We start from the raw sequence: 57,671 nt of genomic DNA, 5'->3' as shown, positions 1-57,671 counted from the left end.
GAAGGAGTTGTCTATGGCTAGTCGTCCAGATTTTCGCTATGTTGCCCACACTTTGGTGGAGCAATTGATCACTGATCGGCGTGATTTACACCAGCACCCTGAACTTGGCTTCGAGGAATTTCGCACTGCCAAAATTGTGGCCGATCGCTTGCGTGAGTTGGGCTACGAGGTAACCGAAGGGCTGGCCACAACTGGCGTTTTAGGCGTGATTCCAGCACAGCCAGGCGGCAAATTGGCCATGTTGCGCTTCGATATGGATGCGTTGCCAATTCACGAGCAAAACGATGTTGATTATCGCTCAACCATCGATGGCAAAATGCATGCCTGCGGCCACGATGGCCACGTTGCAATCGGCTTGGGTGTTGCCGCAGCCTTGATGCAAAACCGCGAAGCGCTCGGCAATGGCGGCATCAAATTGCTGTTCCAGCCAGCAGAAGAAGGCGGCGGCGGTGCGCAAAAGATGGTCGAGGCTGGCGCGATGGAAAATCCACGGCCTGATATTTCGCTGGGCCTGCATATTTGGGCACCGATGCCCTTGGGCACTGCCAATGTGCGTTCTGGGCCAATTATGGCTTCTGCTGATACGTTTAATCTGGAAATTACCGGCAAGGGCGGCCACGGCGCACAGCCAGAAACCACTATCGATTCGGTGTTAGTCGCTTCGCATATGGTCGTCGCCTTGCACTCAATCGTCAGCCGCAATATTCACCCTGAACAACCAGCAGTGTTGTCGGTTGGCTCGGTTCAAGCAGGCACAGCCCACAATATCATCGCCCACAACGCCACCCTGACGGGCACGATTCGCAGCTACGATCCCGAAGCTCGCGAGCGTTTGAAGCAACGGGTGCACGAAGTCGTCCAAGGCGTAGCCGCAACTTTTGGCGCAACCGCCGTTCTCAAATACGATGAAATGTGCCCAGCGACGATCTGCGATCCTGCCGCCACAGCCTTGGTGCGCGGTGCAGCCGAAGCAATTTTAGGCGCTGAAAATGTCGGCGACAGCGAGCGCACCATGGGTTCAGAAGATATGTCGGTGTTGTTGAATGAAGTGCCTGGCTGCTATTTCTTCTTGGGTGGCCAAACCTTGGAGCGAGAATTGGGCGCGCATCCCCATCATCACCCAGCATTTAGCTTCGATGAAGGAGTTTTGCCCTTGGGTGTAGCAATTTTATGTGAAGCTACCACCCGCTATCTCAATGGGGGCAACCAATGAGACAGCGCGTTTGGCTGCAACGCTTATTTCAAATTGGCATGATCATGAGTTTGGCTGGCTGTGGCGCAACCGCCAGCACGCCAGTAGCCTATCCAGTTCAAACTGTCGCGCCAACGATTGTGCCCTTGCCCAAGCCAAGTGTGAGCGATAGCCCACAGTTCAACAGGGCCAATGCGATGGAATTTGCCAAAGTGCAAATGCAATGGATTCCCCGCGACACTGGCACGCCTGGCTGGCAAGCCAACGGCGATTGGATTATCCAAACCTTGCTTGAATATGGCTGGGACGTTGAAGAGCAATTTTTCAACGTGCCCGAAAATAAAAAAGGCCGCAACATTATTGCCAAACGCGGAACGGGGCCGTTGGTGTTGCTTGGCGCGCACTACGATGCCCGCCGCTACGCCGATAATGATCCCGACCCCAATAAGCGTATGCAGCCAGTGCCAGCAGCCAATGACGGAGCCAGCGGGGTTGCGGTGCTGCTTGAATTGGCGCGTGTGCTCAAGCCAGAACGCCTGAATGAGGAAGTTTGGCTAGTATTTTTCGATGCTGAGGATAATGGCACAATTGGCGAGTGGGGCTGGACGCTTGGCTCAATTGACCTTGCCCCCAAGCTCGAAACTGAACCCAAAGCCGTGGTGATTGTCGATATGATTGGCGATGCAGACCAACAAATTTACCTTGAGCAAAGCTCTACGCCAGCCTTGCGGGCCGAAATTTGGCAACAAGCAGCAGATTTGGGCTATACCACGTTCATTTCAGAAACCAAACACCATGTGCTTGATGATCACACGGCCTTCTTGCAAATGGGCTTTAGCGCTGCCGACCTGATCGATTTTGATTACCCACATTGGCACACCACCAATGACACAATCGATAAACTCAGCGCTACGGCCCTAGAAGCAGTTGGGCGCACACTTGAAGAGTGGCTAACCAAAAATTAACCACGATTAAACAATGCAGGCCACGGTTGCTCGACCGTGGCCTGTGTGTATTTAACGGGCGTTTTCGCCGTAGAGCCGTTGGCGCAGTGAGGTTATGTCGTTGCGCAAGCGTGCATCGCTGTTGAGTTCGTCGTTGATTTTGTTGTAGCCATGCATGACGGTGGTGTGGTCGCGACCGCCGAGCAATTCGCCAATTTCCACCAGCGAAGCATCGGTCTCTTCGCGCAGCAAATACATTACAACTTGGCGCGGCAATACGACGTTGCGCGAGCGGCCACGCCCGCGAATCGCTCGTTGATCGATGCCATAATGTTGCGAAACTTCGCGAAAAATATCATCAGATGTGACCCGTTTGCGCCGACTGGTATCGAGCAAATCGGCCAAGGCAGCGGAAGCAACCTCAACCGTCACTGGCGTACGATTAAGATTGGCATAGGCAATCACCCGATTCAAACAGCCTTCAAGCTCACGAATATTGCTTTGAATGCGCTGGGCCAAGAAGTCGATTACATCGGATGAAACTGGCACTTGCAAGGTTTCGCCTTTGGCACGCAAAATTGCCGTCCGCGTTTCCAGATCAGGGTTTTGCACATCGACAATCAAGCCCCATTCAAAGCGCGAGCGTAAGCGTTCTTCGAGGGTCAAAATCGCTTTTGGCGGGCGATCGGAGCTGAGCACGATTTGCTTGCCAGCGCCATGCAAGGTGTTGAAGGTATGAAAAAATTCTTCTTGCGTACCTTCTTTGCCAGCGATAAATTGAATATCGTCGATTAGCAAAATATCGATATTGCGATAGCGAATGCGAAACTCTTCGGTTTGCTGGCGGCGAATGGCGTTGATCAAATCGTTGGTGAATTTCTCCGACGACACATAGAGCACATTCACTTCTGGATTGCGATCCAAGGCATAGTTGCCAATTGCCTGCAACAAGTGGGTTTTGCCCAACCCAACACCGCCATACAAAAAAAGCGGGTTATAGGCTTGGGCCGGGTGTTCGGCCACCGCCATACAAGCGGCATGGGCCAAACGGTTGGAGCTACCAACAATAAACGACGAGAAGGTATAGCGTGGGTTCAGCACCGATGAGCGATTGGGATCGCCCAAGGGCAATTGGTTGAGCATTGGCGCAGGTTGGTTGAAACTGGCAAAACTTGGCTCGACCACCTCTGCTGCTTGGCTGGGTTCGGCTGGCGTGGGCGTGGCAGGCTCGCTTGGCGCAGCAGGTGCACTGCTGATAATCACCCGCACATTCACTTGATAGCCCAAAACCTCGCCCAAAGCGCGGCGCAACACACTCATAAAACGATCTTCGATCACCTGCTTGGTGGTAACATTCGGCGCGCCAATCACGGCTAAATCGTTGGCAACCGAAACCAAGGCTGTAGTTTTGAGCCACGTATCATAATCGTAACGAAGTATTTGGTTTTGCAAAGTCCCGAGGGTTGTCAACCAAATCTGTTTTGTATCCAAAATTAAAAGCTCCTCTGTGCTGGTGGGTCGTCCAACTCGCCGTTGAGTTCATCAGCCCACAGGAGAGTAAATCGTATCGATGTAGGCATAAATGTAGCTTGCATGATAGCGGATAGTAGCGTTTCTTGGCAAACTCGCATGGCTGCTGCCAACAGGGTGTGGATAAGCAAATTTGTGGATATGTGGAAAACCAGATCTAGCACTAGAATAACATGCGCATTCTGCTGATTAGAATGGGCTATTTACTGTCTACAACGCTCGTGAATAGCATGTTGATAAGCAGTGGAACGCTGTGGAAAACAGCCTAAAAACGGAGACTTTACAGTCTCCGTTGATCATGGTCGTTTAGGCAGCGCGTTGATCATTTTTGCTGCGATTGGGATTATTGCGGCGCACAAGGTTGGTTGAGCCACAGGCATGGCATTTGGCGTTATGCGGCATTGGGCCTGAGATTTGCATTTCATGATTGCATTTTTTGCAGACCAAGGCCTCGGTCGAGAAATCGCTGACATCTTCGTAGCGGCCTGTTTTGATCATCTTCATTGAATGCCTCCTTCGGCATATGGGTTGCTGCTTTTCACTATAGCTAGCCACCAGCCACAAGGCGACCCTTGAAGATGACAAATCAAGGACATTTGTAATTTGGTGTTTTGGATTTGGTATCGCAGTAGCACGCTTAAGCATAAAAAAAGCCCCTCGCCCGTAATCCGAGCGAGGGGTTGGGGTAAACCTAAATTTGCCTACTTCACGACGTATGGCAAGTAAACCAGCCATTCATCGTCGTCGACAATCGTTACTTCGATGCTGGCAGTGCCAAGCGTGAGGTTGGTTGGATTGCTCAAGCCAACGCTAAAGGTTTCGTTTGGTTCCTTCACCCGATCGCCAACAATGCTGATGCTGACCACTTTTTGGGTTTCGCCAGCAGCAAAGTTGAGGGTCAGGTTTTGGCTAACATAGTCGCTGCCTGCGCTGGCAGTGCCCGCAGTTGTGGCTAATTGCACACTGCTTGCCCGACCGCTGGCCGTCGAAAGCGTCACGGTGAATTGCACGGTTGTGGTAATTCCAGATCCTTCAATCACGCTGTTGAGGCCGCTCAAAGCCACGCTTGGCGTTGGATCATTATCAACAATTGTGGCCGCGCCAGCAGTGCCGAGGGTTGCGCCGCCAGTTGCGCTACTGAGCACGAGGGTAAAGGTTTCGTCGGCCTCATCCAAAAGATCGCCAAGCACGACGACGGTTACCGTTTTGGTCAGTTCGCCTGGTGCAAAACTGAGCGTGCCAGCGGTTGACGTAAAGTCATTGCCATCCAAAGCCGTGCCCGCCAAAGTTGAATAATTGACGGTTACAGCAGTAGCGCTCGGGTTGGAAAGGCTGACATTGAAGGTTGCATTAACGCTGTTGGCATCGCCTTCGGTGACGCTGATAGCGTTGGCGTTGATCGTTGGCGCACCATCGTCGTCGATAATCGTTGCCAGTGCATCGGCCACGCCAAGGCTCGCATTTTGTGGATTGCTGGCAGTGATGGTAAAGGTTTCGTTGCTTTCGTCGATCAGATCGCCATTGACGTTGACAAAGACGTTTTGGCTCAACTGACCTGCGGGAATCGTCAAGGTTCCGCTGATGGCGGTATAGTCGCTGCCAGCGGTTGCGGTGTTGTCGAAGGTGGCGTAATGCACGGTTACGATTTGGCTGCTAACTGCCGAGAGCGTCGCAGTAACGGTCAAAGGCTTGGTGCCTGTATTGCCTTCGGTGACAGTCGCAGCAGCAAGGCTGAGCAACGGAGCCGTATCATCATCGAGAATCACGACCGTACCAGCACTGCCAGCTGTGGCATTGCTTGGGTTGCTCAACTCAACAGTGAACGATTCATCGGTTTCGTCGAGCAGATCGCCAAGCACTTGTACATCAATAGTTTTGCTGGTTTCGCCTGGGGCAAAGCTCAGCGAGCCATTGCTGGTTGTGAAATCAACATTGGCAGTTGCAGAGCCAGCGACCGTTGCATAATCAACCGTAATCACGCTGCTGCTTGGGTTGCTCAGGCTCACGTTGAGGGTCACGGTTACGCTGCCGCTGTTGCCTTCGCTCACTTCGCCATTGGCCACCGTGATGATTGGCGTTGCATCGTCGTCGAGAATCGTGGCAATCGCTTCATCATTGCTAATCGTCGTGTTAACTGCGTTGCTCAGCGCCACATTGATCGTTTCGTTTGGCTCGTCGATCAAATCGCCAACGACGGCAATATTGATGGTTTTGCTGGTTTCGCCTGGGGCGAAATTGAGCGTGCCAGTGATTGTGGTGTAGTCGCTGGGAGTGCTCGCCGTGCCATCGGTGGTCACAAATTCAACGCTAATTGGCAAATAGCTGGCATTCGAAAGCGTAACTGGCACGGTAATTTGGCCAGGTGTGCCGCTGCCTTCATTAGCGCTAGCAGCATTCACGCTGATTGTTGGCGCGCTATCGTCGTTAGTGATTGAGCCAATGCCTTGGCCATCGCCAATTGCCGCATTGGTGGCGCTCAACAAATTGATAAAGAAGCGTTCGTTGAGTTCAAATTGGCTATCGCCATGAACTTCAATCGTCACTGGCACGCTCAAGCTATTGGCTGGAATCGTGGCAGTAGTGCTGGCGGCGGTGTAGTCTGCTGGAGCAATCGCCGTATCATCAGCGGTTACATAACTGACAACGACTGGGCTAGCACTGACCGCCGATAAACTCAGGGTAAAGTTCAAGTTGGTCGTGCCGCTATTGCCTTCGACCACACTTACATCGTTGACGCTGACGCTTGGCAAGTTGCCAACCGACGAACAGCGCGAGAATTCCGAGGTGTTGCCGCTGGCATCAACCGCCGTTGCGGTCACCCGTTGGCCCAAAGCCACGGTTGTGGTCAAATTGGCGGTGTAGGAAATTGCGCCAGTTGCCCCAGTGTTGATTGCATATGAACCGATGTAGGTTTGACCTTCGCCAAAGTTGCTTGGGTCGCACGCGCCTTGGCCATAGAAATCGAGAGTCAAGGCTGCATTTGGTGCGCCAATATACGAGCCAATAATTTGGGTCAAACCACCACCAGAGCTGGTCGATTCAACAATTGGATAGTTGAGCAAATTGTTTGGCCCAGTATCGCTGTCGTTGGTATCGTTGGCGGTTACACCATCGCCATTAGCATTATTATCGGGGCCAAGGTCAATGCCCAAACGATTGTTGCTAAAGATGCTGTTGCGCTGAATCCGTTGGGTCGTGGCCACTGCCGCGCCTTGGGTAATCAGCACGCCATTCTTGGCGTTGAAGGCAATCACGTTGCCAGCGCCTTGGGCCGAGCCACCGATGGTTGTGGTGGTGCCAGCAGCCACCCGCACGCCGTTGAATTGGTTGGCGACCCCAGTTGGGCTAGCAGGCGCAACAAAGGCGTTCGTACCAATGTAATTCCCTTGAATCACATTCGCTGCCGAACTTGCAGTAAAGATGTTGATCCCGTTATTGCCGTTGCCGGAAATGACGTTGCGCTCGCCGATGGTTAGGCCACCAATTTGAGTATTGCGCGCGCCGTCGAGCTTGATACCATCGCTGACGTTGCCCAGCGCAGCATTACCATTCAAGGTTGTACCAATGTAGTTGCCCTTGATGATATTGCCAATCGCCGAGCCGCCGCCAATCACAATCCCGTTGCTATTAGCTGAGATCACGTTGCGTTCGGCGGTGGTTGGGCCACCAATCGTATTGCCGCCAACATTGAAGATATAAACCCCAGCCGAGCTATTGCCCAAGGCCGAGCCACCGCCATTGTTGGTGCCGATGTAGTTGCCAGAAATTTTATTGTTGGTTGCGCCAGCCTCGATAATTGCTACGCCATCGCTGTTGTTGCCAGAGATCACGTTGCGTTCAGCGGTTGTACCGCCAACCAAGGTATTGGCGCTGCGATCGATAAAGACCCCACGTTGGCTATTGCCAATATCGAGAGTTGCACCAATGTTAGTGCCAATAAAGTTACCTTGAATGCGGTTGCCCAATGGCGCTGAGGTAACGTTCACCAGCACGCCATGTTCGACGTTGCCAGAAATAATGTTGCCCAGTGTACCAAATGTGCCGCCAACTTGATTGTTATCGCTACCGATGCGCACGCCGCTCTTGCTATTGCCAAGCGCTGCATTGCTATTCAAGCTGGTGCCAATGTAATTATTTTGAATAGTTGTGGTGTTGGCTCCAGCAACCAGCGTAATCCCATCGCCATCATTGCCAGAAATTAAGTTGCGCGCATTCGAGCCGCTGCTGCCGCCAATCAGGTTATTGGCAGATTCGACCCGCACGCCCGACAACGTATTGCCAGCATCGACCGTGCCCGAAGGATCAGTGCCGATGAAAGTACATTCAAGCGTGTTGCGGCCAAGGGTTGCCAAACGTACGCCGTTGCCAGCAAAGCGATTGATCACCAAGCCACGAATAAGGCTATTGCCGCCAGTTACATCGAGGCCATTGGCATTTGCGCCCGCCAACGAGCCGTTTAATTCGATCACCGGAGCGTTGCAGGCAGCGCCAGCTTGGCTCAAGCCATCGAGAATCACTGGAGCAGTGATTGTTGGCAAAGCTGCGGTTGGCGAGATAGTGCGCACGCCGCTGCCAAGCAGATTAAAGCGAATCGTATCGGTTTGAGGCGTGGTGTTGGCCAATGTAATGGCTTCGCGTAGCGAACAATTGAAGGTCGTACACGCCCCATCATTGGTATCGAGGTTGGTGCTGACCAAAATTGGCGAGGTTTGCACGCTGTTACTGGCTTCAAATGCGCCAATATCCAAGCGACCTTCGCGCACGCGCACAAAGCCAGGCCCGCGTTGGTCGGTGGCTGGCAAGCCAATTGGGGCTGGGTCGCCAGCGTTATAGGCTGGGCTATTTTGCAACACAGCAGCGGTTGGCGTGCCGCCGCCATTGTTTTGAACCTCACCAAGCGCTGGGTCTTGGCCAGTAATATTGCTGGCGGTTGAGCCGCTAAATACTGCGCCGCTTGGCACAGTTTCAATCAAGTTATAGCCATTTGAAGTGATGGTTTGGCCAGTGCCAACCCCAACATCGGCGCTGGTCAAGGCTGTGTTGGCAGCGCGTTGGGTATTGTTGGCCACAATCGTGTTGTACAAACTAAGCCGTAAACCTGGCTGACCAGCAGTGGTAACCCCGTTGACGACCCCACCAACAATCGAGCCACTGCTATTCGAGGCTGCATTGTAGGCAATCGTGCTGTAGTAGACATCAATTATGCCATTGTTATCGTTGTAAATTGCCGCGCCAGCCTTGCCTCGGTTGTAGGCAATCGTGGTATTGGTAATTGCTGTAGTCAAGTTGGCTGGGGGATTTTGAATATTTACGTGGTGAATCCCAGCACCCAAACCTGAGCCGCTGGTTATGCCACCAGAAGTGCTGGTGACGGTATTGCTCAACACAGCGCTATTGACGATCGTGGTGATACTGCCGCTAGTGCTGAATGCGCCACCATTGGCGGGCGCAGTATTACCCATAATCACGCTATTGTAAACCCGCAGCACGCCAGCAACCCCGCTGGTGCGTTGGTTACGTAATGCGCCGCCGTTACCGCTCGTACCAGCAGTATTGGAAAGCACAGCAGTATTGCTGATCACAACCGTGCCACCTTGGTTGAGCACAGCGCCACCATTGGCAATGCCCGTATTTGGGGCTTTACCACGTTGCAAGGTCAAATTGTAGATTGCAAGATTGGCGGTCGTTGCCGTGACATTGAACAAGCGCACGCTATTGTTGCCATCGATTTTCAAGCCAGGCGCGGCGGCCCCATCGATCACGACCACCCGCGCAACGCTCAATTCAGCAGTTAATGTGATCGTTTGGCCCGCCAAACTTGCATCAAACACAATTGGCGAACAGGTTGCGTTGGCCAAGGCTGCGCGCAACGAACCAACTGGCGGCGATGCTGCATCGCTGGTGTTGGTAACCGTACAAACCGCAGTCGGCGCGCTGGCAGAACGGGCTTCAGGAAGCTGTGGTGCTGCAATGCGTGCTGCTGTTGGTTGAAGTGGAACCACAAATAATGCCAACAAAAGTGCCAAATTAAGCACCAATGCACGACGACGAACCCGCTGCTGCAAAGTTCGCCCTTGATCAGGGGATTGGAGCATACAAACCTCGTACTAGACTCTCGAAGAGCAACCCTGCGCCGAGCATCATTACTCTTGAGGCCAATTAAGTGGAGACGATCAGCACAGCTTCAGCCGAGCTTAACGCCATCACCAACCTATGCCGCTCGTTAGTACGCAGCGGAGCAGTAAGTTATGACTAAGGTACTACTGAAGTGCATGGCGATTATATGCCAAGGTTATAGCAATTGCTAGGGAAAAATTTATTAAAATTGCGATCAATAGCGGTTCCAATTTTAACCAATTAATGTATTTTCATAATTAGGGCTATGGGCTGTTGGCTATTGGCTTTGGGCTATAGGGGAATGAATCAATGGAATTTGGGTCAATCGGTGGCAAAAAAATCATTCGTGGAGCAATGTTTTAACGCAGAGGCGCAGAGGAATGATGGCTAGGGGCTATTGGCTTTGGGTCTAGTAAGAATCTAATCAAAAAAATCTGTGCAATCTGTGGCAAAAAAACTTAACCTTCGCGGTTTCGTGCCCTTCGTGTCCTTCGTGGATCAATTCTTTAGCGCAGAGGCGCAGAGGAAGAAGGCTATTGGCTATAGCCATCATTCCGCTGCGTTAGTTAAAACCTACTTTTTTGACTTTTGATTTTTGCCCTTTGAATTGGCTTAAAATCCTCGGCGGCGCGTTCTCAAAATCGCAATTTTGGTCGAATGATTGAACGGCGCAGGATTCGTCACTGGCTTGCCAACGCGGGTATCAGGATAGCCCGTGAAATCTTGGCCAATATCAATAAACTGATCAATCGTGACATAGCCATCGGCACAAATTTTTTCGAGCAGTTCAATATATTCAGCGCCACTCAAAAACAGGGCATTATTGATGGCGATAATCGTGCCGTTGTGCTCCATCAGTGGCCGCACCCGATTCAGCACCTTGGTATAATTTTGGGCTAAATCGACAACGCCATGGTCAGTAGCGGCAAACATCGGCGGATCAACGATCACACAATCGAACAACTCTTCTTTGCGCTTAAACTTGTTGATTTGGAGCCAAAAGTCTTCAGTTTGAAAATCGGGCTTGTTAATTGGAAAGCCGTTCAAGGTATGCGAGGTTTTGGCAACATTCAAAAAGCGCCGATTGCGGTCGGTTTGTACAACGCGTTTTGCGCCTGCCGCAACGGCGGCCACGCCCAAACTGCCAGTGTAGGCAAAGGTGTTGAGCACGGTTTTATCGGCCACGTTGGCCAAAATCCACTCGCGCAAATTACGCGTATCCAAGTAGAGGCTTGAATCGCGGTTCATCGTCAGATCAAGCGCGTACCAAACCCCATGCTCGCGCACGCGGGTTGCCAGCTTTTCGCCATAGCGCAACACCCCGTTTTGGGCGGTTTCATCATCGGTATTACGGGTTTTCACCAAAATCGATTCGAGCCATGGCAAGCGAGTTGGCAACCAAGCCACCACTTGCTCAACCAAGGCCTCGCCAGCCTTGGCAGGCTCAGCGTAGTTATGCACAACCGCAGTCGTGGCATATACATCAATCACAATTTTGGGTTCGCCTTCAAGAAATCCATTGAACAAGCGCAAGCCTGCTTGATGGCGTTCGTCAAACAAACTCTCGCGAGCAACAATCGCCCGCTCTATTCGATCAGTCAAGTTCACGACTGGCATACTTCATCCTTATCGTTGCCAACACATCATTAGCATTATGCTATTTTAACCGAAATCGCCAATAACGATCAAAACCATGCCAAACTGGCAATAATTGGGCAAAAAGGAGCAATTGTTAAATAAAAAAAGGCGCAGTTGTTCAAACTGCGCCAGCGAAACAATCGAGTTTTAGTTGCCAAACAAGAGTGTGAATGGCAACGAAATCAAGAAACACATAAAAGGAATGCCGAAGAGCAACAAGGCAATGATAATTGGAGCACCAGCCCGTCTGCCAGTATAATCAGGCATAACCGCCCAACCAATTAAGTAGGCTAAAATCCCTGAGCCGCCGAAGAGAGTGAAAATGACCAAAGCAACCCGTACAATGGTTGGATCGATGCCGAAATAGCGAGCCAGCCCAGCACAAACCCCAGCCATAACACGACCTTCTGTCGGACGAACCAATGGACGTGATTGATTTGACATTCTATCGCTCCTAAACACACACGAACTGTTTAATTTTATACTATTTCAATCTATCTGACGAACTTGCGTGGCAGTAAGACGCAGGATTATCGTAAAAGGTTTCAGCTTGGACAAAGGAGTCAGCTCGTGGCAGCACCAGCCAAACGCTCATTACGCGATCGTCCACCCTTTCAGCGTTGGTTAATTCTCTTTTCGCGCTTTTTGTTAATTGTTGTGCTCATCATTCTATTGGCCAGTGGCGGTGGCTATCTCTATTTGCGCCGTTCGTTGCCAACTACCGAAGGCACATTAACCCTCGCTGGCTTGAGTGCGCCAGTCGATGTGCTGCGCGATAGCAACGGCGTGCCGCATATTTATGCCAAAACTGAATCCGATGCCCTGATGGCCTTGGGCTATGTGCACGCCCAAGATCGCCTCTGGCAGATGGAGTTTCAACGTCGGATTGCTCGCGGCACACTTTCGGAAGCCTTGGGCGAAACCACGGTTGAAACCGACCGCTTTTTACGCACCCTCGGCGTATATCGCGCCGCCGAAAGCGCCTACGCCAACCTCGATCCAACCGCCAAAGCAGTGATTGATAGCTATGTCAGCGGGATCAACGGCTTTTTGGCTGAGCATAGCGGCAGCCAGCTTTCGCCAGAATTTACCCTGATTGGAGTCGAACCAGAGCCATGGGTTGGCGCTGATGTGCTGGGTTGGGCCAAGATGATGTCGTGGGATTTGGGCGGTAATTATTCGACCGAATTAATGACCATGGAATTGATGGCCAAACTTGGCAGCGAAAAAACCAAAGACCTCTTGCCCCATTACCCAAGCACCGGCCCGCTGATTTTGCCAAACCCCGTTGGCGGCCAAGCACAACAACTCTTGGCGCTCAGTCGGCGGGTTGAGCAAGGGCTGGGCATTGGCGGCGGCAATATTGCTGGGGTTGGCTCGAACAATTGGGTGATTGGCCCAAGCAAATCTACCACTGGCAAACCATTATTAGCCGACGACCCGCATTTGAGCTTTCGCACACCCTCAATTTGGTATATGGCCGAGCTTGAAGGCGGCGATTTGCACTCAGTTGGCGCGACAATTCCCGGCTTACCAGGCGTGATTGTTGGCCACAACCAACGCATCGCCTGGGGCGTGACCAATACTGGCCCCGATGTGCAAGACCTGTATCGCGAAACCCTCGATCCATCTGGCACGAAAGCCATGTTCAAGGGCAATTACGAGCCATTGACGATCATCAGTGACACAATTCGAGTTAAAGATAAAGGCCTCTTGCCGCTCACGATTCGGGTCAGTCGCCATGGGCCATTGATTTCTGATGCGCTGAATGCCAATAACGCCGATGACCCCGACGCACCACAACGCGAGGCCTTGGCCTTCCGCTGGACAGCGCTTGATGAGACAGATAGCACGCTCAACGCGTATATTGCGATTAACAAAGCTCAAAATTGGCAAGAATTTCGGGCTGGCTTGGCCAGTTATGTTGCGCCAGTGCAAAATTTTGTTTTTGCTGATGTCGATGGCAATATCGGCTACATCGCACCTGGCAACATCCCAATTCGCGCCAAGGGCGATGGCACGTTGCCAGCAGATGGCGCGTCGGGCGATTACGAATGGACTGGTTTTATTCCGTTTGAGGATTTGCCCCAAAGCTACAACCCGCCCCAAGGCTATATTGCGACCGCCAACAACAAAGTGGTGGCCGATAGTTATCCGTATTTTCTCAGCCACGAGTGGGCCACGCCATTTCGCGCCGAACGGATTACTAGCATGATCGAAGCCAAACCAACCTTAACCATGGACGATATGGCAGCGATTCAGGCTGATGTGCATTCGAGCTATGCAGAAGAATTTTTGCCTGTGTTGCTGAAGTTGGTGCAACCAACCACTGATCAGCAACGCCAAGCAATCGCCATGCTGCAAAACTGGAACTACAGCACCGCTGGCGATCAACCTGCGGCCAGTATTTTTCAGGCTTGGGCCTTCTATTTAACCGTGCCAATTGTTGGTGATGAATTGGGCGAAACCTTGCTCGAAAGCTATGGCCAACGTCGCCAACTGATCGATCTGGCAATTCCGGCTATGCTGCAAGACCCCAACAACCCTTGGTGCGACGACGTGACAACCACTGGCACAACCGAAAACTGTAATGCGATGGTGACCCAAGCGCTCGATGTGGCACTCAAAGATTTGAGTTTCCGCATGAAAAATACGCCGATGGATCAATGGCGCTGGGGCGGATTGCACCTTGCCTTATTTCCGCACAATCCACTGGATGCGATTGTGCCGTTGCGCGGCTTTTTCAGCAAAGTGATCGAGAGCCAAGGCGATGGCAGCACCGTCAATGTTGGGCATATTGCCGATGATGCGCCGTTTGATCAAGATCGTGGGCCAATTTATCGCCATATTATCGATTTGGGCGATTTTGCCAACAGCCGCATGATCAACGCGCCAGGCCAAGCAGGCCATTTTCTCTCGCCGCACTACGACGATTTGCTTGAACGCTGGCAGAAAGTCGAGTACATTCCGATGCTTTATGGTCGCTCGGCGGTCAACAGTGGCGAAGTGGAAATGTTACAATTACAACCTTAGAGCATTAATTCGGGCTACTGGCAGCAACACCCAGTAGCCCGCCAATCAAGCTACGGAAGGTATGATGAGCCGAGTTTTTTGTTGGTTGGGATGTTTATTAATTGGATTGAGCCTCGTGCCAAGCCCAAACGTCAAGCGTGCGCACGCACAAACGACGAGCTACCAAGTGCAGGCCGAGTTTCAACGCTATTGGCAGGATAACGGCGGAGCAGCATTAATTGGTCAGCCGATCAGCGAGGCAATATGGTTTGATGGGCAGTTAGTGCAATATTTTGAGCACCAGCGCCTGCATTTGGTCAACAACCAAGTTGTGCCCGCCAAACTTGGGCTTGATCTGTTTCAAGCTAGCCGCCGCACATGGCAAAACCAACGTCAGCATGTGCCAACCGACCAATGTTTGTGGATTAAGAGCGCCCATCGCTCGGTCTGCGAGCCATTTCGGCGGGTTTGGCAAGCCAATGGCGGCGCTGCATATTTTGGCAACCCAATCACCGAAACCGTCACTGAAACCAACCCCTTAACTGGCAAAATCGCCACGATGCAATATTTCGAGCATCAACTTTTCGTGCTTGATCATGCCAGCCAGCATGTATCAATTAGCCCGCTTGGGCAGTGGCAAGCTAGTTGGCTCTTGAATGGCACGCGCCAAGCAAGCCCCATTCGCGCCAGCTTAACCGGGCCACAAGCAACATTGAAACCATTCGAGCAATTGACAATCCAAATCGATGCTAATGATTATGTTGGCCCGGCTAGCCTACGTATTTTTGATAGCGCTGGGCAGCTTGAAACCAGCCAAAGCTTGACCCTCACTGGCCAAAGCCAAAGCCTCAAATTGCAAGCGCAAGGAGCCTTGGGCCAGCATTATGCCGTGTTGCTGATTGAAGGCAACGTAGCGGCAATCAACAGCAGCATCTATCAACTTACCGCCAGCACCAGCATTCAAACTGGGGTTGCGGCCTACGACACCATGCCCAGCAAAGTCGAAGAATTTCTGCGCAACGATGTTTCGAGCTACGAATACAAGGGCTATCCGATTCGCGGCTATCGCTCGCCCGACAGCTACCTGATTTGGTTGCGTGACCATGTGCATCAAGGCTTGGGCTATCGCTATTTTGAGCACGATATGACCAGCACGCTTGATTATTTTCGGCGTGAACAAAAAGCCAATGGCGCGTTTGATGATTATTTTGCGATGGTCAATGGCGAGCCAGTCCAAGGTCGCATCGAAGTTGAGGCCGATTTAGAATATCTGTTTGTGCAAGGTGTGTATCAGGCTTGGCAAGCAAATGGCGACACCAGTTGGATGCTTGAGCAAAAGCCAGCCATGCAGCGCGGCATCAACTACAGCCTCAGCGATCCACTACGCTGGAATCCCGACCTGCAACTGATTCGCCGCCCGTATACGATTGATACTTGGGATTTTGAATATGGCGGGCCGACGATTGCCCCCGATGGCAAAAGCTCACCGCGCCATTGGATCGATGCAAAAACCCGCTTTGGGATTATGCATGGCGATAATACCGGTATGGCCCATGCGCTGGCGTTGCTTGGCAAACTCGAAGTAACTCAAGCCAATTTCGAGCAAGCCAACGCGTGGCTCATGCGCTCGCAACAACTGACCAAGCAGCTTAATCAAGTTGCATGGAACGGCAAATTCTACATTCACAATGTTTTAGAGCAGCCCTTTGATATTCCTGAGGTTGACGAGGCGCGCCAACTTTCGCTCTCCAACTCGTATGCGCTCAACCGCTATGGCATGGAAGCCAACCGCGCCTTGGCGATTATCGACGAATATTATCAACGGCGGGTTGCCGATTCAAGCAATCTTTCCTCGGAGTGGTTCAGCATCGATCCGCCATTTCCTGCAGAACGTTTTGGCACAACCCCGGGCTGGGGCAACCAACCAGGCGAGTATGTCAATGGTGGGCGGATGCCGTTGGTTGGCGGCGAGTTGGCGCGGGGAACCTTTCGCTGGGGTCAGCCAGCCTATGGCTTTGATATTCTGCGCCGTTATGCCCAAATGATCGAAGCCCAAGGTGGCAGCTATTTATGGTATTACCCTGCTGGCAACCCTGGCGTTTCCGGCCCGCAGACGCTGGCCACCGATGGTTGGGGCAGCACCGCAATGTTGGCAGCGCTCATCGAAGGCGCGGCGGGCGTGAGCGATCAAGCAGCGCTCTATCAGCACACTATCCTTAGCCCACGTTGGATCAGCGATCCAGAAGTGCAGCAAGCGCAGGTTACGGCCCGCTATGCAGCCTCGCAAGGTTATGTAAGCTATCGCTGGCAACGCCAAACCAATGGATTTCAGCTCGATTTTACTGGCAGCGGTCAAGAAACGACCTTGCAATTATTCTTGCCCAACGATGCGCCTGCAAGCGTCAAGCTGACGATTAATGGCCTAGCCTCGTTCGGCCATGAGCGCACGCTTGGCCCAAGCCGCTATTTCGAAGTGCGCCTAACCAAGGCCACGGGTACTATTAACGTGAGTTGGTAGGATTCACCAACCCCCTTGCAAGGGTTAAGATCCCCTCTCCCCCAACCCCTCTCCCGTGGCGCGGGCGAGGGGCTTTAATCCTGTGCTTTTACCGCCATGGGAGGCAAAACCATGGTCGGCTCCCCTCGCCCGCGTTTTCGTGGGAGAGGGGGTCGGATTACAAGTGTAGGGTTAAGATCCCCTCTCCCCCAACCCCTCTCCCGTGGCGCGGGCGAGGGGCTTTAATCCTGTGCTTTTACCGCCATGGGAGGCAAAACCATGGTCGGCTCCCCCTCGCCCGCGTTTTCGTGGGAAAGGGGGTTGGATTACAAGGGTAGGGTTAAGATCCCCTCACCCCCAACCCCTCTCCCGTGGCGCGGGCGAGGGGCTTTAATCCTGTGCTTTTACCGCCATGGGATGCAAAACCATGGTCGGCTCCCCCTCGCCCGCGTTTTCGTGGGAGAGGGGGTCGGGGGTGAGGGAATCAGCACTTATTGCGGAATCGATTGCTTGAGAGTTTGCAATTCACCAAACAAATTCGCCAAAATTTCTGGATATTCAGCGCCATCAATCGTGGCGATCGATGTATTGCCTGTGGTCAGCGTATAGCTAAACATATCGCAGCAACTGCCCAAATCGCCATAACTGGTGGCAAGGCTGGCAAACTCAGGATCATTCAATAGTGCCTGAATTGAACTCAATTGGGCGGGTGTGGCATCGCCGACGCGCAACGTGCTTGAGGCGCTAACGCTGGCTAGCTCCAACTTGCCATCACTCCAAACAGTCAGAGTTTCGTTGATGCCAGCGATACCACCGGTTTGGGCAAAGGTCAGCAGCACTTCAGGGCTGGCTGCGGTGGTTTCGGTGGCGGCAGTTGTGGCTGTGGCAGGCACGCTGGTTGGCGTAGCTCCGCCACAGCTTACCAAAAAGAGCAAGATCAAACCAAACCATACACGTTTCATTCAGTTAATCCTCGAACAAAGGTCTCGTGGCGAGCAATTTTATATTTCTCTGGGCTAAACAGAACACTGGCTTCAAAGCGTGCGGTTGCATCTGGCGATAAGCTACTATTGCCAGGCATTATGGTATCTACCCCAAGAATTTCATCTTTATCGTTGTAGGTCACAAGATAAATCATCAAGGTTTTGGTGCGCTTTTTACCAGTATTGGTAATCTTGCCAGTGGCTTCATAAAACAGACCATCGGGCTTAATTTCCACATCATCGACCCGCAAATCACGATAATCTATCGGGCTAGCATAGCTATTATCCATGCCAAAAATCTCATAGTTAACGGTTTGATATTCTGGAGCATCATTCAAAACCAGAATCCATGGAGCACGTTCACCTGGCCCAAGCACGCCCAAAACCGAGTAGCCCGTCTCGAACTCTACCTCTTTATCATTAGCCAAAAAGGTCGCTTCGATTTTAACCGCACTTTTGCCTATATCAGTATTGTTGGTAACCATGCCATAGATCAAGGTCGTTGAGCCAGCTTCGCGCTTGCCAACATTGGAAATAGTGAACTGATTGGCAGGATCAGGTGCCGGTTTAACGGTTGGTTCAGGCTTCTTGTATGGCGTTATTGTCGGTCCCTTATTACCCCTAGGATTTGGTTCAGGCGCTGCAACTGTCACATTAGGAATTTGGGCAACAACTCCTGGATTTCTGGGCGACTGCTTTTTAAACGCTGAATTGATCGTGTAGATGCCCAAGCCGCCAATGATAAAGACCGATAACAAGGCCAACCAAAACCATGGCGAGATACCCCGTTTGGCTGGCTGGCTAATCAGCACTGGGTTCGCTGGCGGTATTGAGCCATGTTGTGGCTGAGTGTGCAGGTTGCCAGTTGGTGGCATGCCGCCATAACTTGGCTGGCTCGGATGCGCTGAGCCTTGGCTTGGCTGATTGCTGTAGTTTCCATAGCTTGGTTGGCTCGGATGGCCAGCATTATAATTTGCTTGGCCCGGATACGAAGCATAATTGGCTGGCATTGGCTGTTGCGGGCGTACCACCGCTGGGCCAGCAGGATTGGCATAGCCGCCAGGAGTCGCTGCATTGTGCATAATCGAGCGCAAAACCCGCGCCACTTCGGCCATGCTTGGCGGACGTTGTTGCGGCGCTTTGGCCATCATTGCCATAATTAAGTTATCAAGGGCTGGGGGCAAAAACGCGCCAGTGGTGCTTGGCGATGGTGGCTGCGTATAGACATGACCAAACATAATTTGCGGCGTATCGCCTTCAAATGGCAAACGCCCAGTCACCATTTGGAACAGCAACACACCCAAAGCATAAATATCGGTGCGCGCATCAAGCTGCTGAGCTTGAATTTGCTCAGGAGCCATATACGACAGCGTGCCAATAATCATGCCACTTTGGGTCAATTGATGCTCTTGCGATTCGCTATTGGCTAAGCGCGCCAAACCCAAATCAACCAAAACGGCGCTGCCATTGGGTCGAATTAAAACATTCGCTGGTTTAATATCGCGGTGCAAAATCCCTTGGCTATGCGCATATTCCAAGGCATCGGCTAATTCGGTGGTAATTTTCAAAACTTTTTCTAAGGGCATACGACCTTGACGCAACTCATCGCCGAGGCTCGGGCCTTCGATGAGTTCCATCACAATAAAGGGCATGCCTTTATCTTCATCAACATCAAACACGCGCACAATATTGGAGTGCGATAGCTGCACTGCCACTTGGGCCTCGCGCAAAAAGCGTTGGCGGGCATCTTCAGTCGCATTACCTAAGATAATTTTAATCGCTACAGCACGCCCAAGCTGTGGATGGATGGAGCGATAGACTGCACCCATGCCACCAGCCCCCAAGGGTTGGCCGAGAGTATATTTGCCTAAGGTTGTGTTGGTTAAGTCTGTCATGATCGCCTCTTATTGCTTGCACCACGCCGATTTATCTTAGCACACCATAGCAAGAGTTTATGAATCAAATGCTCTCTCATACTCAATATTCTTTCACAAGTGACGCTTGGATGCAGGCCTATGTTTCCCTTAAAAAGCAATCGCCCGCTCCGCACAAGGCGAGCGAGCGATTTTGCAGCTAGGCTACGCTTTTAGCGCGCACCGATCCGAATCGTTGCTTGTTCAAGCACGCCGTACAACCACGTTGGCACAATCCCCAAACCAAAGATCAACAAGGTCAGGGCAGTCATAACAATGCCAGGCCCAAAACCAACCTTGATTGGTTCTTCGGTTTCCGCAGGCGCGAAATAAACCGCCTTGAGGAAGCGCAAGTAGTAGTACAAGCTGATGACGGTGTTGCTCACCGCGAAGATGACCAACCACTTTGCGCCTTCTTGCCAAGCGGCAATAAAGACGTAGAACTTCACGAAGAAGCCTGAGAGCGGTGGAATCCCTGCCAACGACAAGATTGCAACCGTCAAGAGCAAGGCCAGCCCAGGTGAACGCCGACCCAAGCCATTCAAATTGCTAAAGTCGGTGCCGCCAACGTTATCTTCGACCAAGGCCAAGATCCCGAAGGCTACCAAGTTGGTGACGGTATAGGCAATCAAGTACATCAAGAGCGAGATGCTACTATCGCGTTGCGTACCAACCAAGCCCAACATCAAGAAGCCAGCTTGGGCAATTGATGAATAGGCCAACATGCGCTTGGCATTGGTTTGCGGCAAAGCTGCCAAGTTACCAACCAACATCGTAACCGATGCCAGAATTGCAACCAAACTTGTCCAACCGCCAAAGCTGGTGGGTGTACCAATCGCTGCCGTACCCATAATGCTTGGCGCATCGAAGCCGGTTACCAGCACGCGATAGATCAAGAAGAAGCCAGCCGTTTTTGAAGCGGTCGAGATAAAGGCGGTCATCGAGGTTGGCGCGCCTTGGTACACGTCTGGCGACCAAGCGTGGAACGGCACAATTGCAACCTTGTAGGCCATCCCTGCAAGAATAAACAACAGCCCCAGAATCGCAACGCCTTGGCTTGGGCCTTCAGGGTTAGCAAATGCCAACTCAATTGCAGTTTTCACCGAGCTCAAACTGGTTGGAGTAGCGTTCATGGTCTGACCATTCATCAAGGTCAAGCCCAAGAGCAAGCTCATACCAAACAGCAAGATTGCCGATGAAAGCGCGCCGAAGATATAGTATTTGGCCCCAGCTTCGGTGCTAACAGGGTCGCGGCGAAAGTAACCAGCCAACACATACAGCGGAATACTGGTCAACTCAACGCCAAGGTAAATCATGATCAATTCGCCGCCAGCGGTCATGAAAATCATGCCCAGGGTTGCAAACAAGATCAAGGCATAGAACTCGGCTGGGTTATTCGAAGGTCGCGCTTTGCCAGTCAAAACCACCGTCACAAACGCTGCGCCGATAAAGATCAAGCGCCCAATGTGGGTCAGTGGATCGACCACAAACGCCCCGCCCAGAATACTGCCATCGAGGCCGCTGGTGCGCAGATTTTGGAAAATACTGAAATTGTAGAATTTCCAATCGCCAATCTGCACCCAATTGAAGAAGCCACCTTGGATCAAGACCATCACGAAAGCTAAACCCAAGCCCATTAAGGTCATGGCAATCGCTTCGCCCGTGCGTTCGGCTAAGGCTTCCTTGCCCTTCGACCAGCGCGTTAGAACATCGCCAAGCAACACCAAGGCTGCAATCGCCAGGATCAAGAACTCAGGGATGAGCCGCGTAAAATCAGCTATTTGAAAATTCACGTCATTCCTCCCTAACGTCCTGCTAGATCAATCATGCGCTGGGCGATTGGCTGGACACCGGTTGCAATGTAATCCATGATGATGCTTGGGAATAAACCAACCCCAATCACCACGATGGCCAAAACCGTGCCTGAGAATTTTTCTTGCCATGTCAGCGGTGGCAAATCATGGTAGTGCGGGTCTTTGACCTCGCCCATAAATGCCATATAGCCAACCCGCAAGACATAGGCGGCAGTAATCGGAATCGACAAGGCCGCGACAACTGCAACCAAGGGATATTGGTTCATTACGCCAGTAAAGATCGTGAACTCTGCCATAAAGCCAGCCGTGCCCGGCATCCCCATCGACGAAAGACTCGCGATGATAAAGACCACAAAGGCAAATGGCATCACTTTCATCAAGCCACCAAGTTCGGGCAATTGGCGGGTGTGCGTCCGTTCATAGACCATCCGACCAACCACCGCAAAGAACAAGGCGGTCATCACGCCGTGCGCAAACATTTGCATCACTGCGCCGTTGAGGGCAGTTTCGTTCATCGAAGCCAAGGCCAACATCACCAAGCCCATGTGGCTCACCGATGAGTAGCCGATCACATACTTGAAGTCTTTCTGGACCATCGCAATCGATGCTCCATACACGACGTTCATCAAGGTCATGACCGCAATGCCTGGCAACCAGAATTGTGCGCCATTGGGCATCAACCAGAGCGCTGCCCGCAAAGCACCATAGGCTCCCAGCTTCATCAACACCCCTGCGTGGAGCATCGAAACCGCTGTTGGAGCGGCCACGTGACCTGTCGGCGACCAGGTATGGAAGGGGAACATCCCCGCCAAAACCGCGAAGCCAACAAACATTGGCAAGAAGAAGAGTTTTTGGAATTCGAGGCTGAAAACGCGTTGTGAAAGCTCGACCATATTAAAGGTACCGCCCACAACGTAAATCGCCACCATCCCAATCATCAACGCTGCCGAACCAATCATCAAGTAAATGGTAAGTTTCATCGCGCCATATTCTTTGCGCGTCGAACCCCAAATCCCGATCAACAGGTACATTGGCAACACAGCCAATTCATAGAACACGAACATCAGGAACAAATCCAGCGCCATAAACACGCCGTATACGCCCACTACCAACAAGAGCAGCAGGATGAAATATTCCTTGACCCGATCTTCGATGTTCCATGAGATGAACGTGCCAGTGAAAATCACCAGACCGTTCAAAACAATCAAGGGCAAACTGATCCCATCAGCGCCGACCAAATACGACATGCCGAGCTGCGGAACCCAATCGAGCTTCTCGACAAACTGCATCTTCGTGCCCATATAGCCCGCTGCGTTGGGGTCGTAGGCAAAGAAGACCAACAAGCCGAGGCCAAACGAGATCGTTGCAACTACTGCCGAGATAATCCGCATGGCTTGTTTTTGCTCTTTGGGCAAAAACATAATCACCAAAGCCCCAAATAAGGGAACTAACCAGATGAGGCTCAGGTACGGAATGCCCGCTGGCAAACTTTCGATCAAATGCATCGTTTAACTCCGTCCACGTTACAGGCTTGTAAAGACCTGAGCCATCACCGTGGCTGCGTAGTTTGATAAATCCATCAGTGGCTTGGGGTAAATCCCAAACACCAACAGCACAATAATCAACGGTAGGGTCACGTTAAAGGCCCAATCACCAACTTTAATGTCAGGCAAATTGGTCAGCTTGTGGTTGACTGGTCCGTAGAAAATCTTTTGATACATGCGGATCAGCACCAAAGCGGTCACAATCAAGCCCAAGACGGCAATTGTGGTGATAACTGGTTGCGTACCCCACGCGCCACGGAAAATAAAGAATTCGCCGACGAAGCCAGCCAAACCAGGCAAACCAAGGTTGGCAAACATCGCCACGCCCATAATCCCAGCGAAAATTGGCATAACTTTACGCAAGCCGCCAAATTGATCAAGCTGGTAGGTTCCAGTCCGCTCGTAGAGTTCGCCCGCAAGGAAGAACAATGCGGCGGTGCTGAAGCCGTGGGCAACCATCTGTGCTTGCACCCCGTTCAAGGCCGAGATGCGAATATTGAGGTCTAAGTTGCCCAAGCTTTCTGGCGCTGCCGAAGCCGCTGCCGCCAAGCCAAGCAACACATAGCCCATGTGGTTAATCGATGCGTAGGCAATCAAACGCTTAAGGTTGGTTTGGGCCAAGCCAGCGTATGCACCAAACAAGATGCTCGCCAAGGCAAAGATTGCCAAGATTGGCGCAAAGTGATGGGTTTGTTTGGGGAACAGCATAATCATCAAGCGAATCATGCCATAGGCACCCATTTTCGACATCACTGCCGAAACAATCATCGAGCCACTGGTTGGAGCATTTTCGTAGGTGTCTGGCTGCCACGTGTGCAATGGCCAAACTGCCAATTTCACCGCAAAAGCCACAAAGATACACCAGAAGATAATTGCTGCTGGCGTGCCGTTGCTATTGCCCAAAATGTTGGTCAAGCCAACATCTTCGACCGCGCTGAACAACATCGATTGCAGCGTTGCGCCATTGCTATAGCCAGCGCCCAATTTTGGCGCAAGCAAGGCTGGATCGACGGGCAAGCCCTGCGCCAAGCGCGAGAGCACCACCAAATCGAACGTTCCAGTTGCCAAGTAGATAAATTCGAAAATAATCAACATCCCGACCGAGCCAGCCATCGTGTACACGAAGAACTTGAAGGCCGAGTAGCGGCGGTTTTCACCACCCCAGTTGTTGATGATAAAGAACATTGGCACCAAGCTGAATTCCCAGAACAGGAACAACAGCAAGAAGTTGAGCGAAACAAAGTAGCCCAACATCGCCGATTCCAACAACAACATCAAGGCCAAATAGACGTTTTGGCGTTGTTTGATGCGGAAGGCCGCCAAGATACAGACTGGCGTTAGAGCAGTTGTCAAAAACACCAGTGGGAAGTTCATGCCATCAAGGCCAACAAAGTAGTCAGCATTGAAAAACGGAACCCAGCGCACCCGATCCACTTGCTGGATCATGGCTTGATCGCCAGTGACTGAAGCGAGGGCTGGATTAAAACCGCCGCTTAGCCACAAAAAGAGCGTGAGTCCGAGTGGCACCAAGCTCCACGCAAACACCCCCCACGCGATGGTGCGGCTGTTTTGGGCTGGCTTGGGGAACACCAAAGCCAGCAACATCCCCACCAATGGCGAAAGGGCAATTAGCGTGGTGATGCTCCAATCACTGAATTTGATAAATTCGTTCAGCATTCGCTCACGCTCCTAGAAGGCATACATATAAATCAAGGCCAACAGCACCACGCCACCAAAGATGTAGGCACCGTAGTCTTGAATCTTGCCCGTGGCCGATTGACGCACACCGTCGCCCACCGTAATCGTGCCTTCGCCAATATCGTCGGTGACGGTATTTAGCGAGAAGTCGTCGATGATGAAGTTGACGCGGCCAATAAACAAGGTCACCAAGCCAGTCAAATTGACAACCCGATCAACCACATTGCGGTCGATCCAGTTCAACAACCAGCCTGCGCCGTAGGTCAGGGCAATAAAGGTTTTATCGTAAATCTGGTCGATGTAGAATCGATTTTCCAGCGCCGTCCAGATTGGCCCCAAAGCGCCAGCCAAGGGGTCGCGATCGTTGGCATTTTTGAAGGCGTTGCGATAGGTCAAGAAACCTAAGCCAGCCCCGGCCAAGGCTACCGCCGTGGCAATCCCAGCAATCATTGGATCTGGAGTAGGAATAAGGCCCTTTGGATTCACGTAATCACTGAACCAGTGAATACCCAAGAACCCTGCATTGACAAAGCCAGCACCAACTGCAAACAAGCTCAAGATGATCAACGGAATCGTCATCGAGCGTGGCGATTCGTGGGGATCATGCGCTTCGTGATGGTGGTGATGGTCGTCGTGGTCGCCATGGTCGTGATCATCATGCCCATGCGCGACAGCGACTACAGCTTTGCGTGGTTCGTAGCCACGGAACTTGCCAAAGAACACCACGACAATTTGGCGGGTCATATAGAATGCCGTCAAGAAAGCAGCGGCAGTCAATACGCCATACACCACATAATGGTGATGCAGGAAGGCATCGAGGATAATTTCGTCCTTCGACCAGAACCCAGCAAACGGTGGAATCCCAATCAAGGCGAAGAAACCAGCCATATAGGTCAAGAAGGTAATTGGCATGAATTTGCGCAAGGTACCCATGTTACGAATATCTTGCGCTTTATCAGGATCATGGCCAACTGTTGCTTCCATCCCGTGGATGACCGAGCCAGAGCCAAGGAACAACAGCGCTTTGAAGAAAGCGTGGGTCAGCAAGTGGAATAACGCTGCAACCCAAGCGCCAATCCCCAACGCCGCCACCATGAAACCAAGCTGCGATAAGGTCGAGAAGGCCAGAATGCGCTTGATGTCATATTGGGCTACCGCAATCAAAGCTGCGAACAAGGCTGTGAATGCGCCAATAAAGGCGACCACTGGCAGCACATCGCTCACCGCAAAGATTGGGAATGTCCGAATGACCAAGAACACCCCAGCCGCAACCATGGTTGCAGCGTGAATCAGCGCCGAAACAGGCGTAGGGCCTTCCATCGCATCGGGCAACCAAACGTGCAGCGGAAACTGCGCCGATTTGCCGACCGTGCCAAGGAACACCAAGAACGCCATCAATGAAGCAGCGCTAACTCCAGGAATCAAGCTCGCAGCAGTTTTGATGCTTTCCAAAAATTCGCCGTTGTAAATTTGGCCTGCTTCGTGGCCGAAGGTCAGCGAGCCAGATTTGTTGTAGATGTACATCATCCCCAACATCATGCCCACATCACCAATCCTGGTGGTGATAAAGGCTTTTTTGGCAGCTTCGCGGGCCGAAGGCTTGAAGAACCAGAAGCCAATCAACAAGAACGAACACAGACCCATCAACTCCCAGCAGATAAAGAACAGCAATAAGTTATCTGCCAGCGTCATTCCCAACATTGAAGCGGTAAACAACGCAATATAGGAGAAGAAGCGCGATTGGCGTTGGTGGCCTGCGGGGAATTCGTCGTGAGCCATATAGCCCACTGAGAAGAGGTGAATACACCACGCAGCCAATGTGACCATCGCCAACATCAGCACCGTAGCACCATCTAAGCGATAGCCAAAGTTGAAAAACCCTGAGCCATCTGGTGCCCATGCAAACGATTTATGATAGAAATTCCCAAATGTTGGAATTGCGGTTTCCGCATGGCCACCTTCGGCGGCAGCGCCTTCACTGGCCTGTTCTTGGCCAGTTTCAGCGGCAACAGTGGTAACCAACGGAGCACTAGGGAATCCTTCGCTGATCGATTGTGCCAAAACACCCCAGGCAATCACCGTAGCCAGCCCAAGCAACACTAACGCCGTGGTATACGACGCTTTGCGCGAGCGCCCAATCGGTGGCACGAGGGTGATCAACACAAATGCTGCCAATGGCAGCAGCGGAATCAACCACGCAAGATCAAAAAACGGCATTGATCAGTCCCCTACTTCGGGACGAATTTCAAAGGGTGGTCAAAGTGGCTTGCACTCTCGCCGGCCTTTGTAATCCGTCACTATCCTTTAAGTGTATCTATTTCGTCAGCGTTAATCGTCAGGCGAGCGCGATAGATTGCAATCACCATTGCCAAACCAACCGCCACTTCAGCAGCGGCAACTGCGATGGTAAAAATTGCAAAGATCAAGCCAGCCGTGCCAGTTGGTTGTAGGTAGCGCCAGAAGGCGACTAAGTTAATGTTGACTGAATTCAACATCAACTCAATCCCCATCAGCATCCCCACGATGTTGCGCCGCGAGAGCGCCCCAAACAGGCCGATGCAGAACAATCCGGCAGCGAGGGTAAGCACCCACACTAATGGGACAGAACCAACCATCGTTTTCTCCTTATGCCTGTTCGGAATCGAGCAGAATAACCTTGCCTTCGGCTTCGCGCGGCATAACCGCACCTTCAGCATCACGAGGCTCGACAATCCCGCGTTTTTTCAACGCCAGTTCTTCGGCCAAGGTCAGCACGCGGCGGCGGCGGGTTCGTTCTTCATAGGCAATTACCACTGCCCCAATCAAGGCCATCAGCAACAAGACTGACACAACTTCGAATGGCAAGAGGTATTCGCCCATAAACGAGCGCCCAATTTCGGTCGCCGTCGCAACTTGCAGGCTATTGGCTGCTCCTTCAACCGGAGCCGGGCCAACTTGGGCCAATTTTGCGGCTTCTTCCCAGGTAGCGCCGTGCTTCCAGAGTGTTGGCACAATCACTCCGAATAGCCCCAAAGCAATTAACAGGGCTACCCACCAGCGCTCAAACACCACGCGCACACCTTCACCAGTAACTTGGCGTGTGAGCATGATAGCAAACAATACGAGGATTGAAACAGCCCCCGCATAGACCAAAATCTGAACAACTGCTAAAAATTCAGCTTCCATCAGCAAATAGAGCGCTGCCACCCCGATAAACGAGGCAATCAGCCATAATGCTGAGTGGATGATGTTTCTCACTGTCACGACCATAATGCCCGAACCGAGCGTCAGCAGCGCGATGACAATAAAAACACCTATCGCAATCGGGTTCATCAAGCTAGTCCTTCCGTATGAAGGATGGAGCAATCGCCCCATCCTTCATGCTTGCGCTTTTACGATAATCCAAGAGCAAGTTCTTCGTCGGTTGTGTATAAGTGTTTCTGAACGTTGCGGTTGGTCAGGCGCATAATCAGCGCCACAGCTCCCGCGTTGATCAACAGGGTCAGCACAATCGCAATTGCCAAACGACCCCAGTTGGTCGCGTCAGCAGTGCTTGGAGCGCCAAACCATTCGGTCAATTTCGGCCATTGTTGGTCCCAGCGCAGCAAGGCTACCCAGAACGAGGCGCTCAAAATGTTGACCAAAACCAAGGGCAGCAAGAACTTCCAAGCAAAGCTCATCAGTTGGTCAACCCGCAACCGTGGTACAGTCGCACGGATCAACACCATCACAAAGAACAGCGCGAAGGACTTGAGTAGGAAGTAGATCAATGAGAGCAAACCGCCAGCAATGCCACCAAGCGCATCAACGCCAGGCCCATTGCCGCCACCAAGGTATAAGGTCGCGGTGATAAAACACACGGCCAAGTTGCTCATGTAGTTTGAAAGATAGAAGACCGCGAACTTCATGCCGCTATATTCGGTCATATAGCCTGCAATAATTTCCGAGTCTGCTTCTGGAATGTCGAAAGGTGTCCGTTCGCCTTCGGCCAAGCTAGCCGTGAAGAACAGCGCAAAACCCAACAAGCCCACTGGCGAGAAGACATACCAGCCCAAGCCAGCAAAATCGTTTTGGGCTTCGACAATCTTTTGTAGCGACATCGAGCCGGTCATCAACACCACAGGGATAATCGCCATAACTTGGGGAATTTCATAGCTGATCAATTGCGCAACCCCGCGCATCCCACCAAGCAAGGCAAATTTATTGTTGGAACCCCAACCGGCCATCATCATGCCAATGCTGTGCAAACCGCCAGTAGCGATCACAAACAACACTGCTGCGTTCAAATCGACGGGGAACATGCGCCCCCACGGAATGACCGCAAATGAAAGCACGGTTGCCCCCAGCATTACGACTGGAGCCAAAAAGTGCACAATTTTATCAGCATCGCGTGGCGTTGCATCTTCCTTGGTCATCGTTTTGATGGCTTCGGAAATTGGCTGCAACAAGCCTTGCGGGCCGACGCGGTTGGGGCCACGTCGGTCTTGCATATACGAAATCGAGCGGCGTTCATACCACGTCAGGAACATCATGCCAACCGAACCGCCCACGAGAATGAGGGTTACTTTAATGATGCTGGCAATCAGAACACTCAGCCATGATGCAAAGCCTAGTTGTGTTAGTGCATCAGCCATCGATTATTCTCCTCGTTCGGCACGTTTCGCAGCGCGAATTGCTTCAAGTTTGGCGCGTTTGTCTTCCGACATGTTTTGGCCAATTGCTGCAACTGGACCAGTTGGCGCAGCACTGACTGCTGCTGGGGCATCGGCCACAGCTTCAACCACGGGCGCAGCTTGGGCGACTGGCGCAGCATCTGCCGCACCGCCACCACGCTTGGCAGCATTGGCGGCCCGAATTGCCAACAACTTGGCGGTTTTGTCTTCGGGCATGTTCTTGCCAATTGCGGCCACAGGGCCACGTGGTTTGGCTGCTGCTGCAGGAGCTGCGCCTGCTGCTGGAGTAGCAGCGGCGGCGACTGGCGCACCACCCTTGATCTTTTGACCATGGTCGCGGCCAATATCGCCTGGGCGACGTTTGATATTGTTTTGCAACTTCTTCATTGCTTGTTCTTTGACATCCGACCACATGGTTGGCGCAATCGTTTCGTAGTAGGAAACGGGGCGCAACAAGCGGTTGTAGTCTACGTCAAGCTCTGGATGGTTGGCAGTTGATAATTCAAAGTCGTGGTCCATCTTGATTGCATCAAAGGGACAGACTTCAGCACAGTAGCCACACGACATACAGGTGTCGTATTCCAACACAAATTTGGCGGCGGCTGGCACTGGCTTGCCGGTAGCAGGATCTTTGGCTTGGGTAATGTGAATCACCTGAGGAGGGCAGATCCGCTCGCATTGGAAACATGAAGTACACAATTCATGGCCGGTCGCATCATCGTAGAGCAAAATCGGCATATTGCGATAGGCTTCGGGCATTGCCAGCCGCTCTTCTGGATACTGCACGTTGAATTGGCCTTCGGTATCGGCGCGGTCGCTGTTGGGTTTGCCAAATAAGGCTTTGCGGAATTTGCGAAACACAATTCCCAAGCCCTTGGTCATACCCTGACCAGCCCGAAAATCCGCGTCATTGCGTTCAACAACAAACACGTCTTCAGTTGCTAAGTGGCTCAACGTCATCGGTCTACCTCGCCCATCACGATATCGATACTACCCAAGATAACCACAACGTCGGCAATCGTGTAGCCCTTGCACATATCGGCCAAAGCCGAGAGGTTGATGAATGATGGGGCGCGGACTTTATAGCGATAAGCGCTGCCCGAACCATCACTCACCACGTAGAACCCTAATTCGCCTTTGGGTGATTCGACCCGGGCATAGGCTTCGCCAGCAGGAGCTTTGAGGCTTTGTTGCTTGACTTTGGGATTGATAAAGCCGCCAGTTGCATCGGGCAATTGTTCGAGCGCTTGCTCCAAAATTTTGTACGATTCGCGCATTTCGGCGATCCGCACCAAGAAGCGGTCGTAAACATCGCCCACTGTGCCAACTGGCACTTTGAACTTGAAGCGATCATAGACGGCGTATGGCTCGGCTTTGCGAATATCATAGGCAACGCCCGAACCACGCAAGACTGGGCCAGTCACGCTGTAGGCCAGCGCCAACTCTTTGGGCAACACGCCGATATTGCGGGCGCGAGCCAAAAGAATTTCACTGTTGAGCAGCAAGCCTTCGAAATCGTCGAAGTAGTGTGGGAGACCCTGCATCAACTTCTTCAATTCGGTGATGAACCAATCGTCGATGTCGCGCACTACGCCACCAAAGCGGCAGTAGTTACACATCATGCGAGCACCCGACACATATTCAAACATGTCGAGAATCTTTTCACGTTCGCGCATACCCCAGAGCAATGCAGTTTGCCACGCGCCCATGTCGCCGAGCATAAAGCCCATTGCGGTGGCGTGGTTCAAAATTCGCGAAAGCTCATCCATAATGACGCGAATATATTGGGCGCGCTCAGGCACTTCAACGCCGGCAAGCGTCTCAATCGTACGGGCATAGGCATGGTTGTTGACCATCGAGTTGAAGTAATCGAGGCGGTCGGTGAAGGGCATATTTTGCAAATAGGTATTTACTTCACCAAGCTGCTCGTGATTACGGTGCAAGTAGCCAAACACTGGTTTAAGGTCAACCAAGGTTTCGCCATCGACGGTAACAAGCATGCGGAACACACCGTGAGTTGAAGGGTGCTGAGGACCAATATTAATTTGCAGTTCTTCAGTCTTTAGCATTGACTATTCTCCCGTGACGTGGGTATATTTATCGCCCGTCTTGGGGAAGTCTTTCCGCATTGGAAAGCCCTTAAACTCATCCCACATGTAGATCCGTGCCAGATTTGGATGGCCAGGAAACACCACGCCATACATATCGTAGGCTTCGCGTTCTTGCAAATCGGCACCAGGCCACGTAGGCGTTAGCGATGGAACAATGCACTCTTCTGGGCTACGGCCAATTCGCACCCGCACCCGCAGGTCGGGGCCACCTTCAGCAGCGTTATAGAATTGATAGACCAATTCGATTAACCCCTGTTTGAGGTAATCAACCGCTGTGATGTTGGAAAGGAAATCGTAGCCAAATGTATCACGGACGAAATGGGCAACCTCGACAATTGCCTCAGCCTTAACCACTGCATCAAAATCGAGCAGCACGGTTTGGCCTTCGCCATGGGCTTCAACTTGGTCGGTTGCTTGAGTATCCCAGCGGCTATCGAGCACGTTGGGCAATTGGGTTTGCAGGATCGAGCGCAGTTCGCCTCTAGCCAGCAATGCCATGGCCTACCTCCTCGATCGTTACCGTGCCAGCCCGCAACATTGGTTTGGGCTGATTGCCTTCCAAGGCCTTAATTGATGCGTCGCGTTCGCCTTTGCCACCCAAGGCTGGGCTAACAAACGGCGGCATCTTGGGCGTGCCCCCAACTGGGTCGGCAGTGCCAGGAATGCCCGCAACTTCCAAGCCTTCAGCGCCAAAGACCGGAATTGGAAACTCGTTGACCACGCCTTCATCATCGCCATACCAGCGCACTTGTTGCAACGCTTGGACATCGATTTGCGCTTGCAAGGTCATCAACGAGTGCAACAATGCTTCTGGCCGTGGTGGGCAGCCTGGAATATACACATCAACAGGCACATATAAATCAACCCCGCGCACCACGTTATAGCCATCGCGGAAGGGGCCACCAGAGGTCGCACACGCTCCCATCGAAATCACATAGCGCGGTTCGGGCATTTGGTTAAACAAACGAACAACCTGTGGCACCATTTTCTTGGTCACAGTTCCAGCAACGATCATCACGTCAGCTTGGCGGGGTGAGGCGCGAAAGAGTTCCGAGCCAAAGCGCGAAATATCATAGCGCGACGCTGCTGCAGCAATCATCTCAATCGCGCAGCAAGCTAACCCGAACTGCATCGGCCACACCGAAGAGCGGCGACCCCAGTTGTACAGCTTATTGATGGTCGTAAACAGCACCCCCTGCTGCTCAAGATCCATTTGCGTTTGTAGATCAGACATACGCCCTCCGGGCAAATTTTGGTGAATTGAAGTAGGCCAAGGCCTAGCGCAGCCTCCGCGCCGTCACGCCCCTATTCGTCGTTTAGATCCACTCAAGTGCGCCTTTTTTCCAGGCATACACCAAACCGATGGTCAGAATTGCTAAAAAGACCACCATTTCAAAGAGGGCGAACAAGCCCAGTTGCCCATACGCCACTGCCCATGGGTACAAAAAGATCGTTTCGATATCAAAGATCACAAAGGCCAAAGCATACAAGTAGTATTGAACTTTGAACTGGACCCAGATGTCGCCAATCGCCTCCAAACCACACTCGTAGGTCGAAAGTTTAACCTGTGTTGGGCGGTTTGGCCGTAAAAAGGACGACAGCACCAGAGGCAAAAGCGGAAAGGTAATCGCGGCAACCGCGAAGATTCCGATAAACGCATAGTTTGTAAGCATAGGTCGGTCTCCTAGTGATGCCCGTTACAAACACACAAAGAGCGAGACGGGTAGCCCCAGTACTCGCTGTACACAATTGCACTAACACCGTGCAGCCATTGCGAAGTATATCACAGGCAGATTAAACTGACAAATAACTTTCACCCCTCAACAGGTGGTTTTTAGCCCTTTATAATCAGCTATTTTTGAAAAATTAAATTATGTCAAGTTCTCATCTGAGGTCTGATCAAGCAGCCAGCAATGGGGTTTTTTGTGGTAAAAAAGGGGTAGCAGCATCAAGCCAAGGTCAATGCTGCTGAAGGCACTTAACGCGAAAGTTTTAGCTCAATCCGCCCAATCCGAATGATGTCGCCATAGACAATTGGGGTCGGGTCGGCTACTTCAATGTCGTTGATAAAGGTGCCGTTGGTCGAACGCTGGTCTTCCAGCCACCAACTATCGCCACGCCATTCCAACAGCGCATGCTCCGAAGATAAAAATGAGTCGTTCAAGGCCACATCGCTATCAGGCCGCCGCCCAATCATATTCACCGCGCCAAGCTCAAAAGCATAGCCACGCTGCAAGCCAGTATCACCACTCGACATGACAATCAACTTGCCATATAAATTTTGCGCCGCTCCCGCCAGCACGCCCGCACCACCAGTTCCGCTGCCAACTACCTGCAATTCGCGCCGAATAACCCGTACTACCTGATATAAAAAGAAGTACAAGAAAAAGATCACGCTAATTCGTAACAGCAAAATTACAAAATCAAGCGTAGCACTGGTGATGCTCTGACCCATTTAGGCCTCCTCAAAACGCAATTCTAAACCACCAAGCGACACAATGTCGCCGTTGCGCAGTTCCCGTTCTTGCACCGGATCGCCATTGACAAACGTGCCATTGGTCGAACGCACATCGCTGATCCAGAAGCGCCGCGCCCGATAGCGCAGTTGGGCATGCTCACGCGAAACCCGACTATCTTCGAGAATCAGATCGTTGTTCAAGCCGCGACCCAAATTGGTCACCGATTTTTTAACTGGAATCCGGTGTTCGCCTTGGTCAGTATACAAGATTAAGTTGGCTTTCGGCGGGGTTGGTTGGCCACTAATCGCGGCTCCGGTTGGCCCAATCATTTGGGTGCTGCCGCCAAGATGGGCTGGCGCTTCGCTAATTTGGCCGTCAATCATAATCGAGCGCTGCTTGACCGCCGGATCAGCTACCAACTCCACATTCGGATGATGCACCATCGTAAAACCACGCTCGCGCGCTAGCTCAGCTAAATAACGAGCCATTTCATGCTGCAAATTGGTTTTAACCGGCTCAAACGCTTTGTAATCGTCAGGGTGCAAATGCGCTTTATAGGCATTCGGCACCAAAATCCGATCCATGCTAATTGTTTGTTGGCTTTCCATGGCCCGTTCAAGGCGCTTGCCAATTTCGGCTGGTTGAATTGGGCTGCGAAACAAGCGCGCCACATTGCCCTCAACCATACCTTCCATAAATTGTTCAAAGCGTGATAATGCACTCATCGATAATCCTCCGTGCGCAGGAGACTGCTACGCTGACATCTGCGAGAGATCAAGGAGCAATTGCTCAATCGCCGCATCACCACGTAGATGAAAAACCAATTTACTTGTTTTGGCCTCAGCCAAACGCTTCAGCACCCTTGGCCGCCGAGCCTGAGGGTACGTCCAAACAAAATCGAAGGCAACCCAATCAAGCTTTTCTGGGCAGTCTGCCGCCAAATCAGGCCGCGAACGCCCATGATAGACAATTCGTCGTTTGATTACTCGCCACAAGCAGCGCAAACGTGACTGATCGATAAAAATCACGGTATCAGCATGCGGCCAACGTTCATCAAGCGTTGCCGAATAATTGCCATCCATAATCCATTGTGACGCTTGCACCAATTCGCGTTGTTGCGCTCGCCACGTTTCACGATCTGGCTCAACCCAACCTGGCCGCCAAAAATAACTATCAAGGTGAATCACTGGCAAATTTAATACAGCGCCAAGCCGCTTGGCTAGCGTGCTTTTGCCCGAACCCATTGAGCCAAAGATCAATACTCGCTGGATGCTTTTCACTTGGTCGGCTCCTTGACCGCCGCCCCCAAATACGAAGGCTCTAAGCTGGTCAAATCGTCGCGTTCGCCTGCTTGTAGCCGATTCCAAGCAATTTCGGCCAAGAAACCAGCCCGCCGCAAACCAACTGCTGGCGATGGAATCACCACCCCAGCCCCACGAGCTTCATTGATTGCTAGGGCCAAGCGTGGGTCAACATCGCCGCATACCAACGCCAGCTCAGGAATCGCAGCCAACAGTTCATCACGCGAAACATTGCGTTCTTGGCCAATCCGCATCCAAGCGCGGCGCAAGCGAAATTCGGCCATGGCATAGCGATCGCGGCCAAGCTTGATCACCGCCACCACGCTGCGCCCAATCCGTTGATGCGGATAGGCCAACGTTTCAAGGCTGCTAATGCCAAGCAAGGGCAAATCGTGGGCCAAGGCTAAACCTTTGGCGCTGCTCATGCCAACCCGAATGCCGCTCCACGAGCCAGGCCCGACCGAAACGGCAACCCCAGTTAATGCAGCAGGAGTCAGATCAAGGTTGCTGAGCAACTGTTGCGCCATTGGCAAGAGCTGGGTTGAATGTCCACGCCCAGCAAACCAATTGGCCTCTGCACGCAATCCATTAGCATCATAAACCGCTACCCCAGCGGTGTCGGTGGCTGTATCAAAGGCAAGTAACATCACAAATTCTCAATCTAGCAAACTATTATTTACCACGCAAACGCTGGATCAATTGCTTATAGCGCTCGCCATGGGGCTTGAGCCGCATCATGCGTTTGGTTTCGGCCAAGTGATCGATCCGAATTTCCAAATATTCACTGGGCAACGAATCAGCGACGCGCTCGGCCCATTCGATCACACAAATGGCGCTATCGTCCCATAATTCTTCCAAACCAATCGAATCGAAATCCTTGGCATTGCCTTCAAGTCGATACAGATCAATATGGTGAATGCGGGTGCGCCCGTGGGTTTTATCAGCAGTATAGTTATTGACTAAAACAAAAGTTGGGCTGGTAACGTCTGCTTCAGGGATACCAAACGCGCTGGCAATGCCTTTGGTCAAGTGGGTTTTGCCCACACCAAACGTCCCAAACAACAGCACTAAATCGCCAGCAGTTAAGGCTGCGCCGATTTGCTGACCAATCCGCACCGTGTGGGCTGGCCCATGGCTCACCACATCGATGCTATCAGGCTCTAAAATGGCAGGAATACGTGCTTTCATAGGCTCAATTGTAGCATATGCTGGCTGAAAACGGGCATCATGCCAATTGCCATGCTGGCGCGGTTGAATGCCACTGTTCAAGCCAATTTATCCCAAATGAGCATAGCGCTTAAATGCGCACGCTACGATGATATTTTGCTGAAACCAAACAACGATTATGTTCAGACAATCTTCTAATAGTGGCCTACTATATTTTTAACATCGCTCTGCTATGCTTAGTGCAATTACAACTGAATAGGGAGGTTTCGCAACCATGAATTTGAATATTTACACCGAAAAATCACGCGCGGCTATCTTTGATGCCCAAAGCATCGCTTCTCGCAACGGCCAAAGCGAAATCACACCAGAACATGTTCTTGTGGCCTTGCTCGAACAAGCCGATGGCGTGGTTCCGCAAATTATCAGCAAAATGGATCGCGATCCGCAAGCTTTAGTTGCGGCGCTTAACGATGAAATTCGGCGTTTGCCACGCGTTAGTGGCAGCCAAATGCAGCCAGGTATTGGCCAACGGCTTGATCAAGTTTCGCAGACTGCCGAAAATGAAGCCAAAGGCATGGGCGATGAGTATGTTTCGACCGAACACCTGTTGCTTGGGCTGGCTAGCGAACGTGCCAAAGGCCCAGCCCAGCGTTTGCTCACATCGTTTGGTATTACCAAAGATGCAATTCTCAAAACCTTAACTGCCATTCGGGGCAACCAACGGGTTACCGATCAAAACCCAGAAGGCAAATATCAGGCGCTCGAAAAATATGGCCGCGACTTAACGACGTTGGCTCAACGTGGCAAGCTTGACCCAGTAATCGGACGCGATGAAGAAATTCGGCGCACGATTCAGGTGCTTTCACGGCGCACGAAAAATAATCCAGTGCTCATTGGCGAGCCAGGCGTTGGTAAAACTGCCATCGTCGAAGGCCTCGCTGCGCGGATTGTGCGTGGCGATGTGCCCGAAGCGTTGCGCAACAAACGCTTGATCGCACTCGATTTGGGCGCGTTGGTCGCCGGCGCAAAATTTCGCGGCGAGTTTGAAGAACGGCTCAAAGCAGTGCTCAGCGAAGTAACCAACGCTGAAGGCCGCGTAATTTTGTTCATCGATGAGTTGCATACCGTGGTTGGCGCAGGCGCAGCCGAAGGCTCAATGGATGCCTCGAATATGCTCAAGCCAGCGTTGGCCCGTGGTGAATTGCACACTATCGGCGCGACGACGCTTGATGAATATCGCAAATATATTGAAAAAGATCCAGCGTTGGAGCGCCGCTTCCAGCCAGTGTTGGTCGGCGAACCAACAGTTGAAGATACAATTTCGATTTTGCGTGGTTTGAAAGAACGCTACGAAACGCACCATAATGTGCGGATTACCGACGCGGCAATTGTCGCCGCCGCAACCTTATCCAATCGCTATATTGCCGATCGCTTCTTGCCCGACAAAGCAATTGACTTGATCGACGAAGCAGCAGCCAAGTTGCGCATGGAAATTACCAGCGATCCAGTTGAACTTGACGAGATCAAGCGCAAACGCATGCAATGGGAAATTGAACGCGAAGCCTTGAAACGCGAAAAAGACCCTGCATCTAAGGAACGGCTCGAACGGCTCGAACGCGATTTGGCCAACTTGCGTGAACAACAAGCGGTGCTAGATACCAAGCTTTCGAGCGAGCGCGGTGCAATTAACGCCATCGCCCAATTAAAAGAAAAGATCGACCAAACCAAGGTTCAAATTGAGCAAGCGCAACGCCAATACGATTACAATCGCGCCGCCGAGTTGCAATATGGCACGCTCAATACCTTAGAGCAACAATTAGGCGAAGCAGAAGCCAAAGTTCGCGATATGCAAGAACATGGCATGCTGCTCAACGAAGAAGTATCCGAAGAGGATATTGCCCAAGTTGTCGCCAAATGGACAGGTATTCCGGTTTCCAAGCTTTTAGAAGGCGAATTGCAAAAGCTGGTCAAGATGGAAGAACGGCTGCATGCGCGAATTATTGGCCAGCATGAAGCGGTCAAAGCGGTTTCCGATGCAGTGCGCCGTTCGCGGGCAGGCCTGCAAGATCCCAATCGGCCACTTGGTTCGTTCCTGTTTCTTGGGCCAACCGGGGTTGGTAAAACCGAGTTGGCACGGGCCTTGGCTGAATTTTTGTTCGATGACGAAGCAGCAATGGTCCGGATCGACATGTCGGAATATATGGAACGTCACGCCGTGGCACGGCTGATTGGTGCACCTCCAGGCTATGTTGGTTATGAAGAAGGCGGCCAATTGACCGAGGCTGTGCGTCGTCGCCCATATAGCGTGGTGCTGTTCGATGAAATTGAAAAAGCGCATCCCGATGTGTTCAACACCCTGTTGCAATTGCTCGACGATGGTCGCTTAACCGATGGTCAGGGTCGCTTGGTCGATTTCACCAATTCGGTGGTGATTATGACCTCGAACATTGGCAGTAGCCGCATTCAAAGCTTGGTTGATGATGAAGAAGCCATGCGCGAAGCAGTGATGGAAGAACTGCGCGATGAGCTACGCCCAGAATTTCTCAACCGGATTGATGATTTGATTATCTTCAAGCCATTGACCCAAGCTGAAATCAAGCATATTGTTGATATTCAGGTTGATCGGCTGAGCAAACGTTTGAGCGAACGTAAGCTCAAGTTGGTTCTGAGTGAAGCGGCGCGCCAACATCTGGCCCACGTTGGCTATGATCCCGTCTTTGGGGCGCGGCCACTCAAACGAGCCATCCAAAGCGAGTTGCTCAACCCGCTCGCCTTGGAAGTGCTCAAAGGTCGATTTCCAGCGGGCACAACCGTCAGCGTCGATGTTGATGCAGGCAAACTGATTTTCAACTAAACCAATTAATCAATTCGACTCAGCCCCCATCATGAGCGTGATGGGGGCTTTTGTTGGCGCGAAAAATGCCCTATACTAGCCGCATTCAGCCAATTGTCGATGGAGCAGTTTATGCCCTTTCGTCGTCCGCGTCGAGGGCGAATTGGCCCTCTTCGACGTAAACAAGGAGTTCCTGTGGCCGAAACAACTCTAGAGAACATTACTGCCGCAGCTGATGGCTTGCAGATGATGAGCGAAACCGATGCGCCATTCACGCCATATACCTGGGATGCGGCAACTCCATTCAGCCCCGAAGCACTCGCCAATGGCCAGCCGATCCAAACCATCAGCCTTGAGCAATTCTTTGGCAATGCCACCAGCGTGCAAGATTGGCATGGCGAGGCTGAAAAAGCCACAGTGAGCCAATTTCAGCAGTTGGTCGAAGTGCTCAAGGCCGAATTAACCGACATTCAGGTCTATCGCGTGGGTGAAATCAATATCGATGCCTATATTTTGGGCAAAGATAGCGCAGGCAATGTGGTTGGCCTAAAAACTCAGTTGGTTGAAACTTAGGCTAAAAACCACTGCACCAAAAATGGTTTACACCGCCGTCGCAGCCGATCGCGCAAATTGTAGAGATCGTTGGCTTGCAAACCAAGCTGTCTGGCCAAGGCAGTAATATTATTATCCTCGCACAACAAGGCATACCAATACTGCTGGGCAATCAGATACAGCGGATCATCGACCATCGCGTGAACTTCAGCAGCCATATGCCGTTGAAGTTCACAGCGCTCAACATGTTCATGCGGCAGCAGATCGGGCGAGGCAATGGTATCGCCTAACTCACGTTGACAGTCGCGGCTACTGCTTTGACTCAAGTAGTAGGTTTGATCTTGTGGTTTTGGCGTATAAATACCGGGGCTTTCGTGAATTCTGCGGCTACCAGTTCCACCCAGTTTTTTCGCGTTTTTGGCTCGCCACCAATGAATAATTGCGCGCTCAGCAATGGTGTGGATATAGCTGCGTAAGCGAGCTTCAAAGCGAAACTGTGGTAACGAACGCTTGACATTCTCGTAGGCCACCAAATCGGGCGAATGCTCGCATAGTTGTGAGCCATTGCCCAACGAGAAGCGCTTGCAGCGATACCAACTGAGGATTTCATCCATAATTGAAACCCAAATTAACTCGTGATGTGGGTGTTGAGGATCGCATGCGGCAGCAACCGTGGCATAATCATGATACACATTGACAATAATATCAGGATATTTGGCTGGATTTGAGGCAGGGTTGCGTTGCAAAATTTCACAACTGCGCTGGCAAAGAAGCTGACATCCTGCCCCATCTAATTGCCAACCATGGTGTCGATTCAATTGGCTTACTATATCTCCAATAGCATCAGCGTACATACTCATATACTGCTCCCGTCTTAGTCATTCAGACTAACGGATTCAATAACTAGAAACAGCTGTACTGCATAACAAGAGGTAGTGCTAGGATGCATTGCAGAACACGGCGGTAGAACGTGAAGAATCCTGCGTCGATAATAGAGAGTTGGGATAATCTGGCTCCTTATTTCAATGATTTTAATAAGCCAAAAGACAATTGGTGAACAAAATGACGGCAACAATTGATAACAGTTACTGTGGATAGAGCTATTAAATCATGATCTATTTAGCTGCCACAAGTAGCCATAAGGACTTATTTTGGATAGGACTAAGTGCTAGGCATTGAGTAGTCGTAACAAGCTTTCTACGTGCTTCAAAAGGAACTAGCTCAAGATAGGCTTAATAAACTATTAAAAAGTGTTAGAGTTAATCATTAATAAAACCTTTAGCCGCACTCACGCTGATTGCAAGAAAGCAACTCTATGCCCGAGCAAGCACCTCTCAGCTGGAAAGCCCGTGGATGGCGCTGGATTAAGCAGTGGTGGCAGGATATTGTCCATGGCGCTGATCCATTTGCAACCCTAACTGCAATTTTGGCCTTGTTTACTGGGCTAATTGGCATTATGGGCGCGTTCAATCTGGATTATGGTGGCGCACCAACAGGGGTTATTCTGCTCGATTTTGGGGTGACGCTCTGTTTGGGTGGCTTGGCGTGGTGGATGTTTCGCCAGCCAAGCGCTATGTGGCCGCGCTGGATTGTCGTAGCAGTGCTGACCTTGGCCTGTTTTTATGTGCTGGCCACAATTCCTTCAGATGCGGCGGTGGTCGTTTTGACCATGTTACCAATTTTGATGGCAATGTTAGCCAGTCGGCGTTGGTGGCCAATTGCCTTTTATCCGCTCTCCGTGACGATTGTGGCCTCGCTGCACGCTGGTGGTTGGCAGGTTTTTACGCCAGCAATTATTGCATTTAATATTTTGGAATTTTTGATGCTTTGGGGTGTAACCTCGCAAGCTGTGCAATTTGCCAAAGCGCGGGTCAAAACCGAAGCCCAACTGAGCAAAGAGCAACAAGTTCGCCAATTTATGCGCTTCTTTCAGCACGAATTACGTTCATATAGCAATAGCCTTGATGTGTTGCTGCCAATGCTCAATCAACAACTTACCGAACGCACAGCACTTGAACAAGCGGCGATTCAGCCACAAGAATTGGTGGGCGTGCTCCAAAGCACTGCCGATTCGATTCGCCAACTAACAACTGAATTGCTGGTGCTGACGCGCGAAGGCCAATTGCTGCCACAGCAACGCATGCCAATTCAACTGTTGCCTTTGCTGCAAAGCGAACAAGCAGAAAGCCAAGCAGAAATGCAACGCCATGGCCTTAATTCAACAATTCAGATCGCTTGCCCTGCTGAGTGCATTGTGATTGGTGATGCGCTCTTTTTGCGCTTAGCAGTGCATACCATTTTACAAAATGCAATTGAGGCCCTGTTGCGCTACCCTGGCGAAGGCCAAATTTTCATTCAGGTTGAGCAAACTCCGCAGCAAGCTAAACTTGTTATTTATGATACAGGCAAGGGCTTTCCCGCCGATTTACTCGACCATCTGAATCAGGCCCAATCGTTAAATCAGGCCTTGGGCTGGACAACCAAAATCGGCGGTAGCGGCTTGGGCATGCCCTTAATTCGCCATGTTGCGATGCTCCATGGCGGCACTGCGCACTTTATCAATCGACCAGAAGGCGGGGCACAAATTACGCTGGAGCTGCCACAGGTTTAGCCAGCGTCAGGCGAAAGACCAATGGCGCACCCAAGGTCGTCCACATGCCAATAATCAAATAGCGCAAGCCATCGGCCAAAAGCGTTTCGGGCAACACGCTTTTGAGCACCGCCCGTAGCACAAAAACCATGCTAATGCCAATAATGATTTTCATTAATTGCCGCCACCAAACGCTGCGCACTTGAAATTGGGCATAGCGCTGTTGCAAACCCAACGTACCCAACGCGCCAGCCAAAAAGCCCAACATCTTGACCCGATCAGCGCCAGAATCGAAGCATAAGCCCAATAAACACATGGCAGCCAAACCCAACGCCAAACGTTCTTGGGTTTTGGTTGGCAAAGCGCTAATCAGCGGCGTGAGATAAATACTGGCGACCACAATCAAGCTACCAAAAAACCAACCACCAAGCACATCGATTGGCCAATGCACGCCCAGATAGAGCCGCGAAAAGCTAACCAGCACAATCATCAGGCCCGCCAAAGCCCAAACCCAACGCTGCCGTAGCCACAACCCAACAAACGACCAAAAAACCAAGGTATGCTGGGAATGACCGCTGGGAAACGAAGGAATCCACGAGCCGTCGGGATTAATCGCGGTTGCCTTGGCTTGCTCGCTCAGCGGGAAACGCTCAGGATAGGCGGCGGCTGGGCGAACTGTATCAAACCAATCTTTGAGCCATGCATTGGTATAAAACGAACCAATTAACATCAGCATCAAGCGCACACCCAAGTTGATGCCAACACACCAAAAGATAATTGGCCCCAACAGCAGGTAAAAATCCTCACCGCCAATGTTGGTTATCCATAAAAACAGCTGATCCAGCACTGGAGTACGCCATTGCTGCAAGCGTTCGAGCAGATCAAGTTGCATTGCCAACCTCACTAGAATGATTGGCGCAATTATACGTTAACTAAAAACGGCTCCTTGGCAGCAACCAAGGAGCCGAAGCACTGGACGGATAAAGGATTTTAGCGGCGTGGGCGAGCCAAGGTTGGGGTGATTTTCACGCCCCGAATTTGGGTGCGACCAAGCGCAGCTAACACGCGGTTTGCAGCATCGTCTGGCACATCGACAAAGGTGAAGTTATCGAAAATATCGATTGCGCCGATGGCGCGGCCTGGCAAGCCAGATTCGTTGGCAATTGCACCAACAATATCAGCAGGGCGCACGCCTTGTTCGCGGCCAATGTCGACAAACAAGCGGGTCATGCCTTCTTCGCGGAACGAGCGGCCACCACCGTTGCGATCACCGGTACGAGGAGCACGAGCAGCACGATCGCCACCACGTTCGCCAGGCCGATCACCGCCACGTTCGCGGCGGTCGCCACGGCGACCATTATCGCGGCTATCGCGGCGATCGCCACGACGTGCATCGAAGGTTGCTTCGTCTTCGACCATTTCCAACGGATCTTCGGCGGTCAAATCTGGTTCGCCGAGCATCATTTTGAAGGCGGCTGCGGCCAAATCGGTTGGCGAATATTGTTCGGCCAATTCTTCGGCCAAAACCAAATATTGCTCCAAACCACCATGTTCGGTGTGTTGCTCGATCAACTCGCGCAAGTTGTCCTTGAAGGCTTCGCGGCGGCGAGCCACCACGTCGGCAATCGTTGGCAAGCGCAAACGTTGAATCACAGCACCAGTCATGCGTTCGATCGTACGCAGTTGACGGCGTTCGCGAGGCGTAACCAAGGTAACGGCAACCCCTGAACGGCCAGCCCGACCAGTACGGCCAATCCGGTGGACATAGGCTTCTGGATCAAGCGGAATATCGTAGTTGATCACGTGGCTAACATGTTCGATGTCCAAGCCACGAGCAGCTACGTCGGTTGCAACCAAGATTTCAACTTGTTCTTCGCGGAAGCGCTTCATCACGCGGTCACGCATTGCTTGGCTCAAATCGCCGTGCAACAATTCTGCGCCATAGCCGCGAGCCAACAATTTTTCACCAAGCTCATCGACCATCGCCTTGGTGCGGCAGAAAATAATCGCCGAAGTTGGCATTTCAAGGTCAAGAATCCGCGTCAAAACTTCGAATTTATCGCGTGCGCCAATTTCATAATAGACTTGGCGAATCAGCGGTACGGTCAGTTGTTCGCGCTCAATCGTCACCATTTGCGGTGATTTCAAGTATTTGCGGGCCAAACGAGCGATTTCATCGGGCATGGTTGCCGAATAGAGCGCAGTTTGGCGATCTTTGGGAGCGCGTTCCAAAATATATTCAATATCGTCAACAAAGCCCATGTTGAGCATTTCGTCGGCTTCGTCGAGCACCACGGTGCGCACAGTTGAAAGATCAAGCGTGCCACGTTCCATGTGGTCCATCAAACGGCCAGGCGTACCAATCACAATATTAACGCCACGCTTCAAGGCCCGTAATTGGCGATCAATTGGTTGACCACCATAAACTGGCAAGGCGCGAATGTTCAAATATTTGCCATACGCTGAAATAGCATCCGAAACTTGGACAGCTAATTCGCGGGTTGGGGTCAAGATCAAGGCTTGAACACCCATGGCCTTGGTGTCGATGCGTTCAATTGTTGGCAACGCAAAAGCTGCTGTTTTGCCGGTGCCTGTTTGAGCTTGGGCGATAATATCGTTGCCACTGAGCATCAAACCAATACTTTGGGCTTGGATTGGAGTTGGTTCTTCATAGCCAAGTTCAGTGATTGCCCGCAACGTCGCTTCGCCTAGCCCCAGTTCCGTAAACGTAGTCATTAAAAAGAATATCCTTTCGGTGAATGTAGGGTTAACAGCCCTTTGCTGTTACCGTCCCGCAGCGTGCGGAGTCGCCCTAACCCCCCGAATTGGCAAGCAAGCGACGCGCACGACACAAAAAACGCGGGGGCTATACCGCCCGCGTTTTCGTTCTCTGCTTAGCGTTAGATCCGATTATAGCATGATTTTTGGATTATGCCAAAACGTAGATAGCTGCATCTTATTAATTTTTTATAGGATTGAGCTTCATTTTATGTAAAACTCAAGCTGGGCCAGCCATGGCGTTTGAATCGCTTGATCTGCTGCTTGTTCTAGCAAGCGTTGGCTATCGGGCTTGGCTTGTTGCCAGCGCGCAACCGCATAAAGATAGGCTAATTGTGGCTCAGCTGGATTGGCCTGATAGAGTGGGGCAATCATGTGCTCGGCTTCTGCAGGCAGCGAACATTGCAAACCAACGCTGGCCACCACTCGCCGCGCTAAATCATCAACCGCACTATTCAAGGCTTGGCGCGCATACTTTAGGCCACTGCTACAGCGGCGTAACGGCGTGTTGATATAAAAATTGGCAGCTTCTAAGGCCAACGTGCCACTCATTGGCCCCGTGGCAATCGCTTGATCGTAGGCGGCGGCAGTGCCATTAAAATCTGCTTGGCTCAGGCTAATCGCTGCCGCAACAAGGTAATTGTCGCTGCTGACTGGCTCCAAATTAACTGCCTGCTGCAACGCTGCAAGCGCCAAATTGGGCTGGCCACTGCTAGCGGCAATTTTGGCTTGGGTGCGAGGCAAGGTTGCCACGTTGGGCCATTGCGTTTGAGCAGCCTCGATCAGCGCCAATGCGGTTGCACTATCGCCAGCACTCCAATGCAGCAAAGCGCGTTGGTTGGCAGCAAAACTCGCCATCGAATCGTTGACGGGAATCTGGCTCAGCAAAATGTCGGCAGCTTGCCACAAGCCTTGTTCACTCCAAAGGCTGGCAACACCGAGCATGCGTTGGGCCGAGGTTTGAGGCACAAGCTGGTTGAGGCGTTGCAGGCGTTGCTGCAATTGCCATGGGTTCGCCAATTGTAGGCCATTGGCTTGGGGTTGAATTTGGGTAACGAGGCTTTGGGCAAGCTGAGGATCAGTTGGCAATGCCAATTCAGCGCTCCGCAACCAAGCCCAATTCTGCCATGGCTGCTGCAAGCCTTGAGCTTGATTCAATTGGTTGGTTGCACTGATTAAGTCGCCGCTGCGCAAGGCAATTTCTGCCCGTAGCAGGTGGCTCCATGGCGTGGCTGCCAAGGTTTTAAGTGTTGATTGAACTGACGCTTGATCGCCGCGTTGCAAGCCAGCCCACGCATAGAATTGCCAAGTTTGTTGATGTTGTTCAAGGCTTAATGGCTGGCGAAACACGTCGATCAGTTGCTGGTGCGCTGCTTGCCACTCGCCGCGAGTCAAATACAATTCGGCCAGCGCTAATTGATTGGGAACGCTGGGCTGGGTTTTGTTTAATTGTTGATACAGGCGTGTGGCTTGATGCCATTTGCCAGCTAAACGGGCTTGAGCCGCTTGGAGCGCCAAACTTGACGGTTGCTGAACCAACCATGCCAACGCGAGAATGATAATTAAACTTGGCCCAAGCCAACGCCAAATCCGTGCCACACAGACCTCCCAACGCAGATGTAGGGCTATTTTATCAGGGATCAGGGGCTAGGGGTCAGGGGTCAGTGAATGAGCAACCGCGAATAGCTGAAACCGCGAAGAGCGCGAAGGCCACGAAGTTTTGATCCACGAAGAGCACGAAGAGGGAATTGGCTGTTGGCTGCTGAAACAATTTATGGGTTGGCACGAGCTGGAATCCCGATCCCCAACAACCAATCCCCGACCCCTCGCGTCGCAACTACGAAGAGCACGAAGGGCACGAAGGGAGTTTTAACGCAGGGGCGCAGAGAGGATAACGCTGTGGGCTTTTGGCTATAGGCTATAGGGAATGAAAACAATCATCTGGGCTAATCTGTGACAATCTGTGGCTAAAAATAAGCATTCGTGCAATTCGTGGCTAAAAAAATCGTCTTCGTGACCCTTCATCGATCAATATGCTTAACGCAGAGGCGCAGAGAGAAGCAGGCTACAGGCCCTTGGCTTTTGGCTGCTGGAATAATTTATGGGTTGGCACGAGTTGGAATCCCGATCCCCAACAACCGATTCCCGACCCCTAAAAAATCGTTATAATAACACAATTGTTCGATAATCAGTCGCAAGAACGACCATAAATAGCAGGAAGCGCAGTATAATTAATGATGTGATTTAGGAGGTCGTATGCCACCATTAAAAGTCCATGCACCCTACGAACCGCGTGGCGATCAACCACAAGCAATTGCCCAATTAGTCAATGGCTTGAACAGCGGGCTTGTCCACCAAACACTTTTGGGGGCAACAGGGACTGGCAAAACTCATACAATTGCCCGGGTCATCGAACAGGTTCAACGGCCTACCTTGGTAATGGCCCACAACAAAACCCTTGCTGCCCAATTGTATGCAGAGTTTAAAGAATTTTTTCCTGATAATGCCGTCGGCTACTTCGTTTCATATTACGATGCCTACACCCCCGAAGCCTACGTGCCATCGAAGGATTTATATATTGAAAAAGAAGCCCAAATCAACGAAGAAATTGATCGCTTGCGCCACGAAGCAACCCAAGCGCTCTTTACCCGCAACGATGTGATTATCGTCGCCTCGGTTTCGGCGATCTATGGGCTTGGCTCACCAACCGATTACGGCCAAGTGGCATTGAAGCTGAAAACAGGCGAGGTTCGCAACCGCGATAAAGTGTTGCGCACGCTGATCGACCTGCAATTTGAGCGCAACGATATTGATTTTCATCGTGGCACATTCCGCGTGCGTGGCGATACGCTCGAAATCTTCCCAGCCAATGCAGAAACCGCCTTTCGAATTGAAATGTGGGGCGATGAAATTGAGCGCATGGTCGAGGTCGATCCGTTAACTGGTGAGATTTTAACCCAAAAAGATCAAATCGAAGTCTTTCCGGCCAAGCACTTTATTCCCAATGCAGAAAAAATGCAGGCCGCGCTGAATGACATTCGGCTTGAGCTAGAGCACCAAGTCGCTCACCTTGAAGGCGAAGGCAAAATTCTCGAAGCTGCACGGCTCAAGCAACGCACGCTCTACGATTTGGAAATTATGGAAGAATTGGGCTATTGCTCAGGGATTGAAAACTACAGTCGGCATATGGATCGGCGCGGCGAGGGCCAAACGCCGTGGACTTTGCTCGATTACTTTCCTGACGACTTTCTCTTGGTCGTCGACGAATCGCACATTTCGGTGCCACAGATTCGCGGGATGTTCAATGGCGACCGTTCGCGCAAGCAAACCTTGGTTGATTTTGGTTTTCGCTTGCCCTCAGCGCTCGATAATCGCCCATTGATGTTTGATGAATTTTCCAAGCATGTGCATCAAGCAATTTATGTTTCAGCTACGCCTGGTGTGTACGAATATCAACATCATGAACAAGTGGTTGAGCAAATTATTCGGCCAACTGGCTTGCTTGATCCCATGGTTGAAGTGCGCCGCACCCGTGGCCAAATCGATGATCTGCTTGGTGAGATCAAACAGCGGGTTGATACTGGCTCGCGGGTGTTGGTAACGACGCTCACCAAGCGAATGGCCGAAGATCTGACCGATTATCTCAAAGAAATGGGCGTGCGCACCCAATATTTGCACTCCGATGTCGATACAATTGAGCGCATCGATATTCTGCGCGATTTGCGCTTGGGCGTGTACGATGTGCTGGTTGGCATCAACCTGCTGCGTGAAGGCTTGGATTTGCCCGAGGTTTCCTTGGTGGCGATTCTTGATGCTGATAAAGCTGGCTTTTTACGCTCAGAATCGTCGTTGGTGCAAATTATTGGGCGGGCAGCTCGTCACATCGATGGCACGGTGCTGATGTACGCCGATAATGTCACGCCAGCGATGGATTATGCCATTAGTGAAACTCGCCGCCGTCGCCAAATTCAAGAGCGCTACAATCAACACCATGGCATCGAGCCAAAAGGGATTGTCAAAGCGGTGCGCGATTTGACCCAAGGCATGAAGAAGGTTGCCGAAAAATCAGCTGCCTACAAAACCAGCGAAAATCCCGATAGCATGACCAAAGAAGAGCTGTTCAAACTGATCAGCGAGCTGGAAAAACAGATGAAACAAGCAGCCAAAGACCTAGAATTTGAAAAAGCGGCCTTGCTGCGCGACCAACTGACCCAAATGCGCCAAACCTTGGCCTTGATCGACAACACGGCCTTGCTGGAAAGCGTGAACCACAAACCACGTGGCGCTGCGCCAGTTGCAGTCGAAGATCCGGGCAAACGCAAAGTCAAAGGTCGCTCACGCGGCAAACTTTAATCATTCAAGACACAGCGCGGCTGGTTGCAGCACTAGCCGCGCACCACGACCCACACTGCAACCCCCAAAAAGAGTTGAATTACTGCGCTACCAATTAATAAAGCAAATGCGCCAGCCCGTGAAGAACGATAGATCAACGCCCCAAATCCAGCATTGATCAGCCAAGCCAACAAGCCAACGAGTGGCAAGGCCAATAATTGCTCGCGGGCCTCAACGCCGCTCACCGCGCCAGTTGCGTCGATGCGAATTGGCACTTCTAAAGGCAATTGGTTATAGCGCCAAGCAATTAAACCCCAGACCGCAAAATTGAGCAACAGCCCAACGACTAAAGTCCAGCGGACTGCGTTATTCAGCCAAAAATCGTAGGCGATGCGGCTTGAGCGCACCACACCTTCGCTTTGAACCTGCACGACCCCCAAGTTGAGCCGACTTTCAAGCTCTTGGATAAAGCTCTCGCGTTGGGCTGGAGTAATTACATAACTGCCGCCAGTTGTGCGCAAAAGCAAGGCTTGGGCGGCGGGCTGCGTGCTAAAGAAATTCAACACATGCTCATCGGCAGCTTGGCCAACCCCAGTGGTATAGGCAAAACGGGTCAAAAGGCCGGGCTTTTGTTTCACGCTGACACTTGGCTCAACCGCAGTAATCAAGTTCATCGGCACAACGGCAGTGTTGCCAAGCCAGTGAATCGTCAAGGCATTGCGGTCAACCCGATAATGCAAGGTTAAAGCACTGCCAACCCGATACAGCATAATCAAGCTAATCAAAAAGCCCGAAACTGCACTTGCAAACCAAGCAAAGGTTGTTAAATCGATGCGCCATGACGTTGCAGCACCGCTGATATCGGCGAGTAATTGCATGGTTGCCCAAATTGTTGCCGCAATTACGAGCAGCGTAATCACTAACGCAACCCAGACTCGCAAAGTTCGTTTGGCCCACCATCGATTCATGGGAACTCCTCAGATTAAACAACAAGTGGCGGGTCGGCATTGACCCGCCACTATTCTACCTGTTTTTGCTTATGGTGTTGGCGTTACGACAGTCGTTGGGGTCGTTGCGCTTGCAGGCGTTGCTGTTGGCGCAGCCGAACCGGTGGTTGGCGTAGCTTCGCTTGCAGGCGTTGGCGTTGGCCCCAGAGGATCGATGGTTGGCTGCGGAATCGTAGTTGGAATTGGCTCAATTGTTGGTGGCACGGTGGTGGCGGTTGGTTCTGGGAAACGCTGCACATTGGCGGAGGCCCGTTTTTCCTCGATCCACTTCTTCACCGCTTCATCGCGCTTGGTTGCCAAATCGCTTTGGCTTGGGCGCAATTCGCGTTGATGCACCAAGACAATGTGCCAACCTTCGCTAGATTGATATGGCTCACCAATCACACCAGTTTCTTGGGTTGAAATTGGCACCGTGATCCCCAATGCATCATACTGGGTCAACGGTTTCATCCCAGTGGCTGGGTTATCGGTTGCATTATTGGTGGTATTCAACAACTGCACATCGGTAAAGACCTCAGCGCTGGTCAATTGAGCAGCAACATCATCGATTTTGGTTTTGGCTTGCGCCCACTTGGTCACCGTCAAGGGGTCGGTTGGATCGGTGATATTGGCGGTTACGAAAATTTGCTGGGCATCAGCATAAATTTCCTTGGTTGCCTGATCTTCGGTTACCAACTTCTCGCCCAGCTTTTCGCGAAACAATTGCAGGCGTTCTTGATGCAAGACGAAATCTTTGAAGGCAGCGCGATCGAATGGCAAAATAGCCAAGCCATAGCTTGAAGTTTCTTCGATAAATTCGCGCAACGTCCCAAAATACGTCGTAATTGCTGAATCAACCCGAGCGCTTGCTTCGCTCAAGGTTGGGGTTGGCGTTTGGGTTGGGGTCAACGAAGCGGTATCAGTTAAGCCATTCGTTGAGGTAACTGGGGCAACTGGGTTCATCACTTCGTTGGCAGGCGCAAACTTGGCGGCCAAACTTTGTTGCAATTCTTCGTCGCTAACGGTAATGCCTTCAGCGGCAGCATTGTTTTCAAGCACCTTATCGTTGATCAACTGATTGAGTACAGCATAATCAAGTGGGGCATTTTTATCTTTCAAGCCAGCAATATAATTGGTCACATCGGTTGCAAATTGCTCAGTGCCTTGCAATTGATATTGGGCATATTGTTGAATTTGCTGTGCCAAGTTAACTGCTTGCTGAGATTGCATAATTTGGCGATATTGTTGATATTCAGCGTTGCTAATTTCAACGCCAGCGACGTTCGCCACAGTTTTGTTGGGCACAATCACCTTTTGGATGACCAAGCCAATGCCAATTAACAACACAGCCAAGCCAACTGCGGCAGCGGCAATTAGCAATACCTGTGAGCTTTGCTTCCGTTCTTGATCCCAGCGCGCTCGTTGCCGTTTGGTCATGGGCTTTGCGGGCTGCACGTTATCATTCTTTGCCATAATCCTTGCCTACTCCAATGAGGGGTAATCTAAAGTAAAGCAGGCACAGCGCGGATCTCGCGACTGTGCCTGAGCTTCGTTAACCAACGACGCAGAATTAACCGCGGGTATTTTCTGAAACGAATGGCAACAGCGCTAAGTGACGGGCGCGTTTGATTGCAACATTCAATTTGCGTTGATATTTAGCACATGTGCCAGTGCGGCGGCGAGGCAAAATCTTGCCACGATCTGAGACCATGCGTTGCAAGCGTTTGATATCTTTGTAATCTGGCACAATACCTTCAGCCGTGAAGACACACACTTTGCGACGGGGTGTGTATTTGCGGCGACCTGCCGACTTACGGCGTTGATCTGACATGCGAACGGCTCCTTGTATGTTCTAGTAAGTAAATTTCAAATTAGAATGGGATATCGTCATCGCCGATATCTGGCTCGTTGGTGTAGCCACCGCTATAGTTACCGCCACGATTATAATCATTGGCGGAGTTATCGCGTGGCGGGCGAGCATTGCCGCCAGCCTGGTAGCCACCGCTGCGCGCTTGGCCTTGACCTTGCTGCTGATCGGTACGATCAAGAATGATCATATCGCTAGCAACTACTTCGGTGCGAAAGCGCTTTTGGCCGCTATCATCATCCCACGAGCGGGTTTGCAGCCGACCCTCGATATAGACGCGGCTGCCTTTGGTCAGATACTGATTACAGATCTCGGCCAATTTGTTCCAGACCACGACCGAAAACCATTCGGTTTCATCGCGGGTCTCGCCATTGGGGTCTTTCCACTGACGACCAGCGGCGACAGTGAAGTTGGTCACGGGTGTTCCTTGGGGCGTAAACCGCATTTCAGGATCTTTGCCCAAGCGACCAATAATCATCACTTTGTTTAAATCTTTCGCCACGGTTTCCTCCCCGTTGGTTTTAGCGCTTGGTTTCGTCGCGGATCAACAAATAGCGCAAGATTTGTGGAGCCAATTTCAAGTGGCGTTCCACTTCGGTCACGCGATCTGCGTTCAAGGTGAAGTGGGTCAAGAAGTAAAAGCCTTCGGTGTAGTCGTCGATTGGATAAGCCAATTTGCGACGGCCCCAAGGAGCGCCTTGTTCGGTGCTGGCTACTTCGCCGCCTTGGGCTTTGATGTAGCTTTGGATGGTCTCGATGGTCGTGTTGAGTTCTTCCTCGCCACCCAAATCAGGGCGCAGGACGGTCATCATTTCGTATGCACGCACGATGTTTTCACCTACATGAAACATTAAATGCCACCGTTTCATGGCACGGGGCCGCCAATATCCAATTGAGTTATATGCATGGAGTCAAGGTGTTGCCAAGGCAACAAGCACCCAAGGGTGCGGGGAGGGTTCGCATGGAACCACTCGAAGACTCCTTCCTTCGGGTTTGCCCCGTTTTGACATTGGGTTTGGTGGCCACAAGCCTACGGAGCAGAAAGGCCGCCGCAGTATAGCATAAAAGTTGGTATAGAGCAATGAGAAGATAGAACATAGAGCAAAGAACATAGAACATAGGGGTCGGGCTGTGGGCTTTAACACAGAGGCGCAGAGAGGAGAAAGGATGAAGGATGAAGGATGAGGGATGAGGGATGAAGGGAAGATGGCTATGGGCTAGCGGAACATTGATTGACATTTCCAACAATCTCCCATAGCCAAAAGCCCAAAGCCTGTAGCCTATTTTCCTTCGTGCCCTTCGTGTCCTTCGTGGATCAAAATCGCTCCCGATCCCCAGCCCCCAACATTTAAGTGGTTAAACCTGCCACTTTTGCTTGGCAACTAGCGACCAGCATTGTGAAAAGCATCGCGTATAATAGACACACTATTGATTCGACCTTTCACGTGGAGGTTTTATGTCGGCTGAGTTTCGTGTGGAGAAAGATTCGCTCGGTGAGGTACAGGTGCCAGCGTGGGCATTGTATGGAGCACAGACTCAACGAGCAGTGCAGAATTTCCCAATCAGCGGCCTGAAACAGTATCCTGCATTCATTTGGTCAATGGCGACAATCAAAAAAGCCGCCGCCCTTGTCCACCAAGATTTGGGCTTGCTCGATGCCAACATGGCCGCAGCGATTGTGCAAGCAGCAGATGAAGTGATCGATGGCACATTGAACGATCACTTTGTGGTTGACCCCTTCCAAGCTGGCGCTGGCACATCGCACAATATGAATATCAACGAAGTGATCTCAAATCGGGCCAACCAAATTTTGGGCTTCAACATCGATGACCCCAAAAAGCCAGTCAACCCCAACGATCACGTTAATATGGCTCAAAGCACCAACGATACCATTCCAACGGCCTTGCGCTTGGGTGCATTGTGGCGCTTAGATGAGTTGGTCAACACGGTTTTGGGCTTGGCCGACGTTTTGGCTGCCAAAGGCCAAGAATTCGACCATGTGCTCAAATCGGGCCGCACGCACTTGCAAGATGCAGTGCCTGTGCGCTTGGGCCAAGAATTCAATGCCTATGCCAAAGCTGTGCGCCTCGATGCCAAACGCATCCAAGTTGCTGGCGATCGCTTGCGCGAACTCGGCATCGGTGGCACGGCTACTGGTTCGGGCTTGAACGCTCACCCAGAGTATCACGCTCGCATGGTCACCAAATTAATGGGCCTGACCGGCATTGAACTGCGCACCTCAGACGATTTGTTTGAACGCATGCAAAGCATGGGCGACCAAGCTGATTTCTCAGGCTCAATGCGCGCCTTGTGTGTTAGCTTGATTCGGATTGCCAACGACCTGCGTTTGTTGGCCTCTGGCCCAGCCACCGGCTTGGATGAAATTCGCTTGCCAGCAGTGCAGCCGGGTTCATCAATTATGCCTGGCAAAGTCAACCCAGTCTTGGCCGAAATGCTCAACCAAGCCTGTTTCCATGTGATGGGCAATGATCACGCTGTGACCTTGGCCGCCCAAGCTGGCCAATTGGAACTCAACGTGATGATGCCAATCATCGGCTATAACATCTTCCAAATGATGGATGTGCTGATCGGTGCAGTGAAAGCCTTTACCGAAAAGTGTGTCTTGGGCATTCAAGCCAACGAAGAAAAAGCCACTGGCTGGCTGGCCAAGAACGCCATTTTGGTGACGGCGCTCAACCCAACGATTGGCTACCTCAAAGGTGCTGAAGTGGCCAAAGAAGCCATGGCTACCAACCGCACTATCCGCGAAGTGGTGGTCGAAAAAGGCTACCTAAGCGCAGAAGAAGCTGATAGCTTGCTCGACGTGCGGGCCATGACCGAAGGCGGGATCTTCGGTGGTGGCGGCGCTGGCGGCTAAACCTCAGCCTAAAACCGAATAGTATTGAACCCTTGCTTGAATTGAGCAAGGGTTTTTTTATTGCTGGCAGCAAGCATCAAACTGTGACTTTGTTTGACACAGCGACTTGCTAAACTAAGGCCAGCAAAACCAAGTGGCACAATGCACAGGTTTGAGCGTTAGACGATGGTTTGAGTATATGCGAGGTGCAATTGTGGGTACGGCAATCGGTGCTCCCCAAGGCGAACCAACCCAGCGCCGCAAATTCCAGCTGACCAACCTAGATGGCAATAACAACAAATACTATCTGGTTGAAATGTGGCAGCTTGCAGCGAACGATGTTTTTTTTCGCGCCACCTATGGCCGAGTTGGCTCCGCCGCCCAAGTGGATGAGAAAGTCACAAACCTCGAATGGATCGAGCGCAAAATTCGCGAAAAGGTCAAAAAAGGCTATCACGAGGTAGCACTTCACCGCCCAAGCGTTGTGGCAGCAGCTGCTGAGCCAGCAGTAACGCTGGCCGAGCCAATTCGCAACGTGATTGATTATATTTTCGATGAAGCTGGTGAGGGCATTGCTTCGTACTTGGCAGTTGGCCTCGATGCAATTTCTGCTGAGCAAATTGAGCATGGTCGTAAGTTATTGAGCCTCGCTCAATTGCAACATAGCACATGGCAACAAAGCCAAACGCCAGCCAATTTGGCCTTGCTCAGCAGCACAGTTCAACATTTTTACAACACTGTGCCAACCAAATTACCCAGCAAGATCAAGCGCGAAACGGTGATCGAGAATTTTTGCAACGATTTCGATGAGCAAGAAACTCGCTTGCATCAATTAGAAGCAGCGATCGCCACCATGACCGCCCAACAGCGCAATCCGCAGGTTTCACGCTACGAAACCTTGGGCGCTGAACTTGATCTGCTGGCCCAAAACGATGATCGCTATCGCCAAATTTGCGATTACGTGGATCGCACCAGCGTCCATGGCTACAAAGTGCGGGTCAACAGTATTTTTACACTCAATATTGGAGCCGAGCGCCGTAATTTCGAGCAAAATCAGCTTGGCCGCAGCAATACGCAATTGCTCTTTCACGGCACGGCGGGCCAAAATGTGCGCCACATCTTGCGCAGTGGCTTGGTTTGCCCCCGCACGCCATCGAATGGCCGCATGTTTGGCCACGGGATTTATTTTGCCAATAAAGCAACCAAATCGACTAATTATTGCTCGGTGCGGCGGCGCAATCGCCCGCTATTTCTCTTTTTGGCTGATGTGGCGGTGGGCAATCCCTTCGTTGCACCAACGGCCCAGAGCGATTTTCGGGCAGCGCCCAAGGGTTTTGATTCGGTTTGGGGCAAGGCTCAGCACACCACTGCTTGGGGCGGCAAATTGCAATACGATGAATTCATTGTCTATCAATCAGCCCAACAAAGTTTGCGCTATTTGGTGCTTTTCGATCGCTAGCTTATTAATTTTTTGGAGGCTTGTATGCAACTCGGTGATTGGGTTGAATTTGAAATTATTGTCAGCAAACAATCAAAAGGCCCAGGCAGCAGCCCATCAACCCAAAATATGGGTCGGGTACGTCGTGGCATGGTGATTGGCGTGCGCAATGTCTATGATGTAGTTGGCGGCAATCCGCCACAATTAGCCAACCCCCAGCCAGTTTTGATTGTGGCAGTATCGTTGCATCGCGCGTATCGCGTTTTCCCCCATGATGCTACGCCAACCAGCCCGCCAACGCCACGCCGCAGTCGGCAACGGCGGGTTGCCTCGCCCCCAAACCAACCTGTAGCGATGGGCAACGACGACGACGATTGGCACGCGGTCGATGATCAACAATTAAGTTTATTGATTGCCGAGCAAATTGGCACATGGATCACCGCAGGCCAAATGTTTACGGCCTACGACATTACGATGGCGCTGCGCACCGCCAACCCACGCTTGATCATCAAGCACGATCGGGTACGGCCACTGGTGCATAGCGTCATGAATTCGGCGGTGGTCAGTGGCTTGTACGAACGCGAAAGCGCCTCGTTCAACACCAACCAAGCCACACGCTACTTGCCAATTGAAGCGTAAACCAGAACAGAGAGCATAGAGCATAGAACATAGGAGTGGCTATAGGCTATGTGTACTGGTACATTGGATTGGCAATCATGTCCCCTCACCCCCCAACCCCCGCTCCCACTGAACGCGGGCGAGGGGGAGCCGACCGTTTCTCACCAAGGAATTGGGGGAGAGCTACGGTGTTAAAGCCCCTCGCCCGCGCACGGGAGAGGGGTTGGGGTGAGGGGATCAGGCGGTTG

At 51.7% G+C, this 57,671-nt stretch carries 44 protein-coding genes; 11 read left to right on the top strand and 33 right to left on the bottom strand.

Annotation, left to right across the window (positions count from 1 at the left end; translation table 11 throughout):
- Positions 1–13 precede the first annotated feature (13 nt).
- Positions 14–1,213 carry a M20 metallopeptidase family protein gene (locus C5S61_RS09895; RefSeq protein ID WP_110514894.1) on the top strand — a complete coding sequence of 400 codons (1,200 nt, stop codon included), beginning with the start codon at positions 14–16 and terminating at the stop codon, positions 1,211–1,213.
- On the top strand, positions 1,210–2,157 hold the full coding sequence (locus tag C5S61_RS09890) for a M28 family peptidase (protein ID WP_110514893.1): 948 nt from the start codon (positions 1,210–1,212) through the stop codon (positions 2,155–2,157). The genes C5S61_RS09895 and C5S61_RS09890 overlap by 4 nt, the downstream gene beginning before the upstream one ends.
- Before the next feature lie 51 nt (positions 2,158–2,208).
- Here the strand turns inward: C5S61_RS09890 and dnaA are convergent, their stop codons facing one another.
- From dnaA to C5S61_RS09865, 5 genes are all read right to left on the bottom strand, one after another.
- Positions 2,209–3,627 carry a chromosomal replication initiator protein DnaA gene (dnaA, locus tag C5S61_RS09885; protein WP_110514892.1) on the bottom strand — a complete coding sequence of 473 codons (1,419 nt, stop codon included), beginning with the start codon at positions 3,625–3,627 and terminating at the stop codon, positions 2,209–2,211.
- A gap of 345 nt (positions 3,628–3,972) precedes the next feature.
- Complete coding sequence (locus C5S61_RS09880; RefSeq protein ID WP_110514891.1) at positions 3,973–4,170, bottom strand: zinc ribbon-containing protein; 198 nt, start codon at positions 4,168–4,170, stop codon at positions 3,973–3,975.
- A 197-nt stretch (positions 4,171–4,367) separates the two neighbouring features.
- Positions 4,368–9,761 carry a beta strand repeat-containing protein gene (locus C5S61_RS09875; protein WP_110514890.1) on the bottom strand — a complete coding sequence of 1,798 codons (5,394 nt, stop codon included), beginning with the start codon at positions 9,759–9,761 and terminating at the stop codon, positions 4,368–4,370.
- Positions 9,762–10,395: 634 nt separating this feature from the next.
- Complete coding sequence (locus tag C5S61_RS09870; RefSeq protein WP_110514889.1) at positions 10,396–11,400, bottom strand: class I SAM-dependent methyltransferase; 1,005 nt, start codon at positions 11,398–11,400, stop codon at positions 10,396–10,398.
- A gap of 168 nt (positions 11,401–11,568) precedes the next feature.
- Positions 11,569–11,865, bottom strand: coding sequence for a PspC domain-containing protein (locus C5S61_RS09865; protein ID WP_110514888.1), 297 nt, complete (start codon positions 11,863–11,865; stop codon positions 11,569–11,571).
- A gap of 126 nt (positions 11,866–11,991) precedes the next feature.
- Here C5S61_RS09865 and C5S61_RS09860 point away from each other — a divergent pair, with 126 nt between their 5' ends.
- Positions 11,992–14,454, top strand: a complete 2,463-nt coding sequence (locus tag C5S61_RS09860; protein WP_110514887.1) for a penicillin acylase family protein — start codon at positions 11,992–11,994, stop codon at positions 14,452–14,454.
- 64 nt (positions 14,455–14,518) lie between these two features.
- On the top strand, positions 14,519–16,951 hold the full coding sequence (locus C5S61_RS09855; RefSeq protein WP_110514886.1) for a hypothetical protein: 2,433 nt from the start codon (positions 14,519–14,521) through the stop codon (positions 16,949–16,951).
- 470 nt (positions 16,952–17,421) lie between these two features.
- On the opposite strand, the gene C5S61_RS09850 is transcribed toward C5S61_RS09855, so the two are convergent.
- The 19 genes from C5S61_RS09850 to tsaE form a co-directional block, all read right to left on the bottom strand.
- The gene (locus tag C5S61_RS09850) at positions 17,422–17,892 is read right to left on the bottom strand and encodes a hypothetical protein (protein ID WP_110514885.1); all 471 of its coding nucleotides are present in this window, start codon (positions 17,890–17,892) and stop codon (positions 17,422–17,424) included.
- Positions 17,889–19,808, bottom strand: a complete 1,920-nt coding sequence (locus C5S61_RS09845) for a serine/threonine-protein kinase (RefSeq protein ID WP_110514884.1) — start codon at positions 19,806–19,808, stop codon at positions 17,889–17,891. Before C5S61_RS09845 ends, C5S61_RS09850 begins: the two co-directional genes overlap by 4 nt.
- A gap of 191 nt (positions 19,809–19,999) precedes the next feature.
- Positions 20,000–21,619 (bottom strand): NADH-quinone oxidoreductase subunit N, encoded by a 1,620-nt coding sequence (locus C5S61_RS09840; RefSeq protein WP_110514883.1) that lies wholly within the window; start codon positions 21,617–21,619, stop codon positions 20,000–20,002.
- An 11-nt stretch (positions 21,620–21,630) separates the two neighbouring features.
- Positions 21,631–23,145 (bottom strand): complex I subunit 4 family protein, encoded by a 1,515-nt coding sequence (locus C5S61_RS09835; RefSeq protein WP_110514882.1) that lies wholly within the window; start codon positions 23,143–23,145, stop codon positions 21,631–21,633.
- 18 nt (positions 23,146–23,163) lie between these two features.
- Positions 23,164–24,861: a complex I subunit 4 family protein gene (locus tag C5S61_RS09830; RefSeq protein WP_110514881.1), complete on the bottom strand. Its 1,698-nt coding sequence runs from the start codon at positions 24,859–24,861 to the stop codon at positions 23,164–23,166.
- Between the two features lie 12 nt (positions 24,862–24,873).
- Positions 24,874–27,099 (bottom strand): NADH-quinone oxidoreductase subunit L, encoded by a 2,226-nt coding sequence (gene nuoL / locus C5S61_RS09825; RefSeq protein ID WP_110514880.1) that lies wholly within the window; start codon positions 27,097–27,099, stop codon positions 24,874–24,876.
- 80 nt (positions 27,100–27,179) lie between these two features.
- A complete protein-coding gene (nuoK, locus tag C5S61_RS09820; RefSeq protein WP_054536607.1) occupies positions 27,180–27,497 on the bottom strand; it encodes an NADH-quinone oxidoreductase subunit NuoK in 318 nt (105 codons plus the stop codon).
- A 10-nt stretch (positions 27,498–27,507) separates the two neighbouring features.
- On the bottom strand, positions 27,508–28,194 hold the full coding sequence (locus tag C5S61_RS09815; RefSeq protein ID WP_110514879.1) for an NADH-quinone oxidoreductase subunit J family protein: 687 nt from the start codon (positions 28,192–28,194) through the stop codon (positions 27,508–27,510).
- Positions 28,195–28,253: 59 nt separating this feature from the next.
- A complete protein-coding gene (nuoH, locus tag C5S61_RS09810; protein ID WP_054536605.1) occupies positions 28,254–29,495 on the bottom strand; it encodes an NADH-quinone oxidoreductase subunit NuoH in 1,242 nt (413 codons plus the stop codon).
- A gap of 3 nt (positions 29,496–29,498) precedes the next feature.
- Complete coding sequence (locus C5S61_RS09805) at positions 29,499–30,494, bottom strand: 4Fe-4S dicluster domain-containing protein (protein ID WP_110514878.1); 996 nt, start codon at positions 30,492–30,494, stop codon at positions 29,499–29,501.
- On the bottom strand, positions 30,491–31,603 hold the full coding sequence (locus tag C5S61_RS09800; protein WP_110514877.1) for an NADH-quinone oxidoreductase subunit D: 1,113 nt from the start codon (positions 31,601–31,603) through the stop codon (positions 30,491–30,493). The genes C5S61_RS09805 and C5S61_RS09800 overlap by 4 nt, the downstream gene beginning before the upstream one ends.
- A gap of 3 nt (positions 31,604–31,606) precedes the next feature.
- Positions 31,607–32,143 carry an NADH-quinone oxidoreductase subunit C gene (locus C5S61_RS09795; RefSeq protein WP_110514876.1) on the bottom strand — a complete coding sequence of 179 codons (537 nt, stop codon included), beginning with the start codon at positions 32,141–32,143 and terminating at the stop codon, positions 31,607–31,609.
- The gene (locus tag C5S61_RS09790; RefSeq protein ID WP_054536601.1) at positions 32,127–32,879 is read right to left on the bottom strand and encodes an NADH-quinone oxidoreductase subunit B; all 753 of its coding nucleotides are present in this window, start codon (positions 32,877–32,879) and stop codon (positions 32,127–32,129) included. Before C5S61_RS09790 ends, C5S61_RS09795 begins: the two co-directional genes overlap by 17 nt.
- An 82-nt stretch (positions 32,880–32,961) precedes the next feature.
- Positions 32,962–33,318 (bottom strand): NADH-quinone oxidoreductase subunit A, encoded by a 357-nt coding sequence (locus tag C5S61_RS09785; RefSeq protein ID WP_110514875.1) that lies wholly within the window; start codon positions 33,316–33,318, stop codon positions 32,962–32,964.
- A 305-nt stretch (positions 33,319–33,623) separates the two neighbouring features.
- Positions 33,624–34,100 (bottom strand): FHA domain-containing protein, encoded by a 477-nt coding sequence (locus tag C5S61_RS09780; protein WP_110514874.1) that lies wholly within the window; start codon positions 34,098–34,100, stop codon positions 33,624–33,626.
- The gene (locus tag C5S61_RS09775; RefSeq protein WP_054536599.1) at positions 34,101–34,829 is read right to left on the bottom strand and encodes an FHA domain-containing protein; all 729 of its coding nucleotides are present in this window, start codon (positions 34,827–34,829) and stop codon (positions 34,101–34,103) included. It lies immediately after the preceding gene.
- 27 nt (positions 34,830–34,856) lie between these two features.
- Positions 34,857–35,384, bottom strand: coding sequence for a P-loop NTPase family protein (locus C5S61_RS09770; RefSeq protein ID WP_110514873.1), 528 nt, complete (start codon positions 35,382–35,384; stop codon positions 34,857–34,859).
- Positions 35,381–36,052: a tRNA (adenosine(37)-N6)-threonylcarbamoyltransferase complex dimerization subunit type 1 TsaB gene (gene tsaB, locus C5S61_RS09765; protein ID WP_110514872.1), complete on the bottom strand. Its 672-nt coding sequence runs from the start codon at positions 36,050–36,052 to the stop codon at positions 35,381–35,383. The genes C5S61_RS09770 and tsaB overlap by 4 nt, the downstream gene beginning before the upstream one ends.
- A gap of 25 nt (positions 36,053–36,077) precedes the next feature.
- Positions 36,078–36,593, bottom strand: coding sequence for a tRNA (adenosine(37)-N6)-threonylcarbamoyltransferase complex ATPase subunit type 1 TsaE (gene tsaE, locus C5S61_RS09760; protein ID WP_054536596.1), 516 nt, complete (start codon positions 36,591–36,593; stop codon positions 36,078–36,080).
- A gap of 253 nt (positions 36,594–36,846) precedes the next feature.
- On the opposite strand from tsaE, the gene clpB reads away from it, so the two are divergent.
- Positions 36,847–39,426 carry an ATP-dependent chaperone ClpB gene (gene clpB, locus C5S61_RS09755; RefSeq protein ID WP_110514871.1) on the top strand — a complete coding sequence of 860 codons (2,580 nt, stop codon included), beginning with the start codon at positions 36,847–36,849 and terminating at the stop codon, positions 39,424–39,426.
- A gap of 174 nt (positions 39,427–39,600) precedes the next feature.
- Entirely contained in the window at positions 39,601–39,978 is a 378-nt protein-coding gene (locus C5S61_RS09750; RefSeq protein ID WP_164689324.1) for a nuclease A inhibitor family protein, read from the top strand.
- Here the strand turns inward: C5S61_RS09750 and C5S61_RS09745 are convergent.
- Positions 39,975–40,703 carry a hypothetical protein gene (locus C5S61_RS09745; RefSeq protein ID WP_124033417.1) on the bottom strand — a complete coding sequence of 243 codons (729 nt, stop codon included), beginning with the start codon at positions 40,701–40,703 and terminating at the stop codon, positions 39,975–39,977. The two genes, C5S61_RS09750 and C5S61_RS09745, sit on opposite strands and share 4 nt — an antisense overlap.
- Before the next feature lie 569 nt (positions 40,704–41,272).
- Between C5S61_RS09745 and C5S61_RS09740 the strand changes: the two genes are divergently transcribed.
- Complete coding sequence (locus tag C5S61_RS09740) at positions 41,273–42,568, top strand: sensor histidine kinase (protein ID WP_110514868.1); 1,296 nt, start codon at positions 41,273–41,275, stop codon at positions 42,566–42,568.
- Here the strand turns inward: C5S61_RS09740 and C5S61_RS09735 are convergent.
- The 3 genes from C5S61_RS09735 to C5S61_RS09725 all read right to left on the bottom strand — a co-directional run bounded on the left by C5S61_RS09735 (position 42,543) and on the right by C5S61_RS09725 (position 46,924).
- Complete coding sequence (locus C5S61_RS09735; RefSeq protein WP_110514867.1) at positions 42,543–43,439, bottom strand: phosphatase PAP2 family protein; 897 nt, start codon at positions 43,437–43,439, stop codon at positions 42,543–42,545. The two genes, C5S61_RS09740 and C5S61_RS09735, sit on opposite strands and share 26 nt — an antisense overlap.
- Before the next feature lie 98 nt (positions 43,440–43,537).
- A complete protein-coding gene (locus tag C5S61_RS09730) occupies positions 43,538–45,283 on the bottom strand; it encodes a DEAD/DEAH box helicase (RefSeq protein WP_110514866.1) in 1,746 nt (581 codons plus the stop codon).
- Positions 45,284–45,529: 246 nt separating this feature from the next.
- A complete protein-coding gene (locus tag C5S61_RS09725) occupies positions 45,530–46,924 on the bottom strand; it encodes a hypothetical protein (protein ID WP_110514865.1) in 1,395 nt (464 codons plus the stop codon).
- A 657-nt stretch (positions 46,925–47,581) separates the two neighbouring features.
- Between C5S61_RS09725 and uvrB the strand changes: the two genes are divergently transcribed.
- Entirely contained in the window at positions 47,582–49,678 is a 2,097-nt protein-coding gene (uvrB, locus tag C5S61_RS09720; protein ID WP_110514864.1) for an excinuclease ABC subunit UvrB, read from the top strand.
- A gap of 32 nt (positions 49,679–49,710) precedes the next feature.
- Here uvrB and C5S61_RS09715 read toward each other — a convergent pair whose 3' ends face one another.
- The 5 genes from C5S61_RS09715 to rpsF all read right to left on the bottom strand — a co-directional run bounded on the left by C5S61_RS09715 (position 49,711) and on the right by rpsF (position 53,337).
- Positions 49,711–50,625 carry a PH domain-containing protein gene (locus C5S61_RS09715; RefSeq protein WP_110514863.1) on the bottom strand — a complete coding sequence of 305 codons (915 nt, stop codon included), beginning with the start codon at positions 50,623–50,625 and terminating at the stop codon, positions 49,711–49,713.
- A 69-nt stretch (positions 50,626–50,694) separates the two neighbouring features.
- Complete coding sequence (locus tag C5S61_RS09710; RefSeq protein ID WP_110514862.1) at positions 50,695–52,116, bottom strand: peptidylprolyl isomerase; 1,422 nt, start codon at positions 52,114–52,116, stop codon at positions 50,695–50,697.
- Positions 52,117–52,213: 97 nt separating this feature from the next.
- Positions 52,214–52,474: a 30S ribosomal protein S18 gene (rpsR, locus tag C5S61_RS09705; RefSeq protein ID WP_012192483.1), complete on the bottom strand. Its 261-nt coding sequence runs from the start codon at positions 52,472–52,474 to the stop codon at positions 52,214–52,216.
- A gap of 40 nt (positions 52,475–52,514) precedes the next feature.
- Positions 52,515–53,012, bottom strand: a complete 498-nt coding sequence (locus tag C5S61_RS09700) for a single-stranded DNA-binding protein (RefSeq protein ID WP_110514861.1) — start codon at positions 53,010–53,012, stop codon at positions 52,515–52,517.
- Between the two features lie 19 nt (positions 53,013–53,031).
- Positions 53,032–53,337, bottom strand: a complete 306-nt coding sequence (rpsF, locus tag C5S61_RS09695) for a 30S ribosomal protein S6 (protein ID WP_164689323.1) — start codon at positions 53,335–53,337, stop codon at positions 53,032–53,034.
- Between the two features lie 629 nt (positions 53,338–53,966).
- Here rpsF and C5S61_RS09690 point away from each other — a divergent pair.
- The 3 genes from C5S61_RS09690 to C5S61_RS09680 all read left to right on the top strand — a co-directional run bounded on the left by C5S61_RS09690 (position 53,967) and on the right by C5S61_RS09680 (position 57,444).
- Complete coding sequence (locus C5S61_RS09690; RefSeq protein WP_110514859.1) at positions 53,967–55,388, top strand: aspartate ammonia-lyase; 1,422 nt, start codon at positions 53,967–53,969, stop codon at positions 55,386–55,388.
- Between the two features lie 178 nt (positions 55,389–55,566).
- Entirely contained in the window at positions 55,567–56,826 is a 1,260-nt protein-coding gene (locus C5S61_RS09685; protein ID WP_110514858.1) for a WGR domain-containing protein, read from the top strand.
- A gap of 24 nt (positions 56,827–56,850) precedes the next feature.
- The gene (locus C5S61_RS09680; protein WP_110514857.1) at positions 56,851–57,444 is read left to right on the top strand and encodes a hypothetical protein; all 594 of its coding nucleotides are present in this window, start codon (positions 56,851–56,853) and stop codon (positions 57,442–57,444) included.
- Positions 57,445–57,671: the final 227 nt, after the last annotated feature.

It is taken from the genome of Herpetosiphon llansteffanensis (assembly GCF_003205875.1).
Lineage (GTDB): Bacteria > Chloroflexota > Chloroflexia > Chloroflexales > Herpetosiphonaceae > Herpetosiphon > Herpetosiphon llansteffanensis.
Note: the sequence above shows the minus strand (reverse complement) of the source record. Positions and strands in the feature narration are given on the sequence as shown.

Bases quoted from the DNA above. Each gene is read 5' to 3' on its own strand.
- C5S61_RS09895 (WP_110514894.1), top strand. From the start codon at position 14: ATGGCTAGTCGTCCAGATTTTCGCTATGTTGCCCACACTTTGGTGGAG.
- C5S61_RS09890 (WP_110514893.1), top strand. From the start codon at position 1,210: ATGAGACAGCGCGTTTGGCTGCAACGCTTATTTCAAATTGGCATGATC.
- C5S61_RS09880 (WP_110514891.1), bottom strand. From the start codon at position 4,170: ATGAAGATGATCAAAACAGGCCGCTACGAAGATGTCAGCGATTTCTCG.
- C5S61_RS09875 (WP_110514890.1), bottom strand. From the start codon at position 9,761: ATGCTCCAATCCCCTGATCAAGGGCGAACTTTGCAGCAGCGGGTTCGT.
- C5S61_RS09870 (WP_110514889.1), bottom strand. From the start codon at position 11,400: ATGCCAGTCGTGAACTTGACTGATCGAATAGAGCGGGCGATTGTTGCT.
- C5S61_RS09865 (WP_110514888.1), bottom strand. From the start codon at position 11,865: ATGTCAAATCAATCACGTCCATTGGTTCGTCCGACAGAAGGTCGTGTT.
- C5S61_RS09855 (WP_110514886.1), top strand. From the start codon at position 14,519: ATGAGCCGAGTTTTTTGTTGGTTGGGATGTTTATTAATTGGATTGAGC.
- C5S61_RS09850 (WP_110514885.1), bottom strand. From the start codon at position 17,892: ATGAAACGTGTATGGTTTGGTTTGATCTTGCTCTTTTTGGTAAGCTGT.
- C5S61_RS09845 (WP_110514884.1), bottom strand. From the start codon at position 19,808: ATGACAGACTTAACCAACACAACCTTAGGCAAATATACTCTCGGCCAA.
- C5S61_RS09835 (WP_110514882.1), bottom strand. From the start codon at position 23,145: ATGCATTTGATCGAAAGTTTGCCAGCGGGCATTCCGTACCTGAGCCTC.
- C5S61_RS09830 (WP_110514881.1), bottom strand. From the start codon at position 24,861: ATGCTGAACGAATTTATCAAATTCAGTGATTGGAGCATCACCACGCTA.
- nuoL (WP_110514880.1), bottom strand. From the start codon at position 27,099: ATGCCGTTTTTTGATCTTGCGTGGTTGATTCCGCTGCTGCCATTGGCA.
- nuoK (WP_054536607.1), bottom strand. From the start codon at position 27,497: ATGGTTGGTTCTGTCCCATTAGTGTGGGTGCTTACCCTCGCTGCCGGA.
- C5S61_RS09815 (WP_110514879.1), bottom strand. From the start codon at position 28,194: ATGAACCCGATTGCGATAGGTGTTTTTATTGTCATCGCGCTGCTGACG.
- nuoH (WP_054536605.1), bottom strand. From the start codon at position 29,495: ATGGCTGATGCACTAACACAACTAGGCTTTGCATCATGGCTGAGTGTT.
- C5S61_RS09805 (WP_110514878.1), bottom strand. From the start codon at position 30,494: ATGACGTTGAGCCACTTAGCAACTGAAGACGTGTTTGTTGTTGAACGC.
- C5S61_RS09800 (WP_110514877.1), bottom strand. From the start codon at position 31,603: ATGCTAAAGACTGAAGAACTGCAAATTAATATTGGTCCTCAGCACCCT.
- C5S61_RS09795 (WP_110514876.1), bottom strand. From the start codon at position 32,143: ATGGCATTGCTGGCTAGAGGCGAACTGCGCTCGATCCTGCAAACCCAA.
- C5S61_RS09790 (WP_054536601.1), bottom strand. From the start codon at position 32,879: ATGTCTGATCTACAAACGCAAATGGATCTTGAGCAGCAGGGGGTGCTG.
- C5S61_RS09785 (WP_110514875.1), bottom strand. From the start codon at position 33,318: ATGCTTACAAACTATGCGTTTATCGGAATCTTCGCGGTTGCCGCGATT.
- C5S61_RS09780 (WP_110514874.1), bottom strand. From the start codon at position 34,100: ATGGGTCAGAGCATCACCAGTGCTACGCTTGATTTTGTAATTTTGCTG.
- C5S61_RS09775 (WP_054536599.1), bottom strand. From the start codon at position 34,829: ATGAGTGCATTATCACGCTTTGAACAATTTATGGAAGGTATGGTTGAG.
- tsaB (WP_110514872.1), bottom strand. From the start codon at position 36,052: ATGTTACTTGCCTTTGATACAGCCACCGACACCGCTGGGGTAGCGGTT.
- tsaE (WP_054536596.1), bottom strand. From the start codon at position 36,593: ATGAAAGCACGTATTCCTGCCATTTTAGAGCCTGATAGCATCGATGTG.
- clpB (WP_110514871.1), top strand. From the start codon at position 36,847: ATGAATTTGAATATTTACACCGAAAAATCACGCGCGGCTATCTTTGAT.
- C5S61_RS09740 (WP_110514868.1), top strand. From the start codon at position 41,273: ATGCCCGAGCAAGCACCTCTCAGCTGGAAAGCCCGTGGATGGCGCTGG.
- C5S61_RS09735 (WP_110514867.1), bottom strand. From the start codon at position 43,439: ATGCAACTTGATCTGCTCGAACGCTTGCAGCAATGGCGTACTCCAGTG.
- C5S61_RS09730 (WP_110514866.1), bottom strand. From the start codon at position 45,283: ATGACTACGTTTACGGAACTGGGGCTAGGCGAAGCGACGTTGCGGGCA.
- uvrB (WP_110514864.1), top strand. From the start codon at position 47,582: ATGCCACCATTAAAAGTCCATGCACCCTACGAACCGCGTGGCGATCAA.
- C5S61_RS09715 (WP_110514863.1), bottom strand. From the start codon at position 50,625: ATGAATCGATGGTGGGCCAAACGAACTTTGCGAGTCTGGGTTGCGTTA.
- C5S61_RS09710 (WP_110514862.1), bottom strand. From the start codon at position 52,116: ATGGCAAAGAATGATAACGTGCAGCCCGCAAAGCCCATGACCAAACGG.
- rpsR (WP_012192483.1), bottom strand. From the start codon at position 52,474: ATGTCAGATCAACGCCGTAAGTCGGCAGGTCGCCGCAAATACACACCC.
- C5S61_RS09690 (WP_110514859.1), top strand. From the start codon at position 53,967: ATGTCGGCTGAGTTTCGTGTGGAGAAAGATTCGCTCGGTGAGGTACAG.
- C5S61_RS09685 (WP_110514858.1), top strand. From the start codon at position 55,567: ATGCGAGGTGCAATTGTGGGTACGGCAATCGGTGCTCCCCAAGGCGAA.
- C5S61_RS09680 (WP_110514857.1), top strand. From the start codon at position 56,851: ATGCAACTCGGTGATTGGGTTGAATTTGAAATTATTGTCAGCAAACAA.